Annotated in this window: 54 protein-coding genes and 2 pseudogenes (1 of these 56 only partly in view); 13 read left to right on the top strand and 43 right to left on the bottom strand. The window is 70.2% G+C overall.

Features of this window, described 5'->3' with window-relative positions:
- The 14 genes from AC5YDV_RS01525 to AC5YDV_RS01460 all read right to left on the bottom strand — a co-directional run.
- Window positions 1-1,062 carry the 5' portion of an amidohydrolase family protein gene (locus tag AC5YDV_RS01525; RefSeq protein ID WP_496181837.1) on the bottom strand. Its footprint begins 147 nt before the window's first position, so 1,062 of the gene's 1,209 nt are visible here — the first part of the coding sequence; it begins with the start codon at window positions 1,060-1,062; its stop codon lies off the left edge, out of view.
- Window positions 1,063-1,074: 12 nt separating this feature from the next.
- The gene (gene ffh, locus AC5YDV_RS01520) at window positions 1,075-2,643 is read right to left on the bottom strand and encodes a signal recognition particle protein (RefSeq protein ID WP_496181836.1); all 1,569 of its coding nucleotides are present in this window, start codon (window positions 2,641-2,643) and stop codon (window positions 1,075-1,077) included.
- Window positions 2,644-2,824: 181 nt separating this feature from the next.
- Window positions 2,825-3,979 (bottom strand): signal recognition particle-docking protein FtsY, encoded by a 1,155-nt coding sequence (gene ftsY, locus AC5YDV_RS01515; RefSeq protein WP_496181835.1) that lies wholly within the window; start codon window positions 3,977-3,979, stop codon window positions 2,825-2,827.
- Window positions 3,980-4,001: 22 nt separating this feature from the next.
- Entirely contained in the window at window positions 4,002-4,601 is a 600-nt protein-coding gene (locus tag AC5YDV_RS01510; RefSeq protein ID WP_496181834.1) for a hypothetical protein, read from the bottom strand.
- Window positions 4,602-4,643: 42 nt separating this feature from the next.
- Window positions 4,644-8,207 (bottom strand): chromosome segregation protein SMC, encoded by a 3,564-nt coding sequence (smc, locus tag AC5YDV_RS01505; RefSeq protein WP_496181833.1) that lies wholly within the window; start codon window positions 8,205-8,207, stop codon window positions 4,644-4,646.
- Between the two features lie 9 nt (window positions 8,208-8,216).
- On the bottom strand, window positions 8,217-8,804 hold the full coding sequence (locus tag AC5YDV_RS01500) for a GtrA family protein (RefSeq protein ID WP_496181832.1): 588 nt from the start codon (window positions 8,802-8,804) through the stop codon (window positions 8,217-8,219).
- Window positions 8,801-9,457: a helix-turn-helix domain-containing protein gene (locus tag AC5YDV_RS01495; RefSeq protein ID WP_496181918.1), complete on the bottom strand. Its 657-nt coding sequence runs from the start codon at window positions 9,455-9,457 to the stop codon at window positions 8,801-8,803. Before AC5YDV_RS01495 ends, AC5YDV_RS01500 begins: the two co-directional genes overlap by 4 nt.
- A gap of 155 nt (window positions 9,458-9,612) precedes the next feature.
- Entirely contained in the window at window positions 9,613-10,449 is an 837-nt protein-coding gene (mutM, locus tag AC5YDV_RS01490) for a bifunctional DNA-formamidopyrimidine glycosylase/DNA-(apurinic or apyrimidinic site) lyase (RefSeq protein ID WP_496181831.1), read from the bottom strand.
- Window positions 10,449-11,165, bottom strand: a complete 717-nt coding sequence (rnc, locus tag AC5YDV_RS01485; protein WP_496181830.1) for a ribonuclease III — start codon at window positions 11,163-11,165, stop codon at window positions 10,449-10,451. The genes mutM and rnc overlap by 1 nt, the downstream gene beginning before the upstream one ends.
- On the bottom strand, window positions 11,162-11,353 hold the full coding sequence (rpmF, locus tag AC5YDV_RS01480; protein WP_496181829.1) for a 50S ribosomal protein L32: 192 nt from the start codon (window positions 11,351-11,353) through the stop codon (window positions 11,162-11,164). Before rpmF ends, rnc begins: the two co-directional genes overlap by 4 nt.
- Before the next feature lie 36 nt (window positions 11,354-11,389).
- Window positions 11,390-11,935, bottom strand: a complete 546-nt coding sequence (locus AC5YDV_RS01475) for a YceD family protein (protein ID WP_496181828.1) — start codon at window positions 11,933-11,935, stop codon at window positions 11,390-11,392.
- Window positions 11,936-12,054: 119 nt separating this feature from the next.
- Window positions 12,055-12,483, bottom strand: coding sequence for a hypothetical protein (locus AC5YDV_RS01470; RefSeq protein ID WP_496181827.1), 429 nt, complete (start codon window positions 12,481-12,483; stop codon window positions 12,055-12,057).
- A complete protein-coding gene (gene coaD / locus AC5YDV_RS01465; RefSeq protein WP_496181826.1) occupies window positions 12,480-12,974 on the bottom strand; it encodes a pantetheine-phosphate adenylyltransferase in 495 nt (164 codons plus the stop codon). The genes AC5YDV_RS01470 and coaD overlap by 4 nt, the downstream gene beginning before the upstream one ends.
- Window positions 12,971-13,555: an RsmD family RNA methyltransferase gene (locus AC5YDV_RS01460; protein ID WP_496181825.1), complete on the bottom strand. Its 585-nt coding sequence runs from the start codon at window positions 13,553-13,555 to the stop codon at window positions 12,971-12,973. Before AC5YDV_RS01460 ends, coaD begins: the two co-directional genes overlap by 4 nt.
- A 34-nt stretch (window positions 13,556-13,589) precedes the next feature.
- Between AC5YDV_RS01460 and AC5YDV_RS01455 the strand changes: the two genes are divergently transcribed.
- Complete coding sequence (locus AC5YDV_RS01455) at window positions 13,590-14,021, top strand: pyridoxamine 5'-phosphate oxidase family protein (RefSeq protein WP_496181824.1); 432 nt, start codon at window positions 13,590-13,592, stop codon at window positions 14,019-14,021.
- Between the two features lie 24 nt (window positions 14,022-14,045).
- Here the strand turns inward: AC5YDV_RS01455 and AC5YDV_RS01450 are convergent, their stop codons facing one another.
- The 5 genes from AC5YDV_RS01450 to AC5YDV_RS01430 form a co-directional block, all read right to left on the bottom strand.
- Window positions 14,046-16,259, bottom strand: coding sequence for an ATP-dependent DNA helicase RecG (locus AC5YDV_RS01450; RefSeq protein ID WP_496181823.1), 2,214 nt, complete (start codon window positions 16,257-16,259; stop codon window positions 14,046-14,048).
- Between the two features lie 101 nt (window positions 16,260-16,360).
- Window positions 16,361-16,777: an SGNH/GDSL hydrolase family protein gene (locus tag AC5YDV_RS01445; RefSeq protein WP_496192323.1), complete on the bottom strand. Its 417-nt coding sequence runs from the start codon at window positions 16,775-16,777 to the stop codon at window positions 16,361-16,363.
- 117 nt (window positions 16,778-16,894) lie between these two features.
- Window positions 16,895-17,182, bottom strand: coding sequence for a hypothetical protein (locus AC5YDV_RS01440; protein WP_496181821.1), 288 nt, complete (start codon window positions 17,180-17,182; stop codon window positions 16,895-16,897).
- A 206-nt stretch (window positions 17,183-17,388) separates the two neighbouring features.
- A complete protein-coding gene (rpmB, locus tag AC5YDV_RS01435; protein WP_496181820.1) occupies window positions 17,389-17,574 on the bottom strand; it encodes a 50S ribosomal protein L28 in 186 nt (61 codons plus the stop codon).
- Window positions 17,575-17,699: 125 nt separating this feature from the next.
- Window positions 17,700-19,382, bottom strand: coding sequence for a ribonuclease J (locus AC5YDV_RS01430; RefSeq protein WP_496181819.1), 1,683 nt, complete (start codon window positions 19,380-19,382; stop codon window positions 17,700-17,702).
- Between the two features lie 100 nt (window positions 19,383-19,482).
- On the opposite strand from AC5YDV_RS01430, the gene AC5YDV_RS01425 reads away from it, so the two are divergent.
- Window positions 19,483-20,097, top strand: coding sequence for a cytidylate kinase-like family protein (locus tag AC5YDV_RS01425; protein ID WP_496181818.1), 615 nt, complete (start codon window positions 19,483-19,485; stop codon window positions 20,095-20,097).
- Window positions 20,098-20,145: 48 nt separating this feature from the next.
- Complete coding sequence (locus tag AC5YDV_RS01420; protein ID WP_496181817.1) at window positions 20,146-20,694, top strand: GNAT family N-acetyltransferase; 549 nt, start codon at window positions 20,146-20,148, stop codon at window positions 20,692-20,694.
- Between the two features lie 26 nt (window positions 20,695-20,720).
- Here the strand turns inward: AC5YDV_RS01420 and glpK are convergent.
- Window positions 20,721-22,228: pseudogene (glpK, locus tag AC5YDV_RS01415) on the bottom strand (glycerol kinase GlpK).
- 95 nt (window positions 22,229-22,323) lie between these two features.
- On the opposite strand from glpK, the gene AC5YDV_RS01410 reads away from it, so the two are divergent.
- A complete protein-coding gene (locus AC5YDV_RS01410; RefSeq protein ID WP_496181816.1) occupies window positions 22,324-23,370 on the top strand; it encodes a glutathione S-transferase family protein in 1,047 nt (348 codons plus the stop codon).
- A 6-nt stretch (window positions 23,371-23,376) separates the two neighbouring features.
- On the opposite strand, the gene AC5YDV_RS01405 is transcribed toward AC5YDV_RS01410, so the two are convergent.
- The 4 genes from AC5YDV_RS01405 to rpsO form a co-directional block, all read right to left on the bottom strand.
- The gene (locus tag AC5YDV_RS01405) at window positions 23,377-24,084 is read right to left on the bottom strand and encodes an LmeA family phospholipid-binding protein (RefSeq protein ID WP_496181815.1); all 708 of its coding nucleotides are present in this window, start codon (window positions 24,082-24,084) and stop codon (window positions 23,377-23,379) included.
- Entirely contained in the window at window positions 24,084-24,818 is a 735-nt protein-coding gene (dapB, locus tag AC5YDV_RS01400) for a 4-hydroxy-tetrahydrodipicolinate reductase (RefSeq protein WP_496181814.1), read from the bottom strand. The genes AC5YDV_RS01405 and dapB overlap by 1 nt, the downstream gene beginning before the upstream one ends.
- 103 nt (window positions 24,819-24,921) lie before the next feature.
- Window positions 24,922-27,141, bottom strand: a complete 2,220-nt coding sequence (locus AC5YDV_RS01395; protein WP_496181917.1) for a polyribonucleotide nucleotidyltransferase — start codon at window positions 27,139-27,141, stop codon at window positions 24,922-24,924.
- Window positions 27,142-27,400: 259 nt separating this feature from the next.
- Entirely contained in the window at window positions 27,401-27,664 is a 264-nt protein-coding gene (rpsO, locus tag AC5YDV_RS01390; RefSeq protein ID WP_496181813.1) for a 30S ribosomal protein S15, read from the bottom strand.
- Window positions 27,665-27,890: 226 nt separating this feature from the next.
- Between rpsO and AC5YDV_RS01385 the strand changes: the two genes are divergently transcribed.
- The 4 genes from AC5YDV_RS01385 to AC5YDV_RS01370 all read left to right on the top strand — a co-directional run bounded on the left by AC5YDV_RS01385 (window position 27,891) and on the right by AC5YDV_RS01370 (window position 31,381).
- Window positions 27,891-29,066 carry an NAD(P) transhydrogenase subunit alpha gene (locus tag AC5YDV_RS01385; RefSeq protein WP_496181812.1) on the top strand — a complete coding sequence of 392 codons (1,176 nt, stop codon included), beginning with the start codon at window positions 27,891-27,893 and terminating at the stop codon, window positions 29,064-29,066.
- A 5-nt stretch (window positions 29,067-29,071) separates the two neighbouring features.
- Entirely contained in the window at window positions 29,072-29,374 is a 303-nt protein-coding gene (locus AC5YDV_RS01380; RefSeq protein ID WP_496181811.1) for an NAD(P) transhydrogenase subunit alpha part 2, read from the top strand.
- The gene (locus AC5YDV_RS01375; protein ID WP_496181810.1) at window positions 29,371-30,780 is read left to right on the top strand and encodes an NAD(P)(+) transhydrogenase (Re/Si-specific) subunit beta; all 1,410 of its coding nucleotides are present in this window, start codon (window positions 29,371-29,373) and stop codon (window positions 30,778-30,780) included. Before AC5YDV_RS01380 ends, AC5YDV_RS01375 begins: the two co-directional genes overlap by 4 nt.
- Before the next feature lie 91 nt (window positions 30,781-30,871).
- Entirely contained in the window at window positions 30,872-31,381 is a 510-nt protein-coding gene (locus AC5YDV_RS01370; RefSeq protein WP_496181809.1) for a GNAT family N-acetyltransferase, read from the top strand.
- Between the two features lie 58 nt (window positions 31,382-31,439).
- Here AC5YDV_RS01370 and AC5YDV_RS01365 read toward each other — a convergent pair whose 3' ends face one another.
- From AC5YDV_RS01365 to AC5YDV_RS01340, 6 genes and pseudogenes are all read right to left on the bottom strand, one after another.
- Entirely contained in the window at window positions 31,440-31,889 is a 450-nt protein-coding gene (locus tag AC5YDV_RS01365; protein ID WP_496181808.1) for a hypothetical protein, read from the bottom strand.
- A gap of 40 nt (window positions 31,890-31,929) precedes the next feature.
- Window positions 31,930-32,871 (bottom strand): annotated as a pseudogene (locus tag AC5YDV_RS01360) (bifunctional riboflavin kinase/FAD synthetase); the annotation flags it as partial.
- Between the two features lie 43 nt (window positions 32,872-32,914).
- The gene (gene truB, locus AC5YDV_RS01355) at window positions 32,915-33,814 is read right to left on the bottom strand and encodes a tRNA pseudouridine(55) synthase TruB (protein WP_496181807.1); all 900 of its coding nucleotides are present in this window, start codon (window positions 33,812-33,814) and stop codon (window positions 32,915-32,917) included.
- A 4-nt stretch (window positions 33,815-33,818) separates the two neighbouring features.
- On the bottom strand, window positions 33,819-34,271 hold the full coding sequence (gene rbfA, locus AC5YDV_RS01350) for a 30S ribosome-binding factor RbfA (protein ID WP_496181806.1): 453 nt from the start codon (window positions 34,269-34,271) through the stop codon (window positions 33,819-33,821).
- Between the two features lie 195 nt (window positions 34,272-34,466).
- Window positions 34,467-37,562 carry a translation initiation factor IF-2 gene (gene infB, locus AC5YDV_RS01345; RefSeq protein ID WP_496181805.1) on the bottom strand — a complete coding sequence of 1,032 codons (3,096 nt, stop codon included), beginning with the start codon at window positions 37,560-37,562 and terminating at the stop codon, window positions 34,467-34,469.
- A 145-nt stretch (window positions 37,563-37,707) separates the two neighbouring features.
- Window positions 37,708-37,956 (bottom strand): YlxR family protein, encoded by a 249-nt coding sequence (locus AC5YDV_RS01340; protein WP_496181916.1) that lies wholly within the window; start codon window positions 37,954-37,956, stop codon window positions 37,708-37,710.
- A 192-nt stretch (window positions 37,957-38,148) separates the two neighbouring features.
- On the opposite strand from AC5YDV_RS01340, the gene AC5YDV_RS01335 reads away from it, so the two are divergent.
- From AC5YDV_RS01335 to AC5YDV_RS01325, 3 genes are all read left to right on the top strand, one after another.
- Window positions 38,149-38,586, top strand: coding sequence for a DUF485 domain-containing protein (locus AC5YDV_RS01335; protein WP_496181804.1), 438 nt, complete (start codon window positions 38,149-38,151; stop codon window positions 38,584-38,586).
- Window positions 38,583-40,223 (top strand): monocarboxylic acid transporter, encoded by a 1,641-nt coding sequence (locus AC5YDV_RS01330; RefSeq protein WP_496181803.1) that lies wholly within the window; start codon window positions 38,583-38,585, stop codon window positions 40,221-40,223. The genes AC5YDV_RS01335 and AC5YDV_RS01330 overlap by 4 nt, the downstream gene beginning before the upstream one ends.
- Before the next feature lie 165 nt (window positions 40,224-40,388).
- Window positions 40,389-40,985: a hypothetical protein gene (locus tag AC5YDV_RS01325; protein WP_496181802.1), complete on the top strand. Its 597-nt coding sequence runs from the start codon at window positions 40,389-40,391 to the stop codon at window positions 40,983-40,985.
- An 88-nt stretch (window positions 40,986-41,073) separates the two neighbouring features.
- Here AC5YDV_RS01325 and nusA read toward each other — a convergent pair whose 3' ends face one another.
- Window positions 41,074-42,045 (bottom strand): transcription termination factor NusA, encoded by a 972-nt coding sequence (gene nusA, locus AC5YDV_RS01320; protein ID WP_496181801.1) that lies wholly within the window; start codon window positions 42,043-42,045, stop codon window positions 41,074-41,076.
- Between the two features lies 1 nt (window position 42,046).
- Window positions 42,047-42,544 (bottom strand): ribosome maturation factor RimP, encoded by a 498-nt coding sequence (rimP, locus tag AC5YDV_RS01315; protein ID WP_496181800.1) that lies wholly within the window; start codon window positions 42,542-42,544, stop codon window positions 42,047-42,049.
- A gap of 84 nt (window positions 42,545-42,628) precedes the next feature.
- Between rimP and AC5YDV_RS01310 the strand changes: the two genes are divergently transcribed.
- Entirely contained in the window at window positions 42,629-43,549 is a 921-nt protein-coding gene (locus tag AC5YDV_RS01310; RefSeq protein WP_496181799.1) for a hypothetical protein, read from the top strand.
- 12 nt (window positions 43,550-43,561) lie between these two features.
- Here the strand turns inward: AC5YDV_RS01310 and AC5YDV_RS01305 are convergent, their stop codons facing one another.
- Genes AC5YDV_RS01305 through dxr form a run of 7 tightly spaced genes read right to left on the bottom strand, consistent with a single transcriptional unit; the run spans window position 43,562 to window position 51,871 of the window.
- Complete coding sequence (locus AC5YDV_RS01305) at window positions 43,562-44,356, bottom strand: sulfite exporter TauE/SafE family protein (protein WP_496181798.1); 795 nt, start codon at window positions 44,354-44,356, stop codon at window positions 43,562-43,564.
- Window positions 44,357-44,377: 21 nt separating this feature from the next.
- Window positions 44,378-46,153, bottom strand: coding sequence for a proline--tRNA ligase (locus AC5YDV_RS01300; protein WP_496181797.1), 1,776 nt, complete (start codon window positions 46,151-46,153; stop codon window positions 44,378-44,380).
- Window positions 46,154-46,183: 30 nt separating this feature from the next.
- The gene (locus AC5YDV_RS01295; RefSeq protein WP_496181796.1) at window positions 46,184-47,419 is read right to left on the bottom strand and encodes a CapA family protein; all 1,236 of its coding nucleotides are present in this window, start codon (window positions 47,417-47,419) and stop codon (window positions 46,184-46,186) included.
- Between the two features lie 15 nt (window positions 47,420-47,434).
- Window positions 47,435-48,262: a GNAT family N-acetyltransferase gene (locus AC5YDV_RS01290; protein ID WP_496181795.1), complete on the bottom strand. Its 828-nt coding sequence runs from the start codon at window positions 48,260-48,262 to the stop codon at window positions 47,435-47,437.
- Complete coding sequence (gene ispG, locus AC5YDV_RS01285) at window positions 48,262-49,407, bottom strand: flavodoxin-dependent (E)-4-hydroxy-3-methylbut-2-enyl-diphosphate synthase (protein WP_496181794.1); 1,146 nt, start codon at window positions 49,405-49,407, stop codon at window positions 48,262-48,264. Before ispG ends, AC5YDV_RS01290 begins: the two co-directional genes overlap by 1 nt.
- A gap of 11 nt (window positions 49,408-49,418) precedes the next feature.
- Window positions 49,419-50,705 (bottom strand): M50 family metallopeptidase, encoded by a 1,287-nt coding sequence (locus tag AC5YDV_RS01280; RefSeq protein WP_496192322.1) that lies wholly within the window; start codon window positions 50,703-50,705, stop codon window positions 49,419-49,421.
- Window positions 50,705-51,871, bottom strand: a complete 1,167-nt coding sequence (dxr, locus tag AC5YDV_RS01275; RefSeq protein ID WP_496181792.1) for a 1-deoxy-D-xylulose-5-phosphate reductoisomerase — start codon at window positions 51,869-51,871, stop codon at window positions 50,705-50,707. Before dxr ends, AC5YDV_RS01280 begins: the two co-directional genes overlap by 1 nt.
- Before the next feature lie 17 nt (window positions 51,872-51,888).
- On the opposite strand from dxr, the gene AC5YDV_RS01270 reads away from it, so the two are divergent.
- Window positions 51,889-52,965 (top strand): LOG family protein, encoded by a 1,077-nt coding sequence (locus AC5YDV_RS01270; protein ID WP_496181791.1) that lies wholly within the window; start codon window positions 51,889-51,891, stop codon window positions 52,963-52,965.
- A gap of 19 nt (window positions 52,966-52,984) precedes the next feature.
- On the opposite strand, the gene rlmN is transcribed toward AC5YDV_RS01270, so the two are convergent.
- From rlmN to pyrH, 4 genes are read right to left on the bottom strand one after another with little or no spacing between them, the layout of a single operon-like run.
- On the bottom strand, window positions 52,985-54,157 hold the full coding sequence (gene rlmN / locus AC5YDV_RS01265) for a dual-specificity RNA methyltransferase RlmN (protein ID WP_496181790.1): 1,173 nt from the start codon (window positions 54,155-54,157) through the stop codon (window positions 52,985-52,987).
- An 11-nt stretch (window positions 54,158-54,168) separates the two neighbouring features.
- On the bottom strand, window positions 54,169-55,053 hold the full coding sequence (locus tag AC5YDV_RS01260) for a phosphatidate cytidylyltransferase (protein ID WP_496181789.1): 885 nt from the start codon (window positions 55,051-55,053) through the stop codon (window positions 54,169-54,171).
- Complete coding sequence (gene frr, locus AC5YDV_RS01255) at window positions 55,053-55,610, bottom strand: ribosome recycling factor (protein ID WP_496181788.1); 558 nt, start codon at window positions 55,608-55,610, stop codon at window positions 55,053-55,055. The genes AC5YDV_RS01260 and frr overlap by 1 nt, the downstream gene beginning before the upstream one ends.
- 30 nt (window positions 55,611-55,640) lie before the next feature.
- A complete protein-coding gene (gene pyrH, locus AC5YDV_RS01250; protein WP_496181787.1) occupies window positions 55,641-56,351 on the bottom strand; it encodes a UMP kinase in 711 nt (236 codons plus the stop codon).
- Window positions 56,352-56,436 lie beyond the last annotated feature (85 nt).

The following is a 56,436-nucleotide window of genomic DNA, read 5'->3' as shown; positions in this document are numbered from 1 at the left end:
CCAGGAGGCTGCGCCCAAGGCGAACTCCGCTCCCCCGACGCGTGCGAGCAGGTCGACCTCGTCGGCGATCAGGCCGTGCGGGATCACCGCCCCCGCGTCGGTCCCGGCGAACACGTGGACGCCGGCGTCCACGGCCTTGCCGATGGTCTCGAAGCGCCGCTCGTGCAGCGCGCGCATGTGGGCGGCATACGTGGGGAACTTGGCCTCTCCGGCCGCCGCGATCGACGGGAACGTCTCGATGTTCACCAGGGTCGGGACGAGCGACACCCCCCGAGCTGCCATCGTGGCGATGGTGGCGTCGTCCAGGCCGGTGCCGTGCTCGATGCCGTCGATGCCGGCCTCCACCAACTCGGTGACGGACTGCTCGTCGAAGCAGTGGGCCGTCACCCGGGCGCCCTCCTCGTGGGCGGCCGCGATGGCCTCGGCAGCCACGTCGGCGGGCCACAGGGGTCGCAGGTCGCCGGCGTCCCGGTCGATCCAGTCCCCGACGATCTTGACCCAGCCGTCCCCGGCACGAGCCTGGGTGCGGACCTCGGCGACGAGGTCGGCGGGCTCGACCTCCTCACCGACGTTGCGGAGGTAGCGGCGGGGGCGCGCGATGTGGCGTCCGGCTCGGATGAGGCGGGGCAGGTCCTCGCGGTCGTCCACCCAGGCGGTGTCGGTGGGGACTCCCGGCGAGCGGGCCAGCAGGGTGCCGGCATCACGGTCCGCGATGGCCTGGCGCTCGACTTCCGCGGCATCCGTCGCGCCGTGGGGCCCCATACCGATGTGGCAGTGGGCGTCCACCAGGCCGGGCATGATCCAGCAGTCGGTGGCCACGGTGAGGGCGTCCGCGACGGGCTCGAACGTGACGAGTCCGTCGACGACCCAGAGGTCCACGACGTGGCTGCCGGGCAGGAGGACGCCGCGCAGGTGCAACCGGGCTGTGGCCGGGCTGAGCCGGCCGTCCTCCTCGGACACAGGGCGCACGTGCGTGTGCGTGGATCCGTCGTGGGTGTGGGTGTGGGCGAGCAACGGCTGGCCCAAGGCGTCCAGGGGGACGTCGTCGTGGGTGTGCGCCATGCCCGGTGGCCCTTACTGGCCCTTGTTCTGCTGGTCGAACATCTTCTGCAGTTCGGGCGGCAGCTGGAAGTCGGCCATCGCGGCCTTCACCTCGGCCTCTGTCTGCGGGACGCGCGCGTGCTCGGCGGCGGCCGCCGGGCTCCCGGAGCGGCGTGCGGGGTTGCCCGAGACGCCCTTCCTGGCCTTGGCCGCCTTCTTCGCCTGCTGCTTCGCGGGGCGCCCCGGGACACCGGGCATGCCACCCAGCGCACTCATGCCGGGCATACCCGGCATGCCGCCGCCCTTGCCGAGCTGGCGCATCATCTTGCGGGTCTCCATGAACCGGTTGACCAGGCCGTTGACGTCCTGGACCGTGGTGCCGGACCCCTTGGCGATGCGCGAGCGGCGCGACCCGTTGAGGATCTCGGGCTTCGCGCGTTCCGCCGGCGTCATCGAGTAGATGATCGCCTCGATGCGGTCGATCTCACGCTCGTCGATCGCCCCCAGGGCGTCCTTGTACTGCCCCATCCCCGGCATCATGCCGAGGATCTTGCTCATCGGGCCCATCTTGCGGACCTGCTGCATCTGCTGGAGGAAGTCGTCGAGCCCGAAGTCGCCCGAGCCCATGATCTTCTCGGCCGCCTTGCGGGACTGCTCGGCGTCGAAGTTCTTCTCGGCCTGCTCGATGAGGGTGAGCAGGTCACCCATGTCGAGGATGCGCGAGGCCATCCGGTCGGGGTGGAAGAGGTCGAAGTCCTTCAGCGCCTCGCCGTTGGAGGCGAACATGATCGGCTTGCCGGTCACCTTGGAGATCGACAGGGCTGCGCCGCCGCGGGCGTCACCGTCGAGCTTGGTCAGCACGACCCCGTCGAAGCCGACCCCCTCGCCGAACGCGTTGGCGGTGTTGACGGCGTCCTGGCCGATCATCGCGTCGACGACGAACAGGATCTCGTCGGGGTTCACGGCATCGCGGATGTCCGCGGCCTGTTGCATCAGTTCGGCGTCCACGCCGAGCCGGCCCGCGGTGTCGACGATGACCGTGTCGTAGTACTTGCGCTTGGCCTCCTCGACGGACGCCCGGGCGACCTGGATCGGGTCGCCGACGCCGTTCCCCGGCTCCGGCGCGAACACCGGGACCCCGGCGCGGCCACCCACCACCTGGAGCTGGTTGACGGCGTTGGGGCGCTGGAGGTCGGCCGCGACCAGCATCGGGGTGTGGCCCTGCTCGCGCAGCCAGAGGGCGAGCTTGCCGGCCAGGGTGGTCTTGCCCGAGCCCTGGAGGCCCGCGAGCATGATCACGGTCGGCGGGTTCTTCGCGAAGCGCAGCGGACGAGCCTCGCCGCCGAGGATCTCGACGAGTTCCTCGTCGACGATCTTGATGATCTGCTGGGTCGGGTTCAGCGCCTGGCTGACCTCGGTCCCCTTCGCCCGCTCCTTGACCGCGCCCACGAACTCCTTGACGACCCCAAGGTTGACGTCGGCCTCGAGCAGTGCCAACCGGATCTCGCGCGCGATGGCATCGATGTCGGCATCGGTGAGCCGCCCCTTGCCCCGGAGGTTGCGGAACGTGGCTTGCAGGCGGTCTTGGAGAGTGTCGAACATGCGTGCCTTCTCGTCAGGACGGATCGGTGCCGCCCCAGCCTACCGTCTCGATGGGTGGCCGTCGTCGCGGGGCCGGGGCGGCCCTGACCCACGAGGTGAGCGGGGCAGGGGGGCGCCGATCGGAGCGATGGGACTCTGATGCGCAGGGCGCATCAGAGTTGGATCGAGCGGGCGGGATGCCTCACTCCCCCAGCAGGCCGTCGACGAATCCCTCGGCGGTGAACGGCGCGAGGTCGTCGGCGCCCTCCCCGAGCCCGATGAACTTCACGGGCACGCCCAGCTCGCGTTGGACCTGGACGACGATGCCGCCCTTGGCCGAGCCATCCAGCTTGGACAGCACGATGCCGGTGATGTCGGTCACCTCATTGAAGACGCGGGCCTGGATGAGGCCGTTCTGGCCGGTGGTGGCGTCCAGCAGGAGCAGGCACTCGGTGATCGGCGCCCGCTTCTCGATGACGCGGCGGATCTTGCCCAGCTCGTCCATCAGGTTGGACTTGTTGTGGAGGCGTCCGGCGGTGTCGACCAGGACCACGTCGACGCCCTTGTCCGCGCCGGTGTTCACCGCGTCGTACGCGACGGACGCCGGGTCGGCCCCCTCCGGGCCGCGGACAGTCTCGACACCCACCCGGTCGCCCCACGTCTGCAGTTGCTCGGACGCCGCCGCACGGAAGGTGTCGGCCGCACCGAGGAGGACGGTCTTGCCCTCGGCGACCAGGAGCCGAGCCAGCTTCCCGACCGTGGTTGTCTTGCCGGTGCCGTTGACCCCGACGACGAGGATGACGGCCGGCAGTCCGTTCGCGCCGGTCACCTTCAGCGTCCGGTCGAGGGTCGGGTCAGCCAGCTTCACCAGCTCCGAGCGCAGGACAGCCCGCGCGCGAGCCGGATCCTGCACACCGTCGATCGCCAACTCCTTGCGGAGGTTCTCGACCAGCTCCGTCGTCGGGCCCACGCCGAGGTCTGACCCGATCAGGGTGGCCTCGAAGTCGTCCCAGGTGTCGGCGTCCAGCTTGTCGGAACTCAAGATGCCCAGCAGTGCCTGGGCGAGCACGTTGTTCGATCCCGCGAGGCGGCGGCGCAGGCGGGCCAGACGGGTTCCGGCCGCCTCGGGGCGCTCGGTGGTCGGGGCCTCCGGCGCCGCGGCTGCGGGGGCCTCGACCGGGGCCTCGGCCGTCGGCACCTCGGTGGGCGTGGCGGGTGGCTCGATCGGCTCGCGGTACTGGCGCGTGAGCTCGCGCTGGCGGCGGTTGCGGACGACGAGGACGGTCGTCAGGATCGCGGCGAGCGCCAACACGACGCCGACGATGATCCAGACGATGGGGTCGAAGGGGGTCAGCACGCGGCCATCCTAGTGGTGGGCCTCAGCCTTGGGCGTTGCCCTCCGGCAGTCGCACCCGTACGACGTTGGCCCGTTCGGCGAGGAGGGTCGCCCCCTGACCGGGCTCCGTGGCACCTTGCTGTGTCTCGTGCTCTGCGTCGACCTCGCCCTTGGGGTCGGCCTGACCCCAGACCCCGTAGGGGTCCTCAGCGCCGCGGTCCTCGGGCACGGGAGCGGCCAATGCGTCACTCATCTTCCGTGCCGCCTCGTCGAGCTCCGTCCCGCGTTCCGACTGGAGCGCGCCCTCCTCGGGTTCGGGTCGATTGGCCGACGGGGCAGAGCGGGCGGACAGGGCCGACCACGCCGAGCGCGCGGACCTGGCGGAGGCCGCGGAGGCCGCACGGAGCTTGGCCGGTATGTCGCGCACGTTGATGTCGCCCACGTCGTCCATCTCGTCGAGCATCGCGACCAAGGCGCGGGGCGGCTCACCCTCACCGTTCAGATGCCGGGCCGTCCTGGCCATGGCATCCGCGATGTCGGGGTGCTGCTCACGTCCGGTGCCCTCCATGCCCATGACGACGACGGCGATCACGCCGGCGGCCAGCACCAACACGGCGAGCATCGTGAAGATCATGACGAGCATCGGGTCACCTCCTTGCCCTGCCAGTATGCCCGACGGTTCGGCTCAGCCATCGCGGAGCCTCTGGCTGATGACGGTGGAGACCCCGCTCTCCCGCATGGTGACGCCGTAGAGGGCGTCGGCGATCTCCATGGTCCGCTTCTGGTGGGTGATGACCAGCATCTGGCTGTTCTCGCGGAGTTCCTCGTAGATGCCCAGCAGGCGCCCGAGGTTCGTGTCGTCGAGGGCGGCCTCCACCTCGTCGAGGATGTAGAACGGGCTCGGGCGCGCCTTGAACAGCGCGACCAGGAACGCCACCGCGACGAGGGAGCGCTCCCCGCCCGACAACAGCGACAACCGCTTGACCTTCTTCCCCGCCGGGCGTGCCTCCACGTCGACGCCGGTGGTGAGCCACCCTCCGGGCTCGGTGAGGACGAGTCGGCCCTCGCCGCCGGGGAACAGCCGGGCGAACGCGTCCTCGAAAGCCACCTCGACGTCCGCGTAGGCGTCGGCGAACACCTGCTCCACGCGGGCGTCGACGTCGTCGACGATGCCCAGCAGGTCCGCCCGCGTCCGCTTCAGGTCATCCAGTTGCTCGGCGAGGAACTGGTGCCGCTCACTCATCGCTTGGAACTCCTCCAGCGCGAGCGGGTTCACCCGTCCCAACAGGTCGAGGTTGCGTTGGGCCGTCCGGAACCGCTTCTCCTGCTCGGCGCGGACGAACGGGCGCGGCTCGGGTTGTTCGTCGTCCTCGGTGAGCGCTGTGCCATCGGGACGGGTCAGGACCGGGACCGGACGGTCCGGCCCGTACTCCGAGGCCAGCACCTCGGCGGGCAGCCCCAGTTCCTCCAGCGCCTTCTCCGCCAGGGCCTCGATGCGCATGCGCTGCTCGGCCCGCGCCAGCTCGTCGCGGTGGGCCACGTCGACGACGCCCTCGAACTGGCGGGCCAGGTCGCGGCTGCGCTGGCGCGCGTCATGGACCCGGCGGTCCGCCTCGACCCGGCGCTCGTCCGCGGCGCGGCGGGCGCGTCCGGCCTCCTCCTGCGAGGTTGCGACCACCCCCAGCAACCACTCGGACGCCGCGGCGGCGGCCTTCGCGACCTCCGCCTCCCGTCGCAGCTTCTCGCGCTTGGCGGCTGCCTCGGCGCGGGCGTTGCGCTCGGCACGGGCAGCGCGCAGGAGGGAGTCGGCGCGGCCGGCGAGCGCTCGCGCGCGCTCCTCGTCGGTGCGCAGGGCCAGCCGCGCCTCCATCTCCGCCTGACGAGCTTTCGCTGCGGCCAGCGCGAGCCGGTCGCGCTCGGCCGGGTCGGCCTCGGCGACCTCGGTGGTGTCCCGGGCCACGCGCAGGCGTTCAGTGAGCGCGGCGAGCGCCTGCGTGTTGCGCTCCCGGGCCTCCTCGGCCTTCGCCACGGATGCGTGGTGGCGCTCGGCCTCGGCAACCGCCGCGCGAGCAGCCTGGTTGAGCCGGGCCAACTGGTCGGCCAGTGCCGAGTACTGGGCGTCCGACTCGTGCAACCGCGCCAGCGCGGCCTCGCTGCGGGCGGTCGCCTGCTCCAGACGAGTCACCGCGGACGCCTTGGCGAACGTCAACCGCTCGACGTCCTGTTGGGCCTCGACCAGGGCCGCGGACGCCGCGTCGACGGCCGCCTGGACCTCGATGAGGCTCGGACGTGCCGACGACCCTCCCGTGGAGAACCACGTCGAGAGCAGGTCGCCCTCGCGCGTGATGGCGGTGGTGTCCGGGAGCGAGGCGACGAGCGCCCTGGCTGCGGGAAGGTCGTCCACGACGGCCACCTTGCGCAGCAGGCGCTGCAGGGCCGGGAGGAAGGTGTCGTCCGCCGTGACGGTGTCGAGGGCGTAGCGCGCACCCTCGGGAAGGGCCGGCCACCCGGACCGGTCCTCGGCGGTGTCGGCGCCTCCCAGCAGGAGGCCGGCGCGACCGAGGTCATCGGCCTTGAGGTGGTCGAAGGCCTCGACGGCGGCGTCCAGACCGGTGACGGCGACAGCCTCGGCCGCTCCGCCGAGCGCGGCCGCGACCGCCGCCTCGTAGCCGGCCTCGACCCGCACGAGTGCGCCCACCGACCCCAGCACACCAGACAGTTCGTCGGACGCCGCGAGCAGCGCTCCGGTCCCGTCGCGGCGGTCGAGCCCGACCTTGAGGCCCTCCAGGCGTGCGGCGATCGACGCGCGCTCGGACTGGGCGCGCTGCTCGTCCACCCGAAGCGCCTCCAGCGCCTCGGCGGCGGCGACCCGCTCGGCCTCGGCCGACTCGTACGCGGCGTCGAGTCCCTCCTCGCCCTGCGTGAGCCCTTGGAGCTCGGTTTCCAGGCGCACGAACGACGCACGGGCCTCGTCGGCGCGCTTGTGGGCATCGGATCCGGCGGAGCGGAGGCGCTCGATCTCGGCGTCCGCGGCCTCGGTGCGCGACTTCAGCGAGTTCACCTCACCAGCGAGCCTGGCGAGACCCTCGCGGCGGTCCGCGATCGCGCGAAGCTGCGCGGCGTACTGCTGCTCGGCCTCCGCGTGGGCCCGTTCCGCCTGCTCGCGAGCGGCGGACGCTTCCTTGAGGGCGGCGGCGCGCTCGGCCACCTGGGCGGTGATCGCCTCCTCGGTCTCGCGGATCCCGGCCGCCTCCGCCTCGATCGCCTCGGGATCACGCCCGCGTCGGTCGTCCACGGACGTGTTGGCGGCGTTCCGGACGCGCTCGTTCGCGATCGTGAGCGTGCTGGCGATCCGCTCCCGCAGGCCGGCGAGGGCGTACCAGGTCTCTTGGGCGCGGTTGAGTTCGGGGTTCGCGGCGCGGGCAGCCTGCTCGGCCTCGGCCTCCGCCTCACGGGCGGCTTCCAGGGCTTCCTCCAGGACGAGGCGGCGGGCCTTGATCTCGGCTTCGGCGGCCAGATCGGACTGCAGGGCCAGCGTCGCCATGACGTAGTCGTCGGCGAGCAGCCGTGCCCTGGCGTCACGGAGCTCGGCCTGGACGGTCGCGGCCTTCCGCGCGACCTCCGCCTGTCGGCCCAGCGGCTTCAGCTGGCGGCGGATCTCGGCGACGAGGTCGGTCAGTCGATCGAGGTTGACCTGGGTGGCGTCCAGCTTGCGGAGCGCCTTCTCCTTGCGCTTGCGGTGCTTGAGGACACCCGCGGCCTCCTCGATGAAGCCGCGCCGCACTTCGGGAGTCGCCTGCAGGATCGCGTCGAGTTGGCCCTGGCCCACGATGACGTGCATCTCACGGCCGATGCCGGAGTCGCTCAGGAGTTCCTGAACATCGAGCAGGCGGGCCGGGCTGCCGTTGATGGCGTACTCCGAGCCGCCGGCGCGGAACATCGTGCGGCTGATCGTCACCTCGGTGTAGTCGATCGGAAGCGCCCCATCGGTGTTGTCGATGGTGAGGCTGACCTCGGCGCGACCGAGCGGGGCCCGGGTCGACGTGCCGGCGAAGATGACGTCCTCCATCTTTCCGCCGCGCAGGGTCTTGGCACCCTGCTCCCCCATCACCCAACTGAGGGCGTCGACGACGTTGGACTTGCCGGAGCCGTTGGGTCCGACAACGCAGGTGATGCCGGGTTCGAAGTTCAGCGTCGTCGCCGACGCGAACGACTTGAAGCCGCGCAGCGTCAGGGACTTGAGGTACACGCTGCCACCTTACGAACGCGTCGTGTGGTCCACCCGCTTGCCGGCCGCGTGTCGCTGTCGGACGACGCGGAAGGTCCAGAGCTTGTTGACGATGAAGTTGATCGGCATCACGCACACGATCTGGATCAACTGCGCCCAGTAGAGGCGCTGCGTCCACCAGGGGCCGTCATAGGTGAAGAACGGGTGGCTCAGGTACAGCGGGGACGTCTCGTTGCGCAGCAGGTAGAGGATGACGAAGCCGATCAGCTGGGCGACGGCCCCGACCGTGAGGAAGGGGATGAACTCATGGAAGAACGGCGCCGGCTTTCCGTGGTGGTCCTTGAAGGTCCAGTGGCGGTTCAACATGAAGTTGAAGAGGTTGGCCACGAGGAATGCGAGGGCGGCGTACACGATGTAGAAGCGCAGCGCGCGATCGGTGCCGACCAGTGGGATGAAGGGGTCCTTGTCCGCCACCCCGAACACGTGGACGCCGATGGCATTGGCCACGGCGACCGTGGCCATGTTGACCAGCACTCCGGCTCCGCCGACGAGCCCGAACGTCACGAACTGCCGCGCCGTGTTGCCGTAGCGGGCGAAGAACGAGGTGGAAGGGCTCACAAGAGAGCAAGCGTAGCGCTTCCCCGCGCCGGGGACCGCTCGCACCGGCAAGGACACTGCTCGTCGCAGCCGGATTCGAGCCAGCAGGACGCGGGACACGCGCACGAGTTGGTCTGGCCCAGCGGGGTCCACTCCGGCAACCGCCGGACGCGCTGAGCGAGAGCTTCCCGTCGCTCCCGCGCCGCATTGCACCGCGCCTGTTCAAGTTCCAGGGGAGTGGGATGGTCCATCGGGACGATGCCCATCGTGACCCTGATCCGGTCACGTCGCCGCCGCCATGGCGCATGCGGACGGCGTTGACCGGACATCGGGTCCTGAACGTCGCGGACGTCCAAGTGACTCGGGAAACGACGGTGTTGGCGGTCCCTCACCGAGTCCGACCTCATCGGGGCCGCCTCGGAGGCTGGAACGCTCAGCGCGGCTCCATCGGCCGCAGGACGCGCCTCCTCACCGGCCGCTACCACGGCCAGCCGGAAGCCTGCCATCTCCAGGATGCGCTCGAGGAGGGGAACGGAGGGGCACAGGGCCCCGGTCTCCCACCGAGCGACGAGGGACTGGTCGACCCCCAAGAGCCTCGCCAGGTCACGCTGGCTGAGATCGGCCTCGCGACGAGCACGTCGGATCAACCCGGGTACCTGCAGAGATGAGCTCATGCCACCAGCCTCACAGCCCCCTCCGACGTTCTGGGCGCGCCGGCTCACGCGGCGGTCGGCACGTTCTACTTCTTGCTCGATGGGCATGTGATGCGTCCCACGCATCACATGCCCATCGGTGGGGTGCGGGGTGCGCCGGGTGGCTGGGCCCAACCTCAACGCGCTCGCTGGCAGGTTGGACAGCGGAAGGAACTACGGTTCATGAACGGCTCCCGGGTGATCGGGGTGCCGCACCGTGGGCACGGTTGGTCCTCGCGACCGTAGGCGTTGAGAGTGCGGTCAAAGTAGCCCGACTCGCCGTTGACGTTCACGTAGAGCGCGTCGAACGAGGTGCCCCCGACGGCGAGGGCGGCCTCCATCACGTCCCGTGCCGCCGTGAGCAGCGCGGTCACCTCGGCTTCGGTGAGGGCGGACGCCGGCGTCCGGCCGTCGATGTGGGCCACCCACAAGGACTCGTCCGCGTAGATGTTCCCGATGCCCGAGACGACCGTCTGGTCGAGGAGGACGCGCTTGATCGCGCTGTTCTTGGTCCGGATCCGAGCGGTCAGAGCCGAGAGGTCGACCGACGGGTCGAACAGGTCGAGTGCGATGTGGGCGACTTCGCGGGGGAGGTCCGCTCCCCCCACGGAGACCGACAGTCCGCCGAACATGCGCTGGTCGACGAACCGTAGCTGGACGTCGTCGTCGAGGTCGAAGAGCACGCGAGCGTGGCGCTGCAGGGGCGCGTCGTGCTCGTCGAGCCGGAACTGGCCGCTCATGCCCAGATGGGCGAGCACGGCGTCCCCGTCGGCCAACGGCAACCACAGGTACTTGCCGCGTCGGCGGGGGGTCACGAACGTGCGACCGGTGAGTGTGACGGCGAAATCGTCGGGACCGGCCGAGTGGCGGCGAACCGGCCGGGGGTGCAGGACGCGGACGGACTGGATGCGGCGTCCGTTGATCGAGGGCTCCAACCCGCGGCGCACCACCTCGACCTCGGGGAGTTCGGGCATCATTCCTCCGCAGCGGCGCCCAGCGCCTCGACGAGCGCGTCGTGGGCCAACCGGGCAGCACCCTGTTCCGCGAGCTTCTTCGAGCGGGCCACCGATCCCTCGTACTCGACCCCGGCCACCACGGCCACGGCCTCGAAGCGCTTGTCGTGGTCCGGCCCCGTGGAGGTGTGCCGGTAGGTGGGCGCCCCCAGGTCTTGCTCGGCTGCGAGCTCCTGGAGCGCGGTCTTCCAGTCGGTCGAACGGCCGTCGGCCGATGCGGACGCGACGACAGGGTCCATGAGGTGGTGCACGAACCGTTCGGCCGCGTCCCGTCCCCCGGACAGGAACACCGCAGCGATGACCGCCTCGGTGGCGTCGGCGAGGATCGAATCCTTGTCGGCACCTCCGGTGCCGATCTCACCCTTGCCCAACTTGAGCAGCGAGCCCAAGCCCAGACCCCGCGCGACGTCGGCGAGGGCGTACGTGTTGACCACAGCGGCGCGCATCTTGGCGAGCCAGCCCTCGGGCGCGTCCGGGTACGTCAGGTAGAGGTGCTCGGTCACGACGACGCCCAGCACTGAGTCGCCCAAGAATTCCAGGCGTTCGTTGTGTGGGGTGCCGCCGTGCTCGTACGCCCAGGACCGGTGGGTCAGGGCAAGCTCAAGGAGCTGGGGATCGATCCCGATCCCCAGCTCGTTGAAGAGGTCTTGAACGCGGCCGCCGGCCGCGCCGGTCACAGCTCGAAGACCTGGCGACGCGCCGCTCGCGGGCCGTACTGGCCGCACGTCGGGCACGCGGTGTGCGGCAGGTGCTTCGCACGGCAGGCGGCGTTGGCGCAGGTCACCAGCTGCGGCGCGGACGTCTTCCACTGCGCGCGACGGTTGCGCGTGTTGCTGCGGGACATCTTCCGCTTGGGAACAGCCACGTCATACTCCTTGAATCTGGGGCTCGGTGGCCCGCTTCAGTTCTGGTCGCCGTCAGCCCACTCGGCGAGGCTCGCCCAACGCGGGTCGACGGCCTCGCCGTGGTCGTGGTCGGGATCGTCGTTCAGGTTCGCCCCACACGTGGGGCACAACCCGGCGCAATCCTCCCGGCACAACGGGGTGAACGGCAGGTCGAGCAACGCCGAGTCCCTCAGGACGGGCTCGAGGTCGATCATCTCGGCCTCGACTCGGCTGGCCTCCGCGTCGTCGGGATCCACGCCCGGGAAGAGGAACAGTTCCTGCAGGTCGATCTCGGCGTCCGCCGCGATCTCGGTCAGGCACCGAGCGCACTCCCCGCGCAGCTGGACCACAGCGACGCCGGTGGCCAACACCCCGTCACCCACCCCCTCGAGCCGAAGATCGAGGTGGATCGGAGACTCGGTCGGCACTCCGATCACGTCGTTGCCGATGCCCTCAGGTGCGGGAACGTCGACAACGATCTCCTTGCTCCCGCCCGCGCGGTGCCCGTGTTCGCGAATGTCGAAGACGAGACCGGAACGGGGGTCGATGGAGCGATTCGTCATCGCACAGCCCCTCACTGTTGACACGACAGCGTCATAACCGAATGGCTACTTTACCTGTTCGACGCAGCACCGTCCAACCGGCGGCCCCCGCCGACGACCTCGCCGCGCCCGAGGTCGGATCAACGGGTGTCGTCGCCCAGCGGGCGTGAGTTCAGGCGCTCGCGCAGGGTCTCCACCTGCTCGATCGCCTGGTGCAGACCCGCCTCGAACTCGGCGAGGTGGTTGACCACCCATGTCCGGGCCTCGAGACGCAGCTCGTCGGCCTCGGCTTCCGCCGCCCGGGCGACCTCGGACTCCTTGACCAGACCGGCGGCCTGCTCGCGCGCCTCGGCGACGACGCGCTCGGCCTCGGCACGGGCCTTCGCCAGGATCGCCTGTGCCTCGCCCGTCGCAGGGTCGAGCGCTGCCTTCGAGGACGCCTCGGCTTGGTCGAGCAGGCGGAGCAACTCACCCCGTGGCACCTTGACGTTCGTCGACATCGGAACGCCCTTCGCCTGCTCGACGAGCTGCCGGATGGCAGCCAGTGCCTCGTCCACGGTGCTGCTCATGCCCGTTCTCCTTGCCTGTCGGTGGTCGTCTTCGCGCGGATCCGTTCTGCCACGTCGGGTGTCACGAACTGGGACACCTCGCCGCCCAGCTTGGCCACCTCGCGGATGATGGTCGAGCTCAGGTGGGCCCACCGTGCCGCCGTGGGCAGCATGATCGTCTCGATCCCGCTCAGGGCGTGGTTCATCTGGGCCATCTGCACCTCGAACTCGAAATCGCCGGCGAAGCGGAGCCCCTTGACGATCACGTCGATGTCGCGCTCGCGGCAGAACTCCACGAGCAGGCCGTCGAGGAGTTCGACACGCACGTTGGGGAGGTGCCTCGTGGCGTCCACGAGCATGTCCGCTCGCTCCTGCGCGCTGAAGAGGTGGTTCTTGGCGCTGTTGCGACCGACCGCCACGTAGACCTCGTCGAACATCCGCGAGGCGCGCTCGATGATGTCCAGGTGCCCGTGGGTCACGGGGTCAAAGGAGCCGGGGCAGATCGCCCTCATGAGTCCTCCTCCTTGGCGGCGAGATACAGCGTTGTCTCACCGTAACGTCGACTGCGCTGGTCAGTGAGGGATGTCGGCCATGTGGGCGGCGTGTCGCGGCTGGAACGTTCGACCACAACCAGACCGTCCGGGGCCAACCAGCGGTCCGCGACCGACCGCACCTGGGCCTCGACGACGGCCGTCGGGACGTCGTAGGGCGGGTCGAACCAGACCACGTCGAAGATGCGGGGCGTCCCGCCGAGGAAGGCCTCCACGGACGACGTGACCACTTCGACAGCCAGGCCGACGGCGTCCGCGTTGCCACGCGCCAGTGCCGCTGTTCCGCGATCGCGCTCCACGCAGACCACGGGGCCCGCACCGCGGCTGGCGGCCTCGAGGGCCACTGCGCCGGTACCGCCGTAGAGGTCGAGGAGCGAGAAGCGCGCCAACATGGTGTCCGCCGGCTCCCCCGCCGTCCCCGCCCAGTCGGCGATGAGGTTGAAGGCCGCCTCGCGCACCAAGTCGCTGGTCGGCCGCGTCCGGGCGTGGCTGGGCGTGCTCAGGCGGTGCCCGCCCGCGCGTCCAGCGATGATACGACTCACCACGGCAGGCTATCGGTCGGGCTAGATTGGCCGCATGACGATGGCCGACATTCCCATGGTGGCGCTGGACGAGGCTCAGTCGTGGCAGTTCCTGTCCGAGCACCGGTTGGGACGCCTTGCGATCGTGATCGGGGGCGAACCGGACATCTTCCCGGTCAACTACGCAGTGGACGGTCACTCGATCGTCTTCCGTACCGCGGAGGGGAGCAAGCTGCTGGCTGTGTCGGTCGGGGGCCGGATGGCCTTCCAGGTCGACGAGTGGGACCACACGGGCGCCGTCAGCGTCCTGGCCCACGGAGCTGCTCGCGAGTTGGGGCTGGACGAGGTCGAGCGGACCGGGAGCCTTGAGTTGGCACCTTGGGTACCGACGCACAAGGAGCACTGGATCCGCCTCGAGGTCGATGAGATTGCGGGGCGCGCCTTCACCTTCGGCCCCGAGCCGGAGTCCTTCCACCCGGTCGGTTAGGTCAAGCCGGTCAGGGCCAGCCGGTCAGGTCCGGTCGATCCAGTCGCCGTCGGCCAGGAGATTCGTCTGGGTGACGGCGTCCGCGAAGCCGGGTGTGGCGGCCTCCGGATCGCGCCGCACCGCCTCCTCCGCGACGGCCCTCGCCGCGTCGATGATGTCGGCGTGCTCCAGGACCCGCAGCAGGCGCAGCGTCGAGCGTCCACCGGATTGGCTGGCCCCGAGCACGTCTCCTTCTCGTCGCTGGGCGAGGTCGAGTTCGGCCAGAGCGAACCCGTCCCGGGTGGACGCCACGGCGTGCAGCCGCTCCCAGGACTCGGCGTCCTTCTCGGCGGAGCTCACGAGCAGGCACACGCCCGGAAGGGAGCCGCGGCCGATGCGTCCGCGCAGCTGGTGGAGCTGGCTGATCCCGAACCGGTCGGCGTCCCAGACCACCATCATGGACGCGTTCGGGACGTCCACGCCCACCTCGATGATCGTCGTCGCGACGAGGACGTCGGTGTCTCCGCTGACGAACGAACCCATGGCTTCGTCCTTGGCGTCGGACGCCATCTGCCCGTGCAGGACGCCCACGCGCACGTCGGAGAGCGGACCCCAACGCAGGTGGTCCGCGAGTTGCAGGACGCCCATGCCGTCCCCTTCGCCGGCCGAGGTGCCGATGCGGGGCGCGACGACGAACACCTGGCGGCCCTGGGCGACCTCTTCACGGACGCGCTCCCACGCCCGGTCGACCCAGGCCGGCCGGCGGTTGGCGTCCACCACGGTGGTCGTCACCTCGGAGCGTCCGCGGGGCAGCTCGGCCAGCGTGGAGACCTCGAGGTCGCCGAACACCGTCATCGCCACCGACCTCGGGATCGGCGTCGCGGTCAGGACGAGCACGTGCGGCTTGGCGGACGCCCGGTCGGTGAGCACGGCGCGCTGTTCGACGCCGAAGCGGTGCTGCTCGTCGACGACGACCAGGCCGAGGTCGACGAACTGGACGTGGTCGGCCAGGAGGGCGTGCGTGCCGATGACGATGCCGGCCTCCCCGGAGGCGATCTTGAGCAGGGCGCCCTTCTTGGCGGCGGCGCTCATCGAGCCCGTCAGGAGGACCACGTCCGTGGCATGCTCCGGCGCCCCGAGGACGCCGCCGCCCATGCCCAACTCCCCCATCAGCCCGAGGATCGTCTGGCGGTGCTGCTGGGCGAGCACCTCGGTCGGCGCGAGCAGGACGGCTTGGCCGCCGGCGTCCACGACGGCCAGCATCGCCCGGAGCGCGACAAGCGTCTTGCCCGAGCCCACCTCCCCCTGGAGCAGGCGCTGCATCGGCTGGGCACGGGCGAGGTCGGCGAAGATCTCGTCGGAGGTCTGGCGTTGGCCGTCCGTCAGCGTGAAGGGCAGCTTGGCGTCGAAGTCGTCCAGCAACCCGCCCGGACGCCGCGGGCGCGGCCCAGCCGACTGCCGCGCGTTCTCCGCGCGCCGGTAGGCCATCGTGAGCTGGGTGGAGAACGCCTCGTCGAACTGCAGGCGCCGGTTGCCGCGCTCGATGTCGCCGCGTGATTCGGGCCGGTGGACGGCGGTGAAGGCCTCGACCAGGCCCATCACGCCGGCCTGTGAGCGCACCCAGGCGGGCCATGGGTCCTCCGCGCCGGCCAGCAGCGTCAAGGCGATGCGGACCGACTCGGCGATCGTCCACGTCTTCAGCTTGGCGGTGGCCGGGTAGAGGCCGACCAGCCCGGACCGGGACAGTTCGGCGATCTTCTCCTTCTCCTCGGAGTTACCGACCACGCGGCCGGCGGCGTCCAGCATCACGAAGGCCGGGTGCGTCATCTGCGGGAGCCCGTTGAACGAGCCCACCTTGCCGACGAAGATGCCTCGCTCCCCTTGGCTGAGGCCCCTCTGCCACCACTTCACGATGGAGTCGCGACCGAAGAAGGTCGCCTTGATGCGACCGTGCCCGTCGGTGAGGGTGACCTCGAGGCGGGAGTTGGGCTGGCGGCTGTTGCCGCGTTGCCCGCCGCGGCCCTCGTGGACGTCGAGCTGCGCGACCCGCGCCATGACGGCGACGTGCTCGCCCTCCTCGAGAGTGGCCAGGTCGGTCAACTCGGTGCCGGACAGGTAGTGCCGCGGGAGGTGGCGCAGGAGGTCTCCGACGGTGTGGATGCGCAGCGCCTCGAAGTGCTTGGCCTGCGCGCCCATGACGTCGGCCAGTGGTGCGTTCAACTCCGCGAACGCACGCGTCTGCCAGCGCTGGTTGACCATGCCGGCGATCCTAGCGAGGGCCGCCGACAGTCCCGGTCACGGGTCCGGACGCCGACAGGGCCGGCTCGAAGGAGCCGGCCCTGCCGGAGGTCGGATGTGGATCAGCCCTCGGTCGTGAACCCGGCGTCCTCAAGGGCCTCGGCATAGGCGACTTGACCGGCGGCGTTCGGGTGCAGGGAGTACGTGGCCCATCCGCCGTCCATCGGGGTGGGCGGGAAGATGTAGCTGTGATCCGGTCCGTAGCAGAGGCCGTGTCCGGCGAAGTCGTCGGTCACCTCCACGTACATTGCCCCGCTCAACGTGGCGGCCACCGCGATGGCGTAGTTGAGCGTATCCGGCGTCATCCCGGTGCCGATGGCTGCATCGAACGCGCCCATCTGCGCTGCCAAGGGGCTGCCCCCACAGCTGAGGTTGAGTGACGACGGCTGGAACAGCTTCGGGTAGCCCGTCACGTACACCGTGGCGGCGGGCGCCTGCTGCTTGATCGCAAACACAAGGAGGCCCAAGTTCGCTGCCATGCCGGAGACGCGTCCCGAGGCCTGCATGACCGCAAGGTCACACGCGTCCGGATCCTCCGCGCAAGTGAGCGCGACATCCGCGAAGCCGATGTCATTGGCCCCCGCGGTCACGGTGACCTAGGTGGCGGTGCTCGGGATGCGCTTCACCTGCTTGTCGATCATGTCTTGCGTGGTGTCACCGCTCCTGGCGGTGATCGTCACGTTGCCGGGCGAGCCGGCGAGCAGTGCCGGATACGCAAGTGACTGGTCGAGGCCCACGCCCTTGGCGATCGAATCGCCCACAGCGGCGTACAGGTCGCGGGGCTTCGGGGACTCGGGCGCCGCCGTTGCGGGCAGGGCGGCGGCGACGGTCAAGGCGAGTGCGGCGGCGCCTGCCAAGAGACCTGAAACGAGGCGGTACTTCATGGGGTTTCTCATTTCTGGTGCACCGGGGTGCACCTCCGGGGGGCCGCAGACCTGCATCCCGACCCCCGGTCGGGTTGTTGAAGTGAACGTTAGACCTCGAACCCGGTGCGCGGACAGGAAATGGGGAAACCGCAACCGGCTCGTGCCGGCAAAACGAAAAGACCCGCCGGAGGGCGGGTCTTCACGATGCTGGGATCAGGCCGAGGTCAGCGCGCGACCTTGCCGGCCTTGATGCACGAGGTGCACACGTTCATGCGCTTGGTGCCACCATTGACGAACGCGCGCACCGACTGCACGTTCGGGCTCCAGCGACGATTGGTCTTCTTCTTGGACCACGGCACGTTGTGGCCGAAGGTCGGCTTCTTGGCGCACAGGTCGCACACGGCTGCCATGGCAGTATCTCCTTTGTGTTCCGGCCCCCGCGACGAAGCACGCGTCGAGACCGATGTCGAAAATCGGAACCTGTTAATCCTAACCGAAACCGCCCGGAGTGCGAAATCGCCGTCCGGAGTTCGGGTCAGGTGGCCAGCACCACGGGCACGATCATGGGGCGAGCCCGGAACCGCTTGCTCACCCAGCGCCCGATCCGGCGGCGCATGATCTGCTGCAGCGGATAGGTGTCCTCGGCCCCATCCGCCAACGCCTCGCGCAGCGCGTCCGCCACCTCGGCGGTGATGTCGTCGAAGATGCCCTCGGCGCCCACGAACCCGCGCGCGGTGATGATGGGCCCCTCAACCAGCGCGCCCGAATGCAGGCTGACCACCGCGATCGCGGAGATGAACCCCTCCTCGCCCAGGATCCGACGGTCCTCCAACTCGGCGTCACCCACGGCGTCCACGGTGGAGCCGTCGACGAAGATGTAGCCGCAGTCGAGGCGTCCGACCACCTCGACCCTGCCGTCACGCAGGTCGACCACCGCCCCGTCCTCGACCACCACGGTGTTCTTGCGCGGTACACCCGTCGCGATGGCCAGCTCCGCGTTGGCGACCAGGTGCCGCACCTCGCCGTGGACGGGCATCACGTTGCGGGGCTGGAGGATGTTGTAGCAGTAGAGCAGCTCGCCAGCGGAGGCGTGGCCGGACACGTGCACGAGCGCATTGGCCTTGTGCACCACCTTGACGCCGTTCTTGGTCAACCCGTTGATGACCCGGTACACCGAGTTCTCGTTGCCCGGGATGAGCGAGCTCGCCAGCAGCACCGTGTCGCCGTTACCGGCGCGGATGATCGGGTGCTCGTGGTTGGCGATCCGGCTCAGGGCGCTCAGCGGCTCCCCCTGCGAGCCGGTCGAGATGATGACGACCTCGTGGTCGGCGTAGTTCTCGAGCTCATCCAACGCGATGAGGGTGTTGCCGGGCACCCGCAGGTAGCCGAGTTGCGCCGCGATCGTCATGTTCTTGACCATGGACCGGCCGACGTAGACGGCCTTCCGGCCGGCCTTCACGGCCTCGTCCATGACCTGCTGGACGCGGTGCACGTGGGACGCGAAGCAGGCCACGATCAGCTTGCCCTTGGCGTGGGTGAACACGCGCTCCATGGCGGGCTGGATGTCCTTCTCCAGCGTGGTGAATCCGGGCGTCTCGGCATTCGTCGAATCCGACAGCAGGAGGTCGAGACCCTGCTCGCCGATCCTGGCGAAGCCACGCAGATCGGTCAGGCGGTTGTCCAGCGGGAGCTGGTCCATCTTGAAGTCGCCGGTGTGCAGGACGTTGCCGCCCGCCGTGCGGATGTGGACGGCCAGCGCGTCCGGGATCGAGTGGTTGACGGCCAGGAACTCCAGGTCGAAGCCGCCGATGGTCGCCCGTTCGCCCTCGGCGACCTCACGCAGGTCGACGTTGCGGATGCGGTGCTCCTTGAGCTTCTCGCGGACGAACGCCAGCGTCAGCTTGCTTCCCAACACCGGGATGTCCGGACGGCGGCGCAGGAGGTAGGGCACGGCACCGATGTGGTCCTCGTGGCCGTGCGTGAGGACGAGGGCCACCATGTCGTCGAGCCGGTCGGTGACGAGGTGGAGGCCCGGCAGGATCAGGTCGACGCCCGGGTGGTTCTCGTCGGGGAACAGCACGCCGCAGTCGACCATCAACAACTCGCCGTTGACCTCGAAGGTCGTCGAGTTGCGCCCGACATCACCCAGACCTCCCAGCGGGACGATCCGGAGGGTGTCGGGCGCCAACGCGGGCGGGGTCTTCAAGGCTTCACGCACCCGCCCACTCTACTCACTGGCTTCCCCTCGATTCACCCGCCCGTACAGGACGGAGTCCCCTACCATGTGAACAACTGAACACCTTCAGAAGGAGGATGTGATGGCAGATCAGACCCCGCTGGTGATCACGCTGTGGGAGACCTACGGGTCCAACATGGAAGCAGTGGCCGAGGCGTTGGCGGCAGACCTCAAGGTTCCGCTCCACAAGCAGGCCTACTCGTCGGAGGCGATCGAGGAAGCCATGGCAGAGCGTGAGCGGGAGGGAACGCTCGGACGACTGTTGCGCAACTTCTCACCCGCGAACTTCGCAGATGACGGTGCGGTCTCCAACGCCGCGACCTTCGCCCAGGCCAACTACGCCGCGATGGCGGAGGAGAACACCGCCATGGTCCGCGCGGTCGCCGAGCAGGGCGGTGTCATCCAGGGTCGCAACGGTCAGTACATCCTCAAGGATCGCCCCAACACCGTCCATGTGAAGTTGGACGGGCCGGTTGAGAGCCGCGTCGCTTTCGCCGCACAGGGCGGTCTCGGCACCGACCGAGCCAAGAAGCGCCAGACGATCGAGGACGAGTTCCGCTCCACGCTGTCGGGGAAGACCTACCAGTTCGACCCGCGCGACAACGACTGGTACGACGTCATCATCAACGGGTCGGGGCTGTCCGTCCCGGCGGTCGTCGCCATCATCAAGGCGACGATCGAGGGCAAAACCTCCTGACCAAGACCTCTGACAGGGCGGGGTCTCGGGGCCCACTAGGATGACGGAGTGACCGACGCTCCTCGCACTGCTGATTCGTGCCGCCTCGCCCTGCCCGTCGAGGCCGAACGCATCGCCGCGATCCAGCGGCGCAGCTGGCAGCAGTTGTTCCCGGCCGACGTCGCGGAGCACGTGCTCGCCTCAGTGGACCTGACCTCCATGGCGCAGTCCTGGGTCGGGGCGATCACGAAGCCGCCGCTGGCGAAGTTTCGCGTGCTGGTGGCCATCGAGCAGGGTCGCGTGGTCGGTTTCGCCGCCATCGGGCCGTCCGACGACGACGACGCACACCCCGGCGAGGACGCCATGGTGGGTGAGTTCATCATCGACCCGCCCGCACAACGGCAGGGGCACGGGTCGCGCCTGCTGAACGCCGTCGCGGACACGCTCCGCGCCGACGGTTTCACCCGGGCGACGTGGTGGGTGCGTTCGACCGACGACCCCCTGCGGAGGTTCCTCCAGTCGGCCGGCTGGGCGCCGGACGGTGGCCACCAGACGGTCGCCACCGAGGATGAGGCGGCCTCGGTGAAGATGATCCGCCTACACACCGCGCTGGCCTGAGCCCGGGCCCGCCCGGGCTACCCCGCCTACCGGACGTCCTCGTCCACCCAGTCGAACGTCCTCGTCACAGCCTTCTTCCACTGCCGGTAGCGCCGCTCGCGCTCGCCGGAGTCCATCGACGGCCGTCCACCGCTCGCCCGCGGCCCAGTTGTCGATGACGTCCTGCTCCCCGTCCCAGTAGCCGACGGCGATGCCTGCGGCATACGCGGCGCCCAGTGCGGTGGTCTCGGCCACGACCGGCCGGACGACCGGGACGCCGAGCTGGTCGGCCTGGAACTGCATGAGCGTGGAGTTCATGGTCATCCCTCCGTCCACCTTCAGTTCGGCCAGCCTCACGCCGGAGTCGGCCTCCATGGCGTCCATCACCTCGCGCACCTGGTAGGCGGTGGCCTCGAGCGCCGCCCGCGCGATGTGGCCGCGGTTCACGTAGCGAGTCAGTCCGACGATCACGCCCCGGGCGTCGGCGTCCCAGTACGGGGCGAACAGTCCGGAGAAGGCGGGCACGACGTAGGCGCCGCCATTGTCGTCGACCGTGGCGGCGAGTTCCTCGACCTCGGCGGCCGAGTCGATCATGCGGAGGTTGTCGCGCAGCCACTGGACGAGCGCGCCCGCCACGGCGATGGACCCCTCGAGCGCGTACACCGCCGGGCGATCGCCGATCTGGTAGCACACGGTCGTGAGCAGCCCGTGCCGGCTCGGCACGATCTCCCCACCCGTGTTGAGCAGCATGAAGCACCCCGTGCCGTAGGTGTTCTTCGCCATGCCCACCTCGAAGCAGGCCTGCCCGAACGTGGCGGCCTGCTGGTCGCCGAGGTCACCGACCACCGGGACGCCGGCCAGGAGGCCGCTCGCGTGGCAGGTGCCGTACACCTCGGACGAGGAGCGGATCTCGGGCAGCATTCCCAGCGGGATGCGCATGTCGGCACAGATCTCCGGATCCCAGGACAGCGACCGGAGATCCATGAGCATCGTGCGGGACGCGTTGGTGACATCCGTCACGTGGATGCCGCCGTCGACGCCGCCCGTGAGGTTCCAGATCAGCCAGGAGTCCATGGTGCCCATCAGGAGCTCACCCGCCTCGGCCCGCTGGCGCGCGCCCTCGACGTGCTCGAGCAGCCACATGACCTTGGGACCCGAGAAGTACGTGGCCAAGGGCAGGCCCACCCGCTCCTTGTACCGGTCGTCGTCACGCTGGGCCAACGCGGCGATGATCGGCGCCGTGCGGGTGTCCTGCCACACGATCGCCGGGTGGATCGGCTCGCCGGTGTGCCGGTCCCACACCAGCGTGGTCTCCCGCTGGTTGGTCACGCCGACGGCGGCGAGGCCACCGGCGTCGATACCGGCCGCGCCCAGCGCATCCGCCACCACCTCCAGGACGTTCGCCCAGATCGTCGTGCTCGACCCATCCCGCCCGAGGGAAGCTCTGCTCGTGCTCCTTCTGACCGGACGCCACAACCCTGCCCCCGCGGTCGAAGACGATCGCCCGGGTGCTGGTGGTGCCCTGGTCGATCGAGAGGACGTACTGGTCGGTCATGGGCCTGCTCCTGTCACGACGGCACACGGGTGGACAGAGCCTACAGCGGAGCAGGGGCCCGGGGGACGCTGGACACGGTCATCTAGGCTGTGCCCATGGCGGAGCACGAGGAACACGGCAAGGGCGGCGTCTACACCAGCAAGGGCAAGGAGTTCAGCCGCGACATGCGCTACATCCCCACGCGGATCAAGGCGGAGGTCGCCGAGGGCGAGGACGCGGTCCCGGTCGAGGGCGGCCGCTACCGCCTCGTCGCGGCGCGGGCCTGCCCGTGGGCGAACCGGGCGATCATCGTCCGTCGACTGCTCGGGCTCGAGGACGCGATCAGCCTCGGCCTGCCCGGCCCCACCCACGACGCCGAGTCCTGGACGTTCGACCTCGATCCCGGCGGCGTGGATCCGGTGCTGGGCACCCACCGCCTCAAGGAGGCGTACCTGAAGTACGACCCCGAGTACCCGCGCGGCATCACCGTCCCGGCGATCGTGGACGAGCGGACCGGCGCTGTCGTGACCAATGACTTCGCCCAGATCACGCTGGACTTCTCCACCGAGTGGACCCAGTTCCACCGCCCCGGCGCGCCCGACCTGTACCCGGAGGCGGTCCGCGCGGAGATGGACGAGGTCATGCAGCGCATCTTCACCGAGGTGAACAACGGCGTCTACCGGTGTGGCTTCGCGGGATCGCAGGAGGCCTACGAGGCGGCCTACGACCGCCTCTTCGAGGCCCTCGACTGGCTCGAGGAACGCCTCGCCACCCAGCGCTACCTCATGGGCGAGAGCATCACCGAGGCGGACGTCCGCCTGTTCACGACCTTGGTGCGCTTCGACGCCGTCTACCACGGCCACTTCAAGTGCAACCGGACCAAGCTCACCGAGATGCCGGTGCTGTGGGCGTACGCGCGTGACCTGTTCCAGACGCCGGGTTTCGGAGACACGATCGACTTCGAGCAGATCAAGGCCCACTACTACGTGGTGCACACCGACCTGAACCCGCTGCAGATCATCCCGAAGGGGCCGGACCCCGTCGTGTGGCTGACGCGCCACGGCCGGGAGGCACTCGGGGGTTCGCCGTTCGGCGACGGGACCCCGCCCGGTCCGATCCGCACCGGCGAGCGCTCCCCCCACCCGGTCGAACTCGCCTACTGAGGCCGCTCAGGCGCGCGGGAAGCTCACGTCACGCCCCGTCACCGACAAGGCCAGACCGTCGGGGCGGGGCGTGACGCCGTCCAGCCTCAACCCGTACGGCAGGGGCACGGCGATGGGTTTCAGCAGGCTGTCCACCAAGGCCCGCGTCGCCTGCGCCGGGAGCGTGACCCCCGCGAGGTCCACCTGGGGGTCCGCCACCGTCACGGTCTGCGCGGACGCGTCGAGGGCGGGGACGCCGGTGAGGGTCGCGGTCACCTTGATGCCCAGCACCTCACCGACACCGGATGCCGCGATCCGCCCGTTCCCGGCGTCCGTGATCGGCACCCCGGCCAGGGCACTGACCTCGGCCCAGGAGAGGCGTGCCGTGCCGTCCAGCCGGCGGGCGTCGATGGTGGAGCCGCCGAAGGTGACATCGGTGAGCGTGACGTCGACGTCGGCCAGGTGGAGGACGCGCTGCGCGTCGATCGGGGTCGCCGCCTCCGCCCCGGTCACGTGCACGGACGGGAACTCGCGGGTGACCAGGTGCCAGGCGATGGGGTGCCCAGCGATTTCGACCGTCGGCGGTCCGGTGAAGGGCACCGAGCGCTCCAGGGTCGTGGACACCTGCGCCTCGACCTCGTCGCGGATCCGTCCATCGAAAACGTAGGCTGCGCCCACGGCGACCGCGGCCAGGACCAGCAGCCCGGCCAGCAGGACGCCGAGGACGCGCCCCATCAGAGTCCCAGGATCGACTCGATGCCGACGGTCAGGCCCGGCAGGGTCGGCACCGCGCGCACCGCGGCGAGGACGCCGGGCATGTACGCGGCCCGGGTGAACCCGTTCTCGGTGATGATGAGTTGCTCGCCCTCGTTGCCGAAGCGGACCTCCTGGTTGGCGAACAGGCCGCGCTGGCGGACGCTGTGGACGTGGATGCCCTCCACCTTGGCGCCACGCGCGCCGTCCGGGTCGAGCTCGGTGGCGTCGGGAGTCTCCCCCAAGCCCGCCGCCGCCCGGGCCGCGGCGATGCGTCCCGCCGTGGTGACGGCGGTGCCCGACGGCGCGTCGACCTTCATCGGGTGGTGCAGCTCGATGATCTCGACCGACTCGAAGAACGGTGCCGCGATCTCGGAGAACTTCATCATCAGCAACGAGCCGATCGAGTAGTTGGACGCCACGATGGCGTTGGCCCGGCCATCCGCGAACAACGCGCGGACGCGGTCCAGCTTCTCGGCCGTGAAACCCGTGGTGCCGACCACCGCGTGGACGCCGTGGGCCGCGCACCACTCCACGTTGGCCATGACGGCGTCCGGGACGGTGAAGTCGACGGCCACGTCGGCGTCCGCGGCAGGGCCCCGGTCGTCGCCGACGTCGAGGGCCGCGACCAGGTCCAGGTCGTCGGCCGCCTCGACCGCGTGACACACCTCGGCGCCCATGCGCCCCTTCGCTCCGAACACGGCCACCTTCAGCATGGGGGACATCCTACGCACGGGTACGACCTCGCTCGGCCCTCGTAGGACGCAGGACGGCGCCGCCCCCGAGGGGGACGGCGCCGTCGCGCGTGTCAGCCGGGGATCAGGCCTCGACGGGGACCTCGACCGCCTCGTCCTTCTTCTCCTCGACGACCGGGATGAGCGACAGCTTGCCCTTGTCGTCGATCTCGGAGATCTCGACCTGGACCTTCTGGCCCACGCTCAGGACGTCCTCGACGTTCTCGACGCGGTTGCCGTTGTTCAGGGTGCGCAGCTTGCTGATGTGCAGCAGGCCGTCCTTGCCCGGGAGCAGCGACACGAACGCGCCGAAGGCCATGAGCTTGACGACGGTACCGAGGTACCGCTCGCCCTTCTCCGGCATCGTCGGGTTGGCGATGGCGTTGATCAGCGAGCGGGCGGCCTCGGCGGACTCGCCATTGGTCGCTCCGATGTAGATCGTGCCGTCGTCCTCGATGGAGATGTTGGCGCCGGTGTCGTCCTGGATCTGGTTGATCATCTTGCCCTTGGGGCCGATGACCTCGCCGATCTTGTCGACCGGGATCCTCACCGTGATGATGCGCGGCGCGTAGAGGCTCATCTCGTCGGGGACGTCGATGGCCTCGCTCATCACGTCCAGCAGCGTGTGGCGGGCCTCACGGGCCTGCTGCAGCGCGGCGGCCAGCACGTCGGACGGGATGCCGTCGAGCTTGGTGTCGAGCTGGAGCGCGGTCACGAAGTCGCGGGTGCCCGCGACCTTGAAGTCCATGTCGCCCAGCGCGTCCTCGGCGCCAAGGATGTCGGTGAGCGCGACGTAGCGCATCTCACCATCGATCTCCTCGGACATGAGGCCCATCGCGATGCCGGCGACGGGGGCCTTCAGCGGCACGCCGGCGTTCATCAGCGACAGCGAGCTGGCACAGACCGAACCCATGGACGTCGAGCCGTTGGAGCCCAGCGCCTCGGACACCTGGCGGATGGCGTAGGGGAACTCCTCGCGGGCCGGCAGCACCGGCAGCAGGGCGCGCTCGGCGAGCGCACCATGGCCGATCTCGCGACGCTTCGGCGAACCGACACGGCCGGTCTCACCGGTGGAGTACGGCGGGAAGTTGTAGTTGTGCATGTAGCGCTTGGTCGTCTCCGGGGAGAGCGTGTCGAGCTTCTGCTCCATGTCCAGCATGTTCAGCGTGGAGACGCCCAGGATCTGGGTCTCGCCGCGCATGAACAGGGCCGAGCCGTGGACGCGCGGGATCACGCCGACCTCGGCCGACAGGGTGCGGATGTCGCGCGTACCGCGTCCATCGATGCGAACGCCCTCGGTGAGCGTCTTGCGACGGACGACCTTCTTGGTCAGCGCCCGGAACGCGCCCACGACCTCCTTCTCGCGGCCCTCGAAGCGGGGGCCGACCTCGTCGAGGACGGCGCCGAGCAGGTCCTCCGTGGAGGTCTCGCGCTCGTGCTTGCCGGCGATGCTCATGACCACCTGCAGGCGCTCGGTGGCGGCCTCGGTCACGGCGGCGAGGACGTCGTCCTCGTAGTCCTTGAAGACGGGGAAGGTGGTCATGGCCTTGGGCAGCTGGTTGGCCAGCTCCACCTGGGCCTCGCACAGGGCCTTGATGAAGGGCTTGGCGGCCTCGAGGCCCTCGGCGACGGCCTCCTCGGTCGGGGCCTTCTTGCCGGCGCGGACTTGGTCGACGGTGCTCTCGGTGCCACCGGCCTCGACCATCATGATCGCGACGTCACCGTCGGGCAGGACGCGCCCGGCGACGGCCATGTCGAAGACGGACTCCTCCATCTGCTCCACGGTCGGGAAGCCGACCCACTGGTCGCCGATGAGGGAGACCCGGACGCCGCCGACCGGGCCGGCGAACGGCATTCCGGCGAGCGTGGTGGACGCCGACGCCGCGTTGATCGCGAGCACGTCGTAGCGGACGTTGGGGTTCAGCGCCATGACGGTGACGACGACCTGGACCTCGTTGCGCAGACCCTTGACGAAGCAGGGGCGCAGCGGGCGGTCGATGAGGCGCGCGGTGAGGATGGCGCCCTCGGACGGGCGACCCTCCCGGCGGAAGAACGAGCCGGGGATGCGACCCGCGGCGTACATGCGCTCCTCCACGTCGACCGTCAGCGGGAAGAAGTCGATCGCGTCGCGCGGGTTCTTCTGGGCGGTGGTGGCGGACAGCAGCATCGTGTCCCCGTCGAGGTACACGGCAGCCGAGCCGTTGGCCTGCTGCGCCAGCAGGCCTGCTTCGAATCGGACGACGTGGCGTCCGTACGTTCCGTTGTCGATGACCGCTTCCGTGAAGCGGACGTCGGGACCCTCCATGGCCATGGAGTACTTCCTTTCAGGTGTGCGACACCCAGCTCCGGCCACTTCATTTCGTAGGCTTTCGGTCTTCGATCGAGGCCCACGGGTACGAGCCCCGGAGGCCACTACCGAGGACCGAACAGCGCGGGCCAGGTGCAGCGTGGACAAATCTTGAATTGTGCGGGCGCGATGGCGCGCCCAAGCGTCAGGCTACCGCCTGAACAAGCACAACAGGGAGTGGCCACGTGGGCCACTCCCTGTGGTGGAGGTCAGATCATCAACGGCGCAGGCCGAGACGCGCGATCAGCGCACGGTAGTGCTCGACGTCGTTCTTGGCGACGTAGTTGAGCAGGCGGCGGCGCTGGCCGACCAGCAGCATGAGACCACGACGGCTGTGGTGGTCACCCTTGTGCTGCTTGAGGTGCTCGGTCAGGTGCGAGATCCGCTTGGAGAGCAGCGCGATCTGGACGTCGGGGGAACCCGTGTCGCCCGGCTTCGTCGCGTACTCGTCGATGATGGCCTTCTTCGTGTCGGCATCCATGTGCGTTCCCCTTCATCCGTTGCGCGGTGCCGATCCCGGTTGGGTGGCTCTCTTCATCCGCGGGCGTCCTGACGCCGAGGGTCCACTCTACCCGATGGCCACCCCGAGGCCCAATCGTCCCTAAGCTCCCCTCCATTTGTTGAAGTGGAAAATCTCGACGTCGTGAAACAATGCGTTCAACGACAGGCCGTAGTAGCCTGAGCGGGCCGACCGCAGAAGGAGTGCCATGAGCGTAGTGATCGGGATCCCGGCGAGCACCGAGGACGAACCCCGTTCGCCCATCGTCGGGGATGTCGTGAAGAAACTCGCGGGGTTGGGCGCCCGCGTCCTGGTGCAGCGAGGGGCAACCGACGCCTCCTTCGCCACCCCCGAGTCCTTGGGCGACGTCGATTGGGCCGACACGTCCGCCGAGGTCATCGCCCGCAGCGATGTCGTGTGGACGATCGCCAACTTGTCGGACGCCGACGCCGCGGCCCTGCGGCCCGGCCAGGTGCTGATGGGGCTGTTGACCCCGTACGCGAGCGCCGAGCACGCGCTGGCTCTCGCCGGCACGGGAGTGACGGCCTTCGCGATGGAGTTGCTCCCCCGCATCTCGCGCGCCCAGTCCATGGACATCCTGAGCTCTCAGGGGTCGGCGTCCGGGTACCAGTGCGTGCTCATCGCAGCCGCCCGAGCCCCCAAGTTCTTCCCGATGCTGACCTACGCCGCGGGCACGATCCGTCCCAGCCGCGTGCTGGTCATCGGCGCGGGCGTGGCGGGCCTGCAGGCCATCGCCACCGCCAAGCGCCTCGGCGCGGTGGTGCAGGGCTACGACGTCCGCCCGGAGACCCGCGAGCAGGTCGAGAGCCTCGGCGCGAAGTTCGTCGACACCGGCGTCAATGCCGCCGGCGAGGGCGGCTACGCCCGAGAACTGACCGCGGACGAGGTCGAGCGGCAGCGGGTCGCGCTCGCCAAGGCCGTGGCCGAGGCCGACGTCCTCATCACCACGGCGGCCGTCCCCGGCAAGAAGGCCCCCGTGATCGTGACCCGGGCCATGGTCGAGGCCATGAAGCCCGGCTCGGTCGTCGTCGACATGGCCGCCGAGGGCGGCGGCAACGTCGAGGGCACCGTCGCGGGCCAGGAGGTCCTCGTCGGCGCGGCCCGCGTCATCGGTCCGGTCAACCTGCCCGGCCGCATGCCGGTGCACACGTCGGAGATGTTCGCGCGCAACCTGCTGAACTTCACCACCCCGATGATCACCGACGGCACCCTCGCCATCGACTGGAGCGACGAGGTCATCGCCGGCACCGCGCTCACCCACGCCGGCCGCGTCGTCCACCCGGGTGTCGCGAAGGTCCTCGGCCTGCCCGAGCCGACCGCGCCCGTACCATCCAACGACACCGCTGAAGCCAAGGAGTCCTGATCGCGATGACGGACCTGTTGTACCTGTACATCTTCATCCTCGCCGCGTTCGTCGGCTACGAGGTGATCAGCCGCGTCCCGGTGATCCTGCACACGCCCCTGATGTCCGGCTCGAACTTCATCCATGGCGTGGTTTTGGTGGGGTCCATGTGGGCGCTGGCCCACGCCGAGACGCCGATCCAGCTCATCCTCGGCTTCCTCGCGGTCCTCCTGGGCGCCGCCAACGCCGCCGGTGGCTACGTGGTGACCGAGCGCATGCTCGGCATGTTCTCGGCCAAGGGCGACACCAAGAAGGGGGCAGCGGCATGATCGCCTCCGAATGGATCCTCAACGCGATCTACCTCATCGCGGCCGTCCTCTTCATCTTCGGCCTGAAGGCCATGAGCTCGCCGAAGACCGCGGCGTCCGGCATCAAGTGGGCCGGAGTCGGCATGGTGCTCGCCGTGCTGGCCACGTTCTTCCTGCCCGGCCAGAACGGGGGCTTCGCCTACTTCCAGGCCGACAAGCGCATCAACCTCATCCTGGCCGTCGTCGCCCTGGTGATCGGCACCGCGCTGGCCGCCTGCCTCGGCAAGGTTGTCAAGATGACCGACATGCCGCAGATGGTCGCCATCTACAACGGCATGGGTGGCGGCGCCGCGGCCCTGATCGCGGCGGTCGAGTTCACCCGCCCCGTCCCCCCGACCGGTGCGCATGCCGTGCTCGCCATGCTGGGTGCGTTCATCGGCTCGGTGGCCTTCTCCGGTTCGGTGCTGGCCTGGGCGAAGCTCCAGGGCGTCATGAAGAAGGCTGTCCGTTGGCCGGCGCAGAACGTCGGCAACGTGCTCCACACGCTGGTCACCCTCGGCCTCGGCATCGCGATCGTCGTGGTCGGCCCCCAGCCGTGGCTGGTCGTCGCGTTCTTCGCCATGGCGCTCATCCTGGGCCTGGCGCTGACCAGCCCCATCGGTGGCGCCGACATGCCCGTGGTCATCTCGCTGCTCAACGCCTTCACCGGCCTGGCGGTCGGCCTCGAGGGCTACGTCCTGGGGAACCCGGCCCTCATCATCGCGGGCATCGTCGTCGGCGCGGCCGGCACGCTGCTCACCCTGCTCATGGCCAAGGCCATGAACCGGCCGCTGACCAACGTCCTGTTCACCCCCATCACGGGTGAGGCGAGGGCCGGCGACGGCCCCACCGGCACCATGAAGGAGGTCAGCGCCATGGACGCGGCCGCCATGATGCGGTACGCCGAGAGCGTCGTCATCGTTCCCGGCTACGGCATGGCCGTGGCGGGTGCGCAGCACAAGGTCTACGAGATGACCAAGCTGCTCGAGGCCCAGGGCGTCGACGTCAAGTTCGCCATCCACCCGGTCGCCGGCCGCATGCCCGGCCACATGAACGTGCTGCTGGCCGAGGCCGGTGTCCCGTACGACCAGATCTACGACCTGGACGAGGTCAACGCCGATTTCCCGCTCACGGACGTGGCGCTGGTCATCGGCGCGAACGACGTGGTCAACCCGGTCGCCCGCACGGACAAGTCCAGCCCCATCTACGGCATGCCCATCCTGGACGCCGACAGGGCGCGCCAGTGCATCGTCATCAAGCGCGGACGCGGTGCGGGCTACTCCGGCATCGAGAACGCCCTGTTCTACGCCGACAACACCTCCATGCTGTACGGCTCGGCCCAGCAGGCCGTCGCCGAGGTGGTGACCCACATCAAGGAGCTGAGTTGAGGAGGGTCGCGGGGCAAGACGGACTTGCGTTTCAACGTCCATCCGCAACACTGTGGGAGCGTGCACCACGCACTGAGGGAGGAGTGACGACATGACCGAGGCACCCAAGACCCCGTCCATCGAGACGCGGCTTGCGACGGCCGACGACCTGTCCGCGTTGGAGGCCAACGAGACGACCAAGACCAAGGGCCTGTCGGCGTCCTACTTGGACATGCAGGCCGCGGGCGACTTCTACGTCGTGGTCGGGTTCGTCGACGGCAAGGTCTCCGGCCGCGTCATCCTCGACTGCCGCGACAGCGACGAGACCGTCCTGGTCCCCGAGATGAAGTTGCTCTGGGTCGTCCCCGAGGCGCGCCGGAAGGGTTTGGGCGCGGTGCTCACGAGCCACCTGGAGGAGCTCGCCCGCGAACTCGGCTACAACGAGGTCTTCCTCGGCGTCACGCCGGACAACCCGGCCGCCATCCCGCTCTACATCGGTCTGGGCTACGCCCCGACCGGCGACCACCGCAGTGCGATCAACATGTCCGTGATCGACGGCGAGGGCGTCGGCACCGACGACCCGATCGAGGCCATCTACCGCAAGTCGCTGACCGTCCGCTGACACGCCGGCCGGCTCACGAGGGCTCCACCCTGCTCGGGGTGGGGCCCTCGTCCGTTCCTCACGCCGCCGCGACGGCCGTCAGGTGGACGAGCCGGTTGTCGGTCGCGAACTCCAGGACGACGTCGTCCCCCTCGAACCGATGGCCCAGCAGGGTCGCCCGGCCTCGCACGAGGCTGACCAGCATCTCCGTGAGGTCGCCCGGCCGCCGGGCGGTGACCGCGAGGGCCGTCCCGTCGGCGAACAGCAACGTCCACGGGCCTCCCTGGGGGCCGGGGACGAGACCGCGCGCGGGGATCCGCCTGCTCAGGATGGTGCGCAGGCGGGAGGCCAGCGTGGTCGACCGTTGGGTGAGGCGCTCCCACAGCAGGCGCTGCGCGACGGCGTCCAACTCCGCGACGTCGGCGGGCAGGACGTCCGGGATGGCCGGGCGGCGGCTCCGGCTCACGTTCATGCGCAGGATGCCGACGAAGGTCAGCACCGCGACCGCCAGGAACCCGATGAGCTCCATGCCCCCAGTGTGCGCCGATCAGGACCGGCGAGGGAAGGGGTCAGGCGCAGGGATGGTCGGCCAGGGCCCGGCGGGTGGCGGCGACGTCGGCGTCCATCTGCCTGATGAGGTCTGCCACCCCCGAGAAGCGCACCTGCCCCCGGATGCGCGCGCAGAAGTCCACGGCGATCGGGGCGTCGTAGAGCTCGAGGTCGTCGCGGTCCAGCACGAAGCTCTCCACCCGGCGTTCGACACCATCGAACGTCGGGTTGGAGCCGACCGAGATCGCGGCGGGCCAGGCCGGGGCGGGCTCGCCGTCAGGCAGCCGGTCCCCCTGCCCGTCCAGGCCGTCCAGGCGGGTGACCCAGCCGGCGTACACGCCGTCGGCCGGGCAGGCGAAGTCGGGCGGCACGGGGAGGTTGGCGGTCGGGAACCCCAACTCGCGCCCGCGCTTGTCGCCGTGGCGGACGACCCCACGGAAGCGGAACGGGCGTCCCAGCAGTTCGGCGGCGTGCCGGACGTCGCCGGCCTCGAGGGCCGCGCGCACCCCCGAACTGCACGTCTCCTCGTCCCCGAAGTGGACCAGCGGCAGGCCGGTGACCGCGAAGCGGCCCTCCCCCAGTTCGGTGAGCGTCGCCACGTCACCGGACGCCTTGTGCCCGAAGCGGAAGTTCTCCCCCACCACGACGCGCCGCGGCTCCAGGGGCATGATGTGTGAGTCCACGAACTCGGCCGGGCTCTGCCGCGACAGCTCGCGGGTGAAGTCGATGACGCGCACCTCGTCGGCGCCGGCGTCACGCAGGAGGGCCACCCGGTCGTCGAGGTTGGTGAGCAGCTTGGGCCCGCCGTCCGGCCGGACCACGGACGCGGGGTGCGGCCAGAACGTGAGCACCACGAGCGGCACGCCCGGCTCGAGCTCCTTGGCCCTGCGGAGCACCTGTTGGTGCCCGGGGTGCACGCCGTCGAAGTTGCCGATGACCACCACGGACCCTGTCAACGCCTGCTCCCTCCGCCTTGCCGCGCGAACACCCTACAACGCGTCCGGCTCACGTCAGCACCGCGACCGGCGCGCTACCACCGTCAGCGGGCCGGTACAGCGCCAGCAGGCGCCCCTCGTGGACGAGCGCGGTCGGGTCGGCGGGCACCGACAGGCCCAGGGAACGCCCGTACCCGATGTCGCGGGCGGCGACGTCGTCCACCTCGACCGTGGCGAACGCCAGCGGGGCGATGGCCGCCAGCGGATACGGCCGCACGTCGAACAACTCCCCACGCTCGAGCTGGGCCAGCTCGCCGTCCCAGGTCGCGTGCTCGAGCCCGAACGGCCCCACACGCGTCCGGCGCAGGGACGTGAGGTGGCCACCCACGCCGAGGGCCGCCCCGAGGTCGCGGGCCAACGCCCGGATGTAAGTGCCCGAGGAGCAGTCGACCACCACGTCGACGTCGACGACCGGGAGGTCGTCAACCGACCCCGGGCGCACGTCCCGGACGTCGAAGCGCGTGACGGTGACCTCGCGCGCCGCCAACTCGACCTCCTCGCCCTTGCGCACGAGGGCGTACGCCCGCTGGCCGTTCACCTTGATCGCGGACACACTGCTCGGCACCTGCCGGATCACGCCCGTCAGCGCCGCGACGGCTACCTGCAGCCGCGGCCCGACGTCGGCGAGGGTGGCGCCCGGCGCGTGGACCACCTCGCCGTCGGCGTCGTCGGTGGTGCTCGCCTGACCGAGGCGGATGGTCGCCTCGTAGGTCTTGGTGGTCAGCAGGAGGTGGCCGAGCAGGCGGGTCCCCTTCTCCACGCCGAGGACCAGCACGCCCGTGGCCATCGGATCCAGCGTGCCGGCGTGGCCGACCTTCTTCGTCCCCAGCGCACGCCGGGCGCGCGCCACGACCTGGTGGCTGGTGATCCCCGCCGGCTTGTCGACGACGAGCAGGGACGGTTCGACCACCGGCTCAGGCCTCGTCGCCGAGGTCGTCGTCGGTGTCCTCGTGGGGCTTCTTGTACGGGTCGGCGTCCCCGGCGTACTCGGCCCCCGCCGAGCGGGCCGCCAGGTCGGCGTCCGAGGCGCGGGTCTTGGCCAGGAGTGCCTCCATCTCGGCGGCGGTCTCGGGGACGGCGTCCAGCACGAACGCGATGGTCGGGGTGAACTTCATGCCGAGCTGCTTGCCGACCGTCGAGCGGATCATGCCGTTGGCGGACGCCAGCGCCGCGGCCGTGCCGGCGCGCTGCTCCTCACCGCCCAGGACGGTGTAGAACACGGTGGCCTCACGGCCATCACCGGTGAGGCGCACGTCGGTGATCGTCACGAAGTCGCTCAGCCGGGGATCCTTGATGCGCCGCTCGAGGAGCTCCGCGACGATCACCTTGATCTGTTCGGCCACCTTGATGTAGCGGGGGTTTCCCATGGGATCCTCCTGTGCTCGGTTCGGATGTTGAATTCTAGTGACCCACCCACCCTGCTCGGTTCAGCGCGTCGAGGGGGCGGGGTCCGGGGTCCAGCCTGGGTTCGGTCGGGCATCCTGAGGATCGGCGCGCGACGAAGGAGCAGCCGAGGCGAAGGGGGCGGGACCGGACCCCGGATCCCGCCCCCCACACACGAATCAATCCCTCGGCTTCTCCACCATCTCGTACGTCTCGACGATGTCCCCGTTCTTGATGTCGTTGTAGTGCGCGAGCGTGAGACCACACTCGTAGCCCTCGCGGACGTCGGTGACGTCGTCCTTCTCGCGCCGCAGCGACGCGATGGACGTCTCGGTGATGACCACGCCGTCGCGGATGAGGCGGGCCTTGGCGTTGCGCTTGATGTGGCCCTCGAGCACCATGCACCCGGCGATCGTGCCGAACTTGGAGCTCTTGAAGATCTCGCGGATCTCCGCCTGCCCCATCGTCTTCTCCTCGAAGATCGGCTTCAGCATGCCCTTCAGGGCGGCCTCCACCTCTTCGATCGCGGCGTAGATGACCGAGTAGTAGCGGATGTCGACGCCCTCGGCGTCCGCCATCTGCGTGGCCTTGCCCTGCGCGCGGACGTTGTAGCCGATGATCACGGCGTCGGACGCCGCGGCCAGCGAGACGTTGGTCTCGGTGATCGCACCGACGCCACGATCGATGACGCGCAGCGACACCTCGTCGGCGACCTCGATCTTGGCCAGCGAGTCCTCCAGCGCCTCGACCGAACCGGCCGAGTCGCCCTTGAGGATGAGCTTGAGCTCTTGCGTCTCGCCCTTCTCCAACTGCTCGAACAGCTGGTCGAGGGTCTTGCGCCGGGTCGTCTTGGCGAGCAGCGCCGCACGACGGCGGGCCTCCCGCTTGTCGGCGATCTGGCGGGCCATCCGGTCGTCCTCGACGACCAGGAAGTTGTCACCCGCACCGGGCACCGACGTCAGGCCGAGCACCTGGACCGGCATCGAGGGCAGGGCCTCGTCGACGGTCTCACCGGTGTCGGTGATCATCGCGCGGACGCGACCATGGGCCGAGCCGGCGACGATCGAGTCGCCGGTGCGCAGCGTGCCGCGGTGCACCAGGACGGTCGCGACGGGGCCGCGACCCTTGTCGAGGTGCGCCTCGATGGCCACGCCCTGGGCGGGCATGTCCGGGTTGGCACGCAGGTCGAGCGCAGCGTCCGCCGTGAGGATGACGGCCTCGAGCAGGCTGTCGAGGCCCTGACGGGTGACCGCCGAGACGTCGACGAACATGGTGTCGCCGCCGTACTCCTCGGGGATGAGGCCGTACTCGGTGAGCTCGCCGCGCACCTTGACGGGGTCGGCGGTCTCCTTGTCGACCTTGTTGACCGCGACCACGATCGGCACCTCGGCCGCACGGGCGTGGTTGAGCGCCTCGATCGTCTGCGGCATCACACCGTCGTCGGCCGCGACCACGAGGATCGCGATGTCGGTCGACTTGGCACCGCGGGCACGCATGGCGGTGAAGGCCTCGTGGCCCGGGGTGTCGATGAAGGTGATCCGGCGCTCGTCGCCGCCGACCTCCGCCGCCACCTGATAGGCACCGATCGCCTGGGTGATGCCACCCGCCTCGCCCGCCACCACGTTGGCGTGGCGCAGCGCGTCCAGCAGCTTGGTCTTGCCATGGTCGACGTGACCCATGACGGTGACCACCGGCGGACGCGACACGAGGTCATCCTCATCGCCGAAGTCCTCACCGAACTCCAGGTCGAAGGACTCGAGCAGCTCGCGATCCTCGTCCTCGGGGCTGACCACCTCGATGTCGTAGTTCAGCTCGGCACCCAGCACCTGGAGCGTCTCGTCGGCCACGGACTGCGTGGCGTTGACCATCTCGCCCAGGTGGAACAGCACCTGCACCAAGGACGCCGGCTCGACGCCGATCTTCTCGGCGAGGTCCGTCAGGGACGCGCCACGGCGCAGGCGGACCTTCGCGCCATCACCCTGCCGGATGCGCACGCCGCCGATCGACGGCGCCTCCATCTGGTCGAACTCTGCACGACGCGCCTTCTTGCTCTTGCGACCACGGCGCGCGGGGCCTCCCCCACGGCCGAAGGCGCCCTGGGTGCTGCCGGCGCGACCGCCGCGACCGCGACCACCGCCGCCGACGGGTCCGGTCGAGGGACCGCCACCCATGCCGGGACGGCCGCCACCGGCACCACCGGGACGACCACGGCCGGGACCACCCGCACCGCCGGGGCGGCTCGGACGGGCACCCGCGGGGCTCAGCTGGTTCGAGGCCTGCTTGGGCATCATGGCCGGGTTCGGACGAGGCATACCGGGCAACCCGCCCGTGCCACCCGGACGGGGCATGCGCGGAGCGCCGCCCTCGCCACCCGGACGCGGACCGGGACGCCCCGCAGCGCCGGGGCCACCCGGACGCGGGGCGCCACCCGGCCCCTCCGGGCGCGGGCGACGAACGCCCATGCCCTGGCTGGGGGCGAAGGGGTTGTTGCCGGGTCGCGGTGCGCCCGACGGACGCCCCTGACGCTGGCCGGGCAGGCCTCCGGTGCCACCGGGACGGGGGCCGGGGGCGCCGGGACGCGGGGCACCCGGACGCGGACCGGGAGCGGCCGGACGGGGACCCGGAGCGGGTGCCCGGCCGGCGGCCGGACGCGACGCCGGAGCGCCTGGACGCGGACCGGGGGCACCCGGACGCTGGCCCGGGGCATGCGGGGGCGCAGCCTCCGGCGCCTGCGGCTCGGCCGACGGCACGGGAGCCGCCGGAGCCGGCGTGGTGTCCACCTCGGTGCGCCCCGCGTCCGCCGGAGCGGGCGCGGGTGCTTGTGCGGCCGGCGCGGCCGGCTGGACCGGTGCGGCCTGCTGGCTGGCCGCGGGACGCGGTGCGGGCACCCCGGGCCGCGGGGCCGGGGTCGCCGGAGCGGCCGACTGCTGAGCGGCCGACTGCTGAGCGGCCGACTGCGACGTGTCCGACTGCGGAGCCGCCGGCTGCGCCGACTGGGGTGCGGACGCCTGGGGTGCGGACGGACGGGGGGCCCCGGGACGGGGACCCGGAGCCGCGGGACGTGCACCGGAGGCGGGTGCACCGGGCCGTGCGGGCGCACTGCCGCCGGGCTTGGAACCGCCCTTGAGCTTCTCGGTCAGCCGCCGGACGACGGGCGGCTCGATCGTGGATGATGCGGACCGGACGTATTCGCCCATGTCCTGGAGTGTCTTGAGGACATCCTTGCTTTCGAGTCCGAACTCCTTCGCGAGTTCGTAGACGCGGACCTTGGCCACTACTCTCCTTCAGGCCCGCGAGTGCGCAGGCCAGTTAGTTGTTGATGCTCATTACTGGGTACTCATCGAGTGGTCATGAGCGTTGAGCCCACCTTCTGGTTGTGTTCGCGCACGGCTGCGCGAAGCGCGTCCACGAGTGTAGTGGCTATGCCCCCGAATTGCCCAAGCGAGAACCCAGCGCGTCCACCTGCGCCGCCACTTCAGCGAGTCCCGCGGGGTCCGCCGCGGCCACTCGCAGGGCGCGAGGGATGGCTCGGCGCTTGAGCGCCAGCGCTGCGCAACCTGGGTGCAACCACGCACCCCGTCCGGGGGCCGTTCGACTGATGACGAAGCCTGAGGTCGCGTGCGCCACCCGGACCAGCGCCTCTTGGTCGTCGGGACGGCGGCAGCCCACGCAGGTCCGAATCGGCACGGTCACACCCTAGTGGCTGGCCTGTCCCGCTACGGCAGAGCAACCGGCGAGCACGACGCCGGGGAAGTTATTCGATCCCAACAATCTCGACGTTGAGATTCTTTCTGACATGCCCTATCTTGAGGAGTAAGATGGGGCCAACGACGGCCCCGCGGCCGCGTGAGGAGCGCCCCAATGACGCCAGACCGTGACCTGTCCCCGGGCCAGACCCGGATCGACGACACCGAGTTCCACCTTCCCGAGGACCACTGGCCCCTGCCCGAGCTGGTCCACACCGAGAAGCCGCACGAGGAGCCCAGCACCGCCTCGTTCGTCGCTGTCTCGCAGACGCCGGAGTACACGAACCTCCGCTCCACCTTCCGCACCTTCGCTTTCCCGATGACCGTCGCCGGCCTGGTGTCCTACTTCACCTACGTGGTGCTCTCCATCTACGCGGCCGGCTTCATGGCCACCCCGCTGCTCGGCCACCTCAACATTGGGATGACCCTCGGTCTGGCCCAGTTCGCCGTGGTCTACGTCTGGACCTTCCTGTACGTCCGGTTCATGAGCGACAAGATCGACCCCACCTCCCGCGCCCTCAAGGCCCAGCTCGAGAAGGGAGCCGGCGCATGATGCTGCTGGAGACCCCCCAGTACGGCAACCCGATGATCAACATCGCGGTCTTCGCCCTCTTCGTCCTCGCCACCCTCGGCATCGTCATCGCGGTGACGCGCCAGAAGTCCAAGGCATCCGACTTCTACACGGGCGGCGCCGCCTTCTCGGGCCGCCAGAACGGCCTGGCCATCACGGGCGACTACCTGTCCGCCGCCGCCTTCCTCGGTGTCACGGGTGCCATCGCCCTGTACGGCTACGACGGCCTGTTGTACTCCGTCGGCTTCTTCGTCGCGTGGATCGTCGCCCTGTTCCTGGTGGCCGAGCCGTTGCGCAACACCGGCAAGTACACGATGGCCGACGTCCTCAGCTTCCGCATGAACCAGAAGCCCGTCCGGACCGCCGCCGCCACCTCCACCCTGGTCATCTCCTTCGTGTACCTGCTGGCCCAGATGGCCGGCGCGGGTGGCCTCGTCGCGCTGCTGCTGGGCGTCTCCGACCGCACCATGCAGGGCGTCGTCATCGCGCTGGTCGGTGTCCTCATGGTCGTCTACGTCCTCATCGGCGGCATGAAGGGCACCACGTGGGTCCAGATGATCAAGGCCGTCCTGCTGGTCGGCGGTGCCGCCGTCATGGCGTTCATCGTCCTGCTGGGCGAGGGCTTCAACCTGTCCTCCCTGCTGGGCGCCGCCCAGTCGGCCGCGCTCGACCCGACGTTGGGCCGCATCACCGCGGCGGGCACCACCAGCGACCTCCTCGTCCCGATGCAGCAGTACGGGGCCAACGACGTCACCAAGCTGTCCTTCCTGTCCCTGGCCATCGCGTTGGTTGCCGGCCCGTCGGGGCTGCCGCACGTGCTGATGCGCTTCTACACGGTTCCCACCGCCAAGGAGGCCCGTCGCTCCGCGGTGTGGGCCATCGCCCTGGTCGGCGTGTTCTTCCTGATCACCCTCGTGCTCGGCATGGGCGCGGCCAAGCTCGTCGGGCAGCAGACCATCCTCGCTGCTCCCGGTGCCGCCAACTCGGCCGCCCCCCTGCTGGCGCTCGTCCTCGGCGGGGAGATCTTCATGGGCGTCATCTCCGGCGTCGCGTTCGCCACGATCCTCGCGGTGGTCGCCGGGCTGACGATCACGGCGTCCGCCTCGTTCGCCCACGACGTCTACAACTCGATCCTGAAGGACGGCAAGGCCGACCCCGAACAGGAGGTCAAGGTGGCTCGCATCACGTCGGTCGTCATCGGCGTCCTGGCGATCCTGGGCGGCATCCTCGCCAACGGCCAGAACATCGCGTTCCTGATCTCGCTGGCCTTCGCCGTGGCCGCGTCGGCGAACCTGCCGTCGATCCTCTACACGATGTACTGGCGCCGCTTCAACACGCGCGGTTCGGTCTGGTCCATCTACACCGGCCTGATCAGCTCGGTCGTCCTGATCGTCTTCTCCCCCGCCATCTCGGGCGCCAAGTCCGCGATGTTGGGCGAAGCGATCAACTTCGCCTGGTTCCCGCTCACCAACCCGGCCCTCGTCTCGGTGCCGCTGGCCTTCCTGGCCGGCTGGATCGGCACGATCACCTCGCCGGTGCGGGGCGACCAGGAGCTGGCCGCGGAAATGGAGGTCCGCTCCATGACCGGCGCCGGCGCCGGCGCGGCGATCGCCCACTGACACACCTGTCCGGGCGCCATCGTCGTCGCCCGAACGCACCGGACGGCCGGCCCCCGAGGGGTCGGCCGTCCGACGTTCACAGGGTCCTCACAGGTCGATCCGGGTGGGATCAAAGATCGGAGGTGCTGAATGGTTGCCATGCAGGAGTCAGCGAAAGGAACCAGCATGAACAGCATCCAGAAGGTGGGTCTGACCCTCGGTACCGCCGCACTGGCCCTCGGCGGTGTCGCGGGTGTCGCCAGCCTCGCCCAGGCGGCCGACCCGTCCGCTTCGCCCAGCCCTGCCACGACGGCGGGCCCCGACGCCGGTCAGGGAAGCTGGGCCGAGGGCAAGCAGGGCCGGGGCGGACGCCACGGCGGCATGATGATGGGGCAGGACGCCGCGGCTCTGGCCGAGAAGTTGGGTCTCGAGGAGTCCAAGGTCTCCGAGGCCCTCCAGACCGCCCACGACGCGCTCCGCGCGGCGCACCAGGCCGACGACACGACGACCCGTCCCACGCCCGAGGAGCGTCGCGCCGAGCTGGCCAAGGAGTTGGCGACGGCCTTGGGCGTCGACGAGGCGAAGGTCACCGAGGCGCTGACCGCGCTCGAGACCGAACGGAACGCCGAACGGGCGGCGGCTTTGCAGAGCCGTCTGGACCAGGCCGTCACCGACGGCAAGCTCACCCAGGCCGAGGCGGACGCGGTCAAGAAGGCCGTCGAGGCCGGCGTGATCGGCGGTGGCCCCGGGGGCGGCATGGGCGGTGGTGGCCCACGCCGCTGACCTGGGCAGGCACACGACGACAGCGACCGTGCGCCCTCGAGGCTCAAGCTTCGAGGGCGCACGGTCGTGGTGGTTCGCCGGCGGACGGTCAGGCCTGCTGGGTGTCCGGCCTGATGTCGATGCGCCAGCCGGTGAGACGGGCGGCGAGGCGGGCGTTCTGTCCCTCGCGGCCGATCGCCAGGGACAGCTGGTAGTCGGGCACGATCACCCGGGCCGCCTTGGCGAACTGGTCCGTGACGATCACCGAGGACACCTTCGCCGGGCTGAGGGCCTCGGCGACGAACTTCGCGCCGTCCTCGGACCAGTCGATGATGTCGATCTTCTCGCCGTTCAACTCGTTCATCACCGCCCGGACGCGCTGGCCCATGGGACCGATGCAGGCGCCCTTCGCCGACACGTTCGTGTCGTGGCTGACCACGGCGATCTTGGTCCGGAAGCCCGCCTCGCGGGCGACCGCCTTGATCTCGACGACGCCCGACGCGATCTCGGGCGCCTCGAGCTTGAACAGGCGGTGCACCAGGTTGGGGTGCGTGCGCGACACCACCACCTGCGGACCCTTGGGCTCGCGGCGGACGGCGACCACGTACACCTTGAGCCGCTGGCCGTGCGTGTAGGACTCATTCGGCACCTGCTCGGCCGGGGGCATGATCGCCTCGAGGGGGCCCAGGTCGACGCGGACCGTCCGCGAGTCGCGGTCGGCCTGGACGACGCCGGTCACGATGTCGCCCTCCTTCGCCGAGAAGTGCCCGAACTTCTGCTCGTCCTCCGCTTCGCGGAGCCGCTGGAAGATCACTTGGCGTGCCGTGGCAGCCGCGACGCGGCCGAAGCCCTCGGGGGTGTCCTCGTACCAACCGACGACGGTGCCCTCCTCGTCGGTCTCGGGTGCCATCACGGCGAAGCGGCCGGACTTCGTGTCGAGTTCGACCTTCGCCCCCTTCACCGCATCGGGGGACTTCTCGTAGGCGTTGAGGATGGCCTCCTCCATCGCGCCGACGAGCACCGTCATCGGAATGTCCTTGTCACGCTCGAGCGAGCGCAGCGCAGCCATGTCGATGTCCATGTCATTCCTCCTCGTCGTCGTCGTCGGCGGACTCCGCAAGGGCGTCCTTGCGCAGTTCGGCCTGCACGACGGCCTTGTTGATGTCATCGAACGGGACGCGACGGGACGTGCCTGCCACGTCGACCTCGACGCCTGACTCGTCGGCGGCCGTGATCCGGCCGTCCACCCGGCCGTCGGCCAGCGTGAGCGCGACGAGGCGTCCGATGTTGCGTCGGTAGTGCTTGGGGTCGGTCAGCGGGCGGCTCACGCCCCGGCTGGACACCTCGAGCGTGTACGGGGCCTGCCCGGTGGCGTCCGACTCGTCGAGGGCGATCGACAGGGCGCGCGTGGCGTCCGCGATCTCCTCGAGGCTCGGGCCGCGGCCGTCGGGGCCGTCTCCGTCGAGGTAGATCCGCAGGACGCTGCGCTTGCCCGCGCTGGCGATCTCGATGCGGTCGACCTCGAGCCCGTGCCGTTCCACAACGGGGCCCACGACGTCGACAATGGCTTGTTCCTTCATGGGAGTTCCGTTCCTGTTGTGGTCCTGCGATTGTCCGGACAGTCTAGCCCGACGCCCTGGAGGACGTCGGTGTAGCCTCGCTGCGTGCTGAGCCGCCGCGTCCTGCTGAGCCGGCGCGTCCTGCTGGGCGGCGCCGCCCTGACGGCGCTCGCCGGCTGCGGCGTACTCCCCGATCCCGCCTCCCCCACCACGGCCCCGAACCCGGACGCCAGCGTGCCCGGCCACGCGGCCCTCTCCGAACTGCGCGCAGCGCTGGACGCCGCCGCGGCCGGTCCCCTCAGCGCCGCGCAGGCCGAGCTCGTGGGCTGGGCCCTCAGCGTCACGGACGACCAGTACCCCGCCGTGTCCCTGACAGCCCCGACGCCGTCGCCGACCATGTCGGGCGCTCCCTCCCCCTCCGCGACCGTCGACCTCGCCGCCGCCTTCGCGCAGGCCCGCGCGGCCTTCGCGGAGCAGGCCCTCGACACGGCCACGGCCCGCCCGATCGTGTGGGCGTCCATGTCCGCGTGGTGCGCGGCCGTGGCCGCCCAACTTCCGGACCCGACGGCTGCCCGCGAGCCCGCCCGGGGCGTCCGCCTGCCTGCGCCGCAGGCCCCGGACGCCGCGGCCCAAGCCGCCCTCGACGCGGCCTCGGCCACGCTCTACGGCCTGCAGGTCGCCGCCGGCGCCCCCGGTCTCACCACCACGGAGCGGACGGCCCTGGCCTCCCGGCTCGACTTCTGGTCGGGCGTGCGCGACGAGGTGTCCTCGGGGATCAGGTCGGCGTCGGCCACCCCGACCGCGGCACCTCCGTGGTACGCGGTCGACCGACCCCGCGACGCGGACGCCGGACGCGCCCTGGCCGCACGGCTGCAGGCGTCCGCACTCCCCGTGCTGGGCAGGACGCTCGCCCACGGGCCCGAGTCCCTGCGCCCCCTCCTGACGGACGCGCTGGGCGACATCGCCGTGGACGTCCCCCGCTGGGGCGGCCTCGTGGAGCGGTGGCCGGGGTTGCCGTCCGCCTGACCCTCCGGGGGATCAGGCGACCAGGGGCGCGATCATGTCCCACGCCAGCTTGAGCCCCAGCGCGACGATCACGACGAGGAACACCTTCCGCACGAACCCGTTGCCGTGCTTCAGTGCCATCGACGCCCCCAGGAAGCCACCGGTGAGGTTGGCCAGTCCCATCACGAGGCCCAGGCCCCACAGGATGTTGCCGGACAGGCCGAACACCACGATGGCGGCGATGTTGGTGGTCAGGTTCGCGATCTTGGCCAGGGCCGTGGAGGTGAGGAAGTCGAAGCCCATCACGGCGACGATCAGGATCAGGAAGAACGAACCCGTGCCGGGGCCGATGAAGCCGTCCCACAGGCCCACGACGAGCCCGATCGCCGAGAGCCACGCCACGCCCCTCCACCCGGAGTGCTTCACCTCGTGCTGGAGCCCGAGGTGGGGGCGGCGCCACGTGTACCAACCCACACCCACGATCGCGCCCAGCACCAGCGGTGTGAACGCGGCCCGGTCGAGGAAGTGGGTGAGCTGCGCGCCCAGCGACGACCCCAGGTAGGAGAACGCGACGAGCGGGAACAGGGCGCCCCACGGGATCCGCACCCTGCGCAGGTAGGTGACCACGGCGACCGCCGTCCCCATGGAACTGGGGAGCTTGTTCGTGCCCGCGACCGTCGGGACCGGCGTGTCCCCCGGCAGGCCGATCAGCAGCGAAGGCAGCTGGATGAGGCCGCCCCCGCCGACGATCGAGTCCACCCAGCCCGCCAACCCGGAGGCCGCGACGAGGAGGACGATCGTCAGGAGGGGCAGCTCGAGGCCGGTCACGCCAAGCCCCGGCGGAGTGCGTCAGGCTCGGACGAGCGCCACGACATGGTTCAGCACGATGTCGACGCCCATCTCCTGCTTGGCACCGCTGGCGCGGTCACGCACCTCGACGTAGCCGTCGGCCAGCGTCCGGCCCACGACCACCGTGGTGGGCATGCCGAGCAGTTCGGCGTCGGCGAACTTCACGCCCGGGGACGCCTTGCGGTCGTCGAGCAGCACGGCCACGCCGGCCTCGTCCAGTTGCTGGGCGAGCTTGGAGGCGAAGGCGAGTGCCGCCTCGTCCTTGCCCGTGGCGACGATGTGTACGTCGAACGGGGCGATGTTGCGCGGCCAGGCCAGGCCCTTGTCGTCGCAGGTCGCCTCGGCGATGGCGGCGACCGCGCGCGAGACGCCGACGCCGTAGGAGCCCATGGTGACCGTCACCAGCTTGCCGTTGGGGTCGAGGACCTTCAGGCCCAGCGCGTCCGCGTACTTGCGGCCGAGCTGGAAGATGTGGCCCATCTCGATGCCACGCGCCAGGGTCAGCGGACCCGACCCGTCGGGGGCCGGGTCGCCCTCGCGGATCTCGGCGACGTCGACCACGCCGTCCGAGGTGAAGTCGCGGGCGCACACGAGGTCGTAGACGTGCCGGCCGGGCATGTTGGCGCCGGTGATCCACCGGGTGCCCGCCACGACGGCCGGGTCGGTGAGGTACCGGACGCCGTTGCCGTCCTCGTCCAGGCCGAGCGCGCGATCGGTCTGCGAACCGGGGCCGATGTAGCCCTTGACCAGCTGCGGGTACTGCTCGAACTCGGCGTCGCCGAAGGCCTCCACCTCGGCCGGCTCGACCGCGGCCTCCAGGCGCTTGGGGTCCACCTCCCGGTCACCGGGCAGGCCGATGGCCAGCGGCGTCCGGCTGCCGTCGGGGTGGCGCAACATGAACAGGACGTTCTTGAGGGTGTCGGACGCCGCCCACGGCCGATCGGGGCGCGGGTACCGCTCGTTGCTGAGGGCGACCAGAGATTCGATCGTCGGCGAGTCCGGGGTGTCCTCGACGTGGGCGGCCGGGACGCCGGCGGCGTCCTGCTCGGGCGCGAGCGGACGGCGCACCGCCTCGACGTTGGCGGCGTACCCGCCCGGGCTGCGGACGAACGTGTCCTCGCCCACCTCGGCGATGGCCAGGAACTCCTCCGACGCGGAGCCGCCCATGGCGCCCGAGGTGGCGGACACGATGACGTAGACCAACCCCAGGCGGTCGAAGATGCGCTGGTAGGCCTCCCGGTGGCGGTCGTAGGACGCCTGCAGGCCGGCGTCGTCGATGTCGAAGGAGTACGAGTCCTTCATCACGAACTCCCGGCCGCGCAGCAGGCCGGCGCGGGGGCGCGCCTCGTCCCGGTACTTGGTCTGGATCTGGTACAGGCTGAGCGGCAGGTCCTTGTAGGAGGAGTAGAGGTCCTTGACCATGAGGGTGAACATCTCCTCATGGGTGGGGCCGAGCAGCATGTCGGCGCCCTTGCGGTCCGTCAGGCGCAGCAGGTTGGGGCCGTACTCGGTCCAGCGGTTGGTCGCCTCGTAGGGGTCGCGGGGCAGGAGGGCGGGGAACCTCACCTCCTGCGCGCCGATGGCGTCCATCTCCTCGCGCACGATCCGCTCGACGTGGTGCAGGACCTTCAGGCCCAGGGGCAGCCAGCTGTAGATGCCCGGGGCCACGCGGCGGACGTAGCCCGCGCGGACGAGCCAGCGGTGGCTCGGCACCTCGGCGTCGGCGGGATCCTCGCGGAGGGTACGGACGAACAGCTCGGACATGCGTGTGATCACGAAGGCCCAGCCTAGGGGATGTCGGCCTCCTCAGCCGACCTCGGTCACCTCCGCGCCGAGCAGCCCGACCGCCTTGGCGACCTGATCCTTGGCGACCCGCAGACGCGCTGCGTCTCCCCGGCCCTCGGCGAGGGCCTGGGTGACGTTGAGGACGCGCGCGGGCGCACCCGGCTTGCTCAGCGTCATCAGCAGGGGCACGTACTCGGTGGCGACGACCTCGAAGCGCTCCCCCTTCCGCTCGAAGGTGATCCGCCCCAGGTACTGCTCGTACGCCCGGGGCGTGGCGACCAGCATCTGGGCGACCAAGTTGCCGCCGCCGTAGATGACGGGGACGCCGTCGATCGTGTCCCAGGGCTGGGGAACGTGGGCATGGTGGCCGTACACGAGGTTGAACACACCCGACTTCGCCAAGGTGGTGGCGACCCGCACCTGCTGGTCGTTCGGCCTGGTCTGGTGTTCGTTGCCGGCGTGCATCGCGGCGAGGACGAGGTCCGCCCCGGCCTCCCGGACCGCCCGGCCACGCTCGATCATCCGGTCGGTGTCCAGCCGGTCGAGTGCCCATGTCCGCCCACCCGGCACGGCCAGGTTGGAGGTGTACGTGCCGGCGACGAGGGCGACCTTCACCCCGGACGCGGTGGTGTGGATCGCCGGCGCCGCGGCCGCCTCGGCCTGCGTGCGGTAGGCGCCCGCGTGGGCGATGCCCTCCTCGTCGAGGGCGCCCAAGGTGGCCCCGACGCCCTCCCACCCCTGGTCGAACGTGTGGTTGGACGCGACGGTGCAGTAGTCGAAGCCGACCTCGGCCACCGCGTCGATCGTCTCGCGCGGGGCGGCGAAGACCGGGTAGCCCCCGGGCCGCACGCCCGGGGGCGCGACGGGCACCTCCACGTGGCACAGCGACACGTCGGCCTCCGCGATGAGGGGACGCACGTGCTCGAACAGCGGCACGAAGTCGAAGGCCTTCCCGGACGCCTTGCCCGCCGCGGCGCCGTCGGCGAGCAGGCCCTTGTGCCACAGCAGGTCCCCGCTCACCGTCACCGTCAGGCGCTCGGCCCCCGCGTCCGGTGCGGCGGCGGTGGCGGGCGGCGGGACGCTCGCCGGCGTCACCGGGGCGTCCGATGTGGCCGACCCGGACGCCGTCGCCGGCGGCCCGGCCGAGGTCGGGGCCGCCGACCCCCCGACCTCACCGGCCGGCGTCACGGCGCAGCCGCTCAGGGTGGTGAGGAGAATGAGGCCTACCAAGGCTGTCGGGATCCGGGGTGGGAGCACGCGCCCAGTCTCCTCTCAGAACAGGATCGAGGCGAGTTCCCCGACCACGTCGTACCCCACCCGGCGGTAGCAGGCGATGGCGGGGGCGTTGAAGTCGTTCACGTAGAGCGAGGCGATCCGTCCCTGCTCGACGATGATGTTCGTGACCGCGGCCATGGCGGGTACCGACAGGCCCCGGCCCCGCAGGTCGGGCGCGACCCACACACCCTGCACCTGGGCCACCCGGGACGACACCGCCCCGAGGTCGGCCTTGAAGATGACGCGGTCCCCCTCGACCACCGTGTAGGCGCGGCCCTTCTCGATCAGCGACCGGACGTAGGAGCGATACCCGATCGGGTTGGTGGCGAGCGGGTCCTCCTCGAGTTCCTCCCGGTACATGTGCACCGCACCGGCCAGGTAGGACTCGAAGTCGGAGGACCGTGCCGGACGCAGGCGGGGGTCGGCTTCGACCGCGCTCGGCGCCGCACAGGCCATCAGGAGTTGGCGCGATCGGACGATGCGCGCCCGGTCGTAGACCTCGGGCCACGCATCGGCGAGTCGGTGCCACAGCCCGAACGCGGCCTCGACCGGCCCGACGAGCGCGACGAAGTTCCTCCACCGCCCGAGGTCCGCCGCGAACGCGTCCAGCGCTTCCTCGTCGGCGTTGACCGGGACCACGTTGGCACCGACGTGCAACAACGATCGGGGGGCCTGGGCCGGGTAACCCCACAGCTCACCCGCGCCCTCGTGCCGGAGGACCCCGGCGTCCACTCGGGAGGAGACGAAGCAGTTGCCGACCGGGTCGGCGTCCAGCAGCCGGGCGACGAGGGCGTGGTCGCCCTCGTCCAGGACCCGGCTCCGCATCAGACCACGCTCACCGTCGGGGACTGGCCGGTGTGCTCCATGTCGGCGGCCAGCTTGTTCGCCTCCTCGATGAGGGTGGCGACGATCTCGGACTCGGGAACGGTCTTGATCACCTCACCCCTGATGAAGATCTGGCCCTTGCCGTTGCCGGCGGCCACGCCGAGATCCGCCTCGCGGGCCTCACCGGGGCCGTTGACGACACAGCCCATCACGGCGATGCGCAGCGGCGCCGTCAGGCCCTCCAGGCCGTCGGTGACGTCGTTGGCCAGGCCCCAGATGTCGACCTGCGCGCGGCCGCAGCCGGGGCAGGAGACGATCTCCATCTGGCGCTGGCGCAGGTTGAGCGCCTCGAGGATCTTCTGGCCGACCTTGACCTCCTCCACCGGCGGGGCGGACAGCGACACCCGGATGGTGTCGCCGATGCCCTCGGCGAGCAGGACGCCGAAGGCGACCGAGCTCTTGATCGTGCCCTGGAAGGCAGGGCCGGCCTCGGTCACGCCCAGGTGGAGCGGGTAGTCACACTGCGCCGACAGTTGGCGGTAGGCGTTGACCATGACGACCGGGTCGTGGTGCTTCACCGAGATCTTGAAGTCGCGGAAGTCGTGCTCCTCGAACAGGGACGCCTCCCACAGCGCCGACTCCACGAGCGCCTCGGCGGTCGGCCCCCCGTGCTTCGCGAGGATCCGCTTGTCGAGGGAACCCGCGTTGACGCCGATGCGGAGGCTCACCCTGGCGTCCGCCGCCGCCTTGGCGATCTCGCCCACCTTGTCGTCGAACTGCTTGATGTTGCCCGGGTTGACCCGGACGGCCGCGCAGCCTGCGTCGATCGCCGCGAACACGTACTTGGGCTGGAAGTGGATGTCGGCGATCACGGGGATCTGCGACTTTTTCGCGATGATGTGCAGGACGTCCGCGTCGTCCTGGCTGGGGACGGCCACGCGGACGATGTCGCACCCGGTCGCGGTCAACTCGGCGATCTGCTGCAGCGTGGCGTTGATGTCGGTCGTCTTGGTGGTGGTCATGGACTGCACCGAGATGGGCGCTCCCCCACCGACAGGGACCTTGCCGACGTTGATGCGGCGGGTCGGGCGACGCGGCGCGAGGACGGGCGGCGGCGTGGCGGGCATTCCGAGGTTCACGGTCATGGTTGTCTCCTTCAGAAGATCTTCACGGGCGAGACGATGTCGGCCATGATGAGGACGATGCCGCACAGCAGGAGGAATCCTCCCACCGCATAGGCCACCGGCACCATCTTGGCGGTGTCGACCGGGCCCGGGTTGGGGCGTCCGGTCAGGCGGGTGAAGGTGCGGCGCAGCCACTCCCACAGCGCGCCCACGATGTGACCCCCGTCGAGCGGGGGCAACGGGATCAGGTTGAACAGGGCCAGGAACAGGTTGATCGACGCGAGCAGGCTCGCGAAGGTGGCGGCGCGGTCGGCGATCGGCGCATCCTGGACGGCGGCCTGACCCGCCAGGGAACTCGCGCCCACGATGCTGATCGGCGAGTACACGTCCCGGGGCTGGCCCGTCACCATGTCGACCACGACGTTCCAGGTCTTGACGGGGAACTGGACCAGCGCCACCGCGGACTGTTCGATCATGCGACCCATGTCCTGGAGCACCTCGACGGGACCGCCGTACTCCTTCTGCACGGTCGGTACCACGCCCAGCCAGCCGGCCGGGACCGACGTGGACGGGTCCAGGGTGGACGGGACGTCGGCCACGCGCGTGTTCACCGTCGGCAGGGTGACCTGCCGGCCGTCGCGTTCGACCACGATGGTCGCGGGCCCGTCGAGGTTGGCCCGGATGAGTGCGGTGAGCTCGGCGTACTCATGGATCGGAGTGCCGTTGAACGAGACGATCCGGTCGCCCTCGGTCAGGCCGGCGGCGGCCGCGGGCGTCTGCGGGTCGGACGGGAGGCAGGTCATGTCCGCCCGCTGCTCGGTGATGATGCACGGCTGGATGCGTTGCACCACGGGCTGCTGGCGCCACGTGCCGTGCAGGCCGGTCACACCCCAGAACAGCAGGAACGCCAGCAGCAGGTTCATGGTGATGCCGCCGGCCAGGATGATGAGCTTTTGGTGGGTCTTCTTCTGGTAGAACAGCCGCCCGCCCTCGACGTCGATCGGGGTGATCTCATCCCACTCGTAGCTGCGCGCGTCGTCGGCGAACCGCTGGAGGCGGGTCTGCTTCGCGCCGGGCGTGGCCGGCGGGTACATGCCCAGCAGGCGGACGAAGCCGCCGAGCGGGAACAACTTGACCCCGTACTCGGTCTCCCCGCGACGGGTCGACCACAGCGTGCGCCCAAAACCCACGAAGTACTGCGGCACCCGGACGCCGAACAGCTTGCCGGGCAGCAGGTGCCCAACCTCGTGGAGAGCCACCGAGGCCATGAGCAGGCCGAAGAAGAGCAGGCCGAAGACGATCGTCCAGAACAGCTCCATCAGCGGCCCCCACCGGCGCAGAGCGCCTCGGCACGCGTACGGGCCCACGCGTCGGCCGCCAGGACGGCGTCCACGGTGAGGTCGGGGTCGGGCACGTGTCCGCCCGCGAGATGGTCGTCGAGCACGGCCTCCACGGTATCCACGATGTCCAAGAAACCGATCCGGCCGGCGCAGAAGGCATCCACGCACACCTCGTTGGCGGCGTTGTAGACCGCAGGCGCGGTGCCGGCCGCTCGTCCGGCGCGGCGCGCCAGCTCGACGGCCCCGAACGCCTCGTCGTCCAGCGGTTCGAAGTGCCAGTCGCGCGGCAGGGACCAGTCATAGGACGCCGCGGCGTCCGGCACGCGGTCGGGCCAGGACAGGCCGAGCGCGATGGGGAGGCGCATGTCGGGCGGGCTCGCCTGGGCGATCGTGGCGCCGTCCACGTACTCGACCATCGAGTGCACGTCGCTGGTGGGGTGGACCACCACCGTGATCGCGTCGTAGTCGACCCCGTACAGCAACGCGGCCTCGATCAGCTCGAGGCCCTTGTTGACCAGCGTCGAGGAGTTGATCGTGATGACCCGGCCCATGGACCAGGTCGGGTGCGCCATCGCCTGCTCGGGGGTCACATCGGCGAGTTCGGCACGCGTCCGGCCCCGGAACGGCCCACCGGACGCCGTCAACACCAGCCGGCGCACCTCCGACGCCTTGCCCGCGCGCAGCGCCTGCGCGAACGCGGAGTGCTCGGAGTCGACGGCGACGAGCTGACCGGGCGCGGCGGCGTCCGTGACGAGGCTGCCGCCGATGACGAGGCTCTCCTTGTTGGCCAGGGCCAAGGTGGTGCCCGACTCGAGGGTCGCGAGGGTCGCGAGCAGGCCGGCGGCACCGGTGATCGCATTGAGCACCACGTCGCAGGGCAGGCGTGCAGCACGCTCGTTGGCCTCGGTTCCGACCACCTCCACGTCGACACCCACCAGCAGCGGGCGCAAGGCCTCGGCCGCCTCCTCACCGGGCACCCCCACGAACCGCGGCTCGAACTGCCGCACCTGCTCGGCCAGCAGCCCCAACTGCGATCCTCCGGCGGTGAGGGCCACCACGCGGAACTGGCCCCGGCGGGACGCGATCACGTCCAGCGCCTGGGTGCCGATGGAGCCGGTGGAGCCAAGGATCACGACGTCACGCACCCCGCTAGTCTCTCACCATGCGCCGGGAGATCGAGACCATCGACGCGTTCGACCAGCACGTGCGCAGCGAGCGGTCACTGGCGGGCTGCATCGTCCAGGCCGTGGACCTGCGCGGTCGCGGGGACGTCCTCGAGCGGATGCCGGTGCACAACGCCTTCTTCCTGGGCTGCCGCCTGAAGCACCGGATCGCGGCGAGCCTCGCCGAGCGGGGTGCCGCCGTCTTCCCGCGCCTGCCCCAGTTGCCGTTCGACGCCTACCGGTCGCGGCTCTACACGCCCGAGGACCTGTACGCCGGGCTCGACCAGGGCTACGCCGCCACACCGGACGCCAAGGTCTACGGCTGGACGCTGGGCAAGCGCTCCGGGCTGCTGGACGCCACCCTGGCCCAATCCCTGCACGACCACTTCATCTCCGACTCGCTCACCGACATCGTCACTCACCCGGGGGCCGGTGTCGGTGTGATGGGCGGCCACTCCGTGGTGCGCGGCGCGCCCGAGTTCCTGCAGGCTGCCCGGCTCGGTCACGGCCTGGCCGAAGCGGGCCACCTCGTTCTCACCGGTGGAGGCCCCGGCCTCATGGAGGCGGCCAACCTGGGTGCCAGCTTCCGCGACGGGGACGACGCCCTCGTCGACGCCTGCGCCGCACTGGCCGAGATCCCGTCGTTCACCCCCGATCCCGAGGTGTGGGCCGCCTCCGGGTTCGACGTCCGGCGCCGGTGGGACTGCTCGCGCCTGTCGGTCGGAGTGCCCACCTGGTTCTACGGCCACGAACCGCCCAACGTGTTCGCCAACGCGATCGCCAAGTTCTTCGACAACGCGATCCGGGAGGACATCCTGCTGCGCCTCTGCGGCGCCGGCCTCGTCTACTCACCCGGCCGCGCGGGCACCACGCAGGAGATCTTCCAGGCGCTGACCCGGAACTTCTACGCACTGGAGACCCACGAGATCAGGCCCATGGTGCTGTTGGGCCGCGACTACTGGACGCGCGTCGTCCCGGCCTGGCCCCTGGTCAAGGCGCTGGCCAAGGGCCGGTTGATGGAGGAGCACATCCACCTCGTCGACAGCGTGGACGAGGTGCTGGACCTGCTCGCTTGAGGCGAGAAGACGCCCACCCTCAGCGCTCCTTGGCGGCCAACTGTCCACAGGCGCCGTCGATCTCCTGGCCACGGGTGTCGCGGATGGTGGCGGCGATCCCGCGCGAGTTCAGGCGCCGCACGAACTCCTGCTCGTCCACACGGCGTGAGGCGGTCCACTTCGAGCCCGGCGTCGGGTTCAGCGGGATGGGATTGACGTGCACCCAATGGGCGCCGCGTCCCTTCTTGGTCAGCAAGTCGGCCAGCGCGTCGGCTCGCCACGCCTGGTCGTTCACGTCGCGGATCAGCGCGTACTCGATCGACACGCGCCGCCCCGTCGTCTCGAAGTAGTGGTGGGCGGCATCGACGACCTCGTCCACCTTGTGGCGGGTGTTGATGGGCACCAAGGTGTCGCGGAGTTCGTCGTCCGGAGCGTGCAGGCTGACCGCGAGGGTGAGGGGCAGACCCTCGGTGGCGAGCTTCTCGATGCGCGGGACCAGCCCGACCGTCGACACGGTGATGCCACGGGCGGAGAGGCCCAGGTCCCCCACCATCCGCCGGATCGCGCCCATGATCGCGCTGTAGTTGGCCATGGGCTCGCCCATGCCCATGAACACGATGTTGTTGAGCCGGACGCGGCGACTCGCGGCCACCACCTGCGCCACGATCTCGGCGGTGGACAGGTTGCGCTGCAACCCGCCCTGACCGGTCGCACAGAAGGGGCACGCCATGCCGCAGCCCGCCTGCGACGAGATGCACAAGGTGGCCCGGTGGCGTCCGCTCCCGCTGGAGCGCTTGCCCGGCACCCCGTACTCCATCAGGACGCTCTCGACCAGGTTGCCGTCGTGCAGGCGCCACAGCGTCTTGACCGTCGTGCCCTCATCGGCCGTCTGGGCGCGCACCTCGTGCAACAGGTCGGGGAAGAACGTCGCCCCCACCTGCTCACGCAGGGACGCAGGGAGGTCAGTCCACGTGCTCGGATCCGTGTTCGCCTGCCCGTAGTAGTGGCTGTCGAACTGCGAGGCGCGGAAGCCCGGGAGGCCCGCCTCGGTGACGGCGGTGCGCCGCTCCTCCGGGGCGAGGTCGGCCCAGTGGCGCGGCGGCTTGCCTCGTCGGGGTGCGTCGAACACCAGCGGCAGGGTGCGCCCGACTCGCGCGTGGGCGTCCAGTTCTTCGGCGCGCGCACGCTCGGCGGCGGTCAGTCCATCAGTCATCGCGGACGAGGTTACCCGCCCGGGACCAACAGATACATGACGAACCACGCGGGCGCCGCGGCCACCAGCATGGAATCGAGGCGGTCCATGACGCCGCCGTGGCCCGGGAGGATCGAGCTCATGTCCTTGATGCCGACGTCCCGCTTGATGGAGCTCTCGATCAGGTCCCCGGCGGTGCCGAAGAAGACGCACACCAGGCCCAGCACCACCCCGACCCACCAGGCGACGCCGAGCACGAAGTGGGCCAGCATGGCCCCCGTGACGACGGCGAAGAGGACGGACCCGCCCAAGCCCTCCCAGGACTTCTTCGGGCTGATGTGGGGCGCCAAGGGGGTCTTCCCGAACACCACGCCTACGGCATAGCCGCCGGTGTCGTTGGCCACCACGCACAGCAGGAACGTGACCATGCGCGCCGCACCGTTCTCACCCGCGAGGATGAGCGCGGTGAACGAGCCCAGCAGCGCGATGTACCCGATGATGAACACCGAGGCCGAGGCGTCCCGGACGAAGTTCTCGTGCCCGCGCGGGAACCTGACGATCAAGGTGGCCAGAACGGTCGCCCCGAGGAACGCGAGCAGGACGGAGTGCCACGGCAGCCGCAGCACCACATAGTCGGGCGCAGTCGCGGCGGCGTAGGTGCCCACGACCATCCCGACCGTCCCGAGCACGATGGGCACGATCTCCGCGTCCATGCCCAGCCGCTTGAGGGCGTGGTAGACCTCGGTCGCGCCCAGGCTGAGCATGAGCGCCACCAGCAGGATGAAGCCCCAGTGCCAGTACGCGAGGGTGACGACGACCAGCGCGATCAGCCCGACGCCCACCGCGATCGCGGCCGGGAGGTCACGCCCGGGCGATCGCCTCCTCGGCGCGGGTGCTGTCGGCTGGGCGGCGCTCATCAGACCTCGAGCAGCTCGGCTTCCTTGGCCTTCAGCAGCTCATTGACCTGCTCCTCGTACTTCTTGGTCAGCGCGTCCAGTTGCTTCTCACCGTTGCGGGTGTCGTCCTCGCCGATCTCCTTGTCCTTCTCCAGCTTCTTGACGCTGTCGACGGCGTGGCGGCGGACCGCGCGGACGGAGATGCGGGCCTCCTCGGCCTTGGTCCGCGCCATCTTGATGTACTCCTTGCGGCGCTCCTCGGTCAGCTGCGGCAGCACGATGCGGACGTGCTGGCCGTCGTTGGCGGGATTGACACCCAGGTCGGAGTCGCGGATGGCCTTCTCGATCGCGTTCATCGCGCCGCGGTCGAACGGGCTGATGAGCACCATGCGGGCCTCCGGCACCTGGAAGGTGGCCAACTGCTGCAGCGGGGTCGGTGTGCCGTAGTAGTCGACCATGATCTTGTTGAACATGGCGGGGTGGGCGCGCCCGGTCCGGATGGCGGCGAGCTCGTCCTTCGCGTGCTCGATGGTGGCGTGCATCTTCTGTTCGGCGGTCGCCATGATGTCGGCAATCATCGTCGCTGTTCCTTGTCTGTGTCGGTCTTCTCAGGCGTGGACGGTCGTCCCGATCTTCTCACCGTTGACGATCCGCGCGATGTTGCCGCGGACGCCGAGGTCGAAGAAGACCATGGGGAGGCCATTGTCCCGCGCCAGGCTGATGGAGGTGGCGTCGGCCACCTTGAGGTCCTGCGCCAGGAACTCGGTGTACGTGAGCTCGTCGTAGCGACGCGCCCCGGGGTTGGTGCGCGGGTCGGAGTCGTAGACGCCGTCGACGCCGTTCTTGCTCATCAGCAGCACGTCGGCGCCGATCTCCAGGGCCCGCTGGGCCGCGACGGTGTCGGTGGAGAAGAACGGCATGCCCGAACCGGCGCCGAAGAGGACGACGCGGCCCTTCTCGAGGTGGCGGACGGCGCGGAGCGGGATGTAGGGCTCGGCCACCTGGCCCATGGTGATCGCGGTCTGCACGCGGGTCGGGACGCCGGCCTGCTCCAGGAAGTCCTGCAGCGCCAGGCAGTTCATCACGGTGCCCAGCATGCCCATGTAGTCGGCGCGGCGACGGTCCATGCCCCGCTGCTGCAGCTGCGCACCACGGAAGAAGTTGCCGCCACCGGTCACGATCGCCACCTGCGTACCCGAGGCCACGATCTCGGCGATCTCACCGGCGATGCGCGCGATGACGTCCGGATCCACGCCGACCGAGCCACCCCCGAACGCCTCCCCCGAAAGCTTCAGCAGGATCCGTTCATAGGCAGGCATACGTTCTCCCTCAGGGGCGTTCTGATGCGAAGTGGCGTGTCCCCCCAAAAACACCATGCCCCCCCCTCTCCGGGGATCAGACGCA

The sequence above is a fragment of the Propioniciclava sp. LT432 genome (assembly GCF_059515965.1).
This window is presented reverse-complemented; position numbering and strand designations above follow the sequence as displayed.

Coding starts and splice junctions, on each gene's coding strand:
- rpmB (WP_496181820.1), bottom strand. CDS start 17,574: ATGGCAGCCGTGTGCGACCTGTGCGCCAAGAAGCCGACCTTCGGCCAC.
- pyrH (WP_496181787.1), bottom strand. CDS start 56,351: ATGCCTGCCTATGAACGGATCCTGCTGAAGCTTTCGGGGGAGGCGTTC.
- rlmN (WP_496181790.1), bottom strand. CDS start 54,157: ATGACTGATGGACTGACCGCCGCCGAGCGTGCGCGCGCCGAAGAACTG.
- rimP (WP_496181800.1), bottom strand. CDS start 42,544: ATGAAGGAACAAGCCATTGTCGACGTCGTGGGCCCCGTTGTGGAACGG.
- AC5YDV_RS01280 (WP_496192322.1), bottom strand. CDS start 50,705: ATGGAGCTGTTCTGGACGATCGTCTTCGGCCTGCTCTTCTTCGGCCTG.
- coaD (WP_496181826.1), bottom strand. CDS start 12,974: ATGAGGGCGATCTGCCCCGGCTCCTTTGACCCCGTGACCCACGGGCAC.
- dapB (WP_496181814.1), bottom strand. CDS start 24,818: ATGCTGAAGGTGGCCGTGTTCGGAGCGAAGGGGCGCATGGGCGCCGAG.
- AC5YDV_RS01330 (WP_496181803.1), top strand. CDS start 38,583: ATGATGCTGCTGGAGACCCCCCAGTACGGCAACCCGATGATCAACATC.
- nusA (WP_496181801.1), bottom strand. CDS start 42,045: ATGGACATCGACATGGCTGCGCTGCGCTCGCTCGAGCGTGACAAGGAC.
- AC5YDV_RS01470 (WP_496181827.1), bottom strand. CDS start 12,483: ATGAGCAGCACCGTGGACGAGGCACTGGCTGCCATCCGGCAGCTCGTC.
- ispG (WP_496181794.1), bottom strand. CDS start 49,407: ATGACCGTGAACCTCGGAATGCCCGCCACGCCGCCGCCCGTCCTCGCG.
- AC5YDV_RS01405 (WP_496181815.1), bottom strand. CDS start 24,084: ATGGGGCGCGTCCTCGGCGTCCTGCTGGCCGGGCTGCTGGTCCTGGCC.
- rpsO (WP_496181813.1), bottom strand. CDS start 27,664: ATGGATGCCGACACGAAGAAGGCCATCATCGACGAGTACGCGACGAAG.
- AC5YDV_RS01495 (WP_496181918.1), bottom strand. CDS start 9,457: ATGAGCTCATCTCTGCAGGTACCCGGGTTGATCCGACGTGCTCGTCGC.
- AC5YDV_RS01410 (WP_496181816.1), top strand. CDS start 22,324: ATGGCGGAGCACGAGGAACACGGCAAGGGCGGCGTCTACACCAGCAAG.
- ffh (WP_496181836.1), bottom strand. CDS start 2,643: ATGTTCGACACTCTCCAAGACCGCCTGCAAGCCACGTTCCGCAACCTC.
- rbfA (WP_496181806.1), bottom strand. CDS start 34,271: ATGGGAAACCCCCGCTACATCAAGGTGGCCGAACAGATCAAGGTGATC.
- AC5YDV_RS01450 (WP_496181823.1), bottom strand. CDS start 16,259: ATGGTCAACCAGCGCTGGCAGACGCGTGCGTTCGCGGAGTTGAACGCA.
- AC5YDV_RS01440 (WP_496181821.1), bottom strand. CDS start 17,182: ATGAAGTACCGCCTCGTTTCAGGTCTCTTGGCAGGCGCCGCCGCACTC.
- AC5YDV_RS01260 (WP_496181789.1), bottom strand. CDS start 55,053: ATGAGCGCCGCCCAGCCGACAGCACCCGCGCCGAGGAGGCGATCGCCC.
- AC5YDV_RS01385 (WP_496181812.1), top strand. CDS start 27,891: ATGAGCGTAGTGATCGGGATCCCGGCGAGCACCGAGGACGAACCCCGT.
- AC5YDV_RS01370 (WP_496181809.1), top strand. CDS start 30,872: ATGACCGAGGCACCCAAGACCCCGTCCATCGAGACGCGGCTTGCGACG.
- AC5YDV_RS01335 (WP_496181804.1), top strand. CDS start 38,149: ATGACGCCAGACCGTGACCTGTCCCCGGGCCAGACCCGGATCGACGAC.
- AC5YDV_RS01380 (WP_496181811.1), top strand. CDS start 29,072: ATGACGGACCTGTTGTACCTGTACATCTTCATCCTCGCCGCGTTCGTC.
- AC5YDV_RS01395 (WP_496181917.1), bottom strand. CDS start 27,141: ATGGAGGGTCCCGACGTCCGCTTCACGGAAGCGGTCATCGACAACGGA.
- AC5YDV_RS01375 (WP_496181810.1), top strand. CDS start 29,371: ATGATCGCCTCCGAATGGATCCTCAACGCGATCTACCTCATCGCGGCC.
- AC5YDV_RS01365 (WP_496181808.1), bottom strand. CDS start 31,889: ATGGAGCTCATCGGGTTCCTGGCGGTCGCGGTGCTGACCTTCGTCGGC.
- AC5YDV_RS01475 (WP_496181828.1), bottom strand. CDS start 11,935: ATGACGAATCGCTCCATCGACCCCCGTTCCGGTCTCGTCTTCGACATT.
- AC5YDV_RS01270 (WP_496181791.1), top strand. CDS start 51,889: ATGCGCCGGGAGATCGAGACCATCGACGCGTTCGACCAGCACGTGCGC.
- AC5YDV_RS01510 (WP_496181834.1), bottom strand. CDS start 4,601: ATGCTCGTCATGATCTTCACGATGCTCGCCGTGTTGGTGCTGGCCGCC.
- frr (WP_496181788.1), bottom strand. CDS start 55,610: ATGATTGCCGACATCATGGCGACCGCCGAACAGAAGATGCACGCCACC.
- AC5YDV_RS01455 (WP_496181824.1), top strand. CDS start 13,590: ATGACGATGGCCGACATTCCCATGGTGGCGCTGGACGAGGCTCAGTCG.
- AC5YDV_RS01325 (WP_496181802.1), top strand. CDS start 40,389: ATGAACAGCATCCAGAAGGTGGGTCTGACCCTCGGTACCGCCGCACTG.
- mutM (WP_496181831.1), bottom strand. CDS start 10,449: ATGCCCGAACTCCCCGAGGTCGAGGTGGTGCGCCGCGGGTTGGAGCCC.
- AC5YDV_RS01425 (WP_496181818.1), top strand. CDS start 19,483: ATGGCAGATCAGACCCCGCTGGTGATCACGCTGTGGGAGACCTACGGG.
- AC5YDV_RS01445 (WP_496192323.1), bottom strand. CDS start 16,777: ATGGCAGCGAACTTGGGCCTCCTTGTGTTTGCGATCAAGCAGCAGGCG.
- AC5YDV_RS01290 (WP_496181795.1), bottom strand. CDS start 48,262: ATGCGGAGCCGGGTCCTGGACGAGGGCGACCACGCCCTCGTCGCCCGG.